The organism is Bradyrhizobium sp. SUTN9-2, assembly GCF_003122645.1.
In the GTDB taxonomy this organism is placed as follows: domain Bacteria; phylum Pseudomonadota; class Alphaproteobacteria; order Rhizobiales; family Xanthobacteraceae; genus Bradyrhizobium; species Bradyrhizobium yuanmingense.
Genome location: NZ_LAXE01000001.1, coordinates 5550279 through 5606442 on the forward strand (window position 1 = coordinate 5550279; position 56164 = coordinate 5606442).

Sequence of the window (56164 nt, forward strand, 5' to 3'; positions counted from 1 at the left end):
TGCTGCACCACGATGAACATGATGTAGGCGCCGAACGTGTAGAGCACGCCATGCGTGAAGTTCACGACGTTCATGATGCCGAAGATCAAGGTCAGCCCGATACCCAGCAGCGCATAGGTGCCGCCGAGCACGAGCATGTTGATCAAATGCTGGAGGAATTCGCTCAAGATTGTTCCCGATTAGTCCGTATTCGGCGAGAGCGGTGACGTACCGCCCTCGCCTGCGAACAAGCGCGTCAGAGCGTCTTCATCTCGATCTTGCCGTCGGCGATCTCGATGAGATAGACATTCGGCTGGCTCTGACCGCTTTCCTTGCCCTCGGGGCCCGACTTGCGGAACACGATGTCGCCGTTCAGCCCCTTGATGTTGATGTTCCAGAGCGCCGCCTTGATCGCGGCAGGCTCAGCCTTGCCGGCCTTCTCGATCGCGGCGGCGACGGTGCGGATGCCGTCATAGCCACGGAAACTCTCGGTGCAGCCGGCGAAGTCGAAGCCGCGCTTCTTCCATTCCGCGATGAAATAGTTGGTGGCTTCCGGGTTCGGCGTCTTGTCCGGGAACCAGGGCAGGAAGGTGGTCAGATGCATGGTGCCGTTGGCGGCCGCTCCGGCTTGCGCGATGATCTGATCCGGGTTCTGCGAGCCGCCGGTGGTGATGACGCGCTTCTTCAGGCCGAGCGCGGCGGCCTGCTTGAAGATCAGCGTGAGCTGGTCGACGGCGGTGGTGACGATGACGGTCTCAGAGTCCGAGCTCTTGATCTTGGAGAGCTGCGCGCTCATGTCCTGCGCGCCCTGGTCCATGGTCTCGACCAGGCCGATGCCGATGCCCTTCTCCTTCATCATCTTGCTGAAATCCTCGGCGGTGCCGCGGCCCCAGTCGTTGTTGATGACGAGAAAGTCGACCTTCTTGAGCGCGAGCTTGTCGACGATGTTCTTGAACGCGGCCGCCTCGATCGCGGAGGGCGGCGAGATGCGGAAGATGAAGGGATTGCCCGTCGTCGTGATCTTGCCGGAGGACGAGGTCTCCACCACCATCGGCGTCTCGTATTCCATCAGCTTCGGCATCACCGCGAGCGTCAGGCTCGAGCCCCAGGCGCCCATCAGGACCGGCACCTTGTCGCTTGTGATGAGCTTCTCGGCGACGGCGGCGGCCTCCGTCGGGTTGCTCTTGTTGTCCTCGATGACGAGCTCGATCTTCTTGCCGAGGATGCCGCCCTTGGCGTTGATCTCGTCGGCGGCGATCTTGGCACCGTTGACGACGTAAGTGCCGGACGCCGCGAACGCGCCGGTGAGCGGCTCGTTGACGCCGATCTTGATGGTCTGCGCCCCCGCGGCGCCGCCGAACAAGGCCGTCGCCAACGCGATAGCCGGAACCAGTCCGAGTGGTCGTGTCATGTGTCTCTCCAAATCCCACGCTGTTGATGTCAGGGCAGTCCAGGCTTCGTCACTCCGCGGCGCCGGCGCGCCGATCATTCCGCGTCACCTCTTCCAAAGGCGCGGCGAAATAGTCGCGCGAGCCGGGCTCGCAGGATGTCCGATGCAATCGACCAGAAGCTGAGCTCCGCCGGAGCCGCCTGCCCCGACGAGGCGCCGGACATATGGCGGTCGAGATTGGCGGCGAACTCCGCAACGAGACGTTTTGCAAGGTCTCGCACCAGGCCGGGACGACCGAACTGCGCCAGCATTCCCGTTAGCGTGTAGCCGATCGACAGTTCGACCGCGGTCGCCGCACCGCTTTCCAGTGGCAGCAGGCGGTAACGGATCTCGCCCTGCGTCGCGGAATGGCTGCGCTGGTCGGTGCCGATGCCGACGATGCGCCCCGAGAGTGTCGCGGGATCCCGCTCGACGCGCGCGGCCCCCTCGAAGCTTGCTGCGATCGGACCGAGCCTGACGCGGATCGATCCTTCGACGCGCTCCGGCTTTGGCGTCGACGACAGCGATACGCCAGGGAGGCAGGCGGCGATGCCTGCGATGTCCTCGAACATCGCGAACACCTTTGCCGGCGGATACGGCAACGTGAAGCGCTGATCGAGCACGGTTGCCGGCGTGAAGTCGGGGATGCTGCTTGGGGTGGCACTTTCCAGTGCCGGAGCTGGCGCGTGCCGCGCAGGCCGCAACTCGTTCCGGGCGGTTGCCGCTCGCCCCGAGCCGGCAGGACCAAGGACGGTCCGACCCCCATCCGCCATCGGCGCGACGTTGCGCGCGCGCCTTGCCTCGATCACGGACTGCACCGCGCGCACAATGCCGACATAGCCGGTGCAGCGGCAGAGATTGCCGCTGAGGCCAATGCGAATCTGGCGCTCGTCGGTGTCGGGCAGACGCAGCACCAGGTCGCGCGCCGAGACCAGCATGCCGGGCGTGCAATAGCCGCATTGCAGGGCATGCTCGCGGGTGAAGGCAGCGCGCAGCTCGGTCGTGATCTCGTCCTCATCGAGGCCTTCGATCGTGGTGACATCGGCGCCCTCGCAGGCCGCCGCATAGGTGATGCAGGAGCGCGCCGGCACGCCGTCGAGCAGCACAGTGCAGGCGCCGCAGACCCCATGCTCGCAGCCGAGATGCGTGCCGGTGAGATCGAGCCTGTCGCGGACGAAATCGGCAAGGCTGGTGCGCGGCTCGGCGTGCAGCTCCACCGCGCGGCGATTGACCTGAAGCGCGATCGTGGTCATGCCGCGGCCTCCAGAACGGCGCGCTTCAGCACGCTGACATGGATGTGGCGCTGCGCGGCATCGTCGATGCCGGCGCTTGCGAGCAGGGCATCGGCGGCACGGACATCGAAGCGCTGCTTGTAGTCGGCGGCAATCCGGCCGCCGAACAGCTCGGCGGCATCGGTGATGACGATCGGCGTCGTATCGATGGCACCGATCACGATACGCGCCGAGGCGGCAGCGGGATCGACCAATATCGCACCGATGGCATGGGCGAATTCGCCGGTCTTGCGGCAGCTCTTGGCATAACCCCAATGCGCAGTCGCCGATCGCGCCGGCACGTGGACCGCCTCGACGATCTCGCCGGCATGCAGCGCAGATTCCAGCGCACCGACCACAAACGCTTCGACCGCCATCGATCGCACACCGGCAAGACTGCGCAATGTCACGCGCGCACCCAGGGCCGCCAGCGCCGAAATCCAGTCCGCGGCGGGATCGGCATGGCTGAGCGAGCCGCCGATCGTGCCGCGATTGCGGACCGCGCGATAGGCGATGTTGGCAGCGACAGCCCGCATGGCGCCGCGGGTCACGTCGGCCGTGCGGCCGTCCTCGATATCGGCATGGGTGACGAGGGCGCCCAGCACGAGCTCGTCGCCGGAGACCTCTGCGCGCTTGAGCTCGGCAAGGCCGGAAATGTCAATAATCAGTTCCGGCTGCACCAGCCGCAGATTGAGCATCGGGCCGAGCGATTGGCCGCCGGCGATGATCTTCGCCGATCCGCCGCTTGCGGCCAGCATCGAGAGAGCCGCATCGAGATCGCGCGGGCGCTCGTAAGCAAAGGGCGCCGGTTTCATGCCGCGCTCCTCTCAGCCGCGCGCGCGGCCAGCACCGCCGCGACGATGCGATGCGGCGTGATCGGCGACTGCATCAGCTCGACGCCGAGCGGGCGCAGCGCGTCGTTGACGGCATTGGCGATCGCGGCGGGCGGTGCGATGGCCCCGCCCTCGCCGATGCCTTTCACCCCGAATTGCGTATAGGGCGACGGCGTCTCCATGTGATCGAGGCGCGCGGCCGGGACCTCGGTCGGACCGGGCAGCAGGTAGTCGGCGAGCGTCGTCGCCAGCGGCTGGCCGGAGGCGTCGAACGGCATTTCCTCGTAGAGCGCGGTGCCGATGCCTTGCGCGAGGCCGCCATAGATCTGGCCGTCGACGACGAGCGGATTGACCAGCACGCCGCCGTCCTCGACGATCACATAGTCGAGGATCTCGACCTCGCCGATATCAGGATCGACCGCGACCACGGCTGCATGCGCGGCATAGCTGAAGGTGCCGCTGTCGCGCACGGGCTTATAGCCTTGGGTGACCTCGAGCCCGCCGGGATCGACGTCTGGCGGCAAATCCTGCGGGCGGCGGTACCAGGTGTGGGCGATCGCCTTCAGGCTGACGCTGCCGTTGACGCCGCGCACCTCGCCATTCTGCAACACCACCGAGGCCGGATCGTGCTGCAAGAGTTTCGCGCCGATGCGGCGCGCACGTTCGCCGAGTTCGCGGCAGGCCGTCGCGACCGCACCACCCGCCATCACCATCGAGCGCGAGCCCCAGGTGCCGGTCGAATAGGGCGTCATCGCGGTGTCGCCGAGGACGATGCGGATGTTTGCGACATCCACGCCGAGGATTTCGTGCGCGACCTGGGCGAGCGTCGTCTCCATGCCCTGCCCGTGCGAGTGCACGCCGACGCGCAGTTCAAGGCCACCGTCCGGCGTCAGGCGCGCCGAGGCCTGCTCATGGCCCGGCACCATCGGGATGCCCCAGCCGGAATAGACCGAGGTGCCGTGCGCGGCCTGCTCGCAATAGATGGAGATGCCGACGCCGATGCGGCGGCCGTCGGCCTCGCCCTGCTTTTGCCTGGCGCGGATGGCGTCGATGTCGATGGCCGCGAGCGCGCGGCGCATCGCTTCCGGATAATCGCCGCTGTCGAAATGCTTCTTGGTGATGTTGTCGAACGGCATCTGTTCAGGGCGCACCAGATTGCGCAGCCGCACCTCGCCGGGCTCTAGGCCGGCCTCCGCCGCCACGAGGTCGAGCATCAATTCCAGCGCAAAGCAGACGCCGGTGCGCGCGACGCCGCGATAGGGCAGGATCGGGCATTTGTTGGTGGCGACCGAGAAGGTGCGGCAGCGATAGGCCGGCATCTTGTAGGGACCGGGCAGGATGCTGGCGACCTGCGCGGCTTCGAGACACGCGGAGAACGGATAGGACGAGTAGGCGCCGGAATCCACCGTCGCTTCGCAATCGATGCCGCGCAGCGTGCCGTCACGGTCAGCATAGACCGTGATTTTGTAATGATGTTCGCGGCAATTGGAGCTGGCGACGAGATGCTCGCGGCGGTCTTCGAGCCAGCGGACGGGATGGCCGCAGCGCATCGTCAGCCAGGACAGGCAGACCTCTTCGGGCAGCAAAATTCCCTTGTGACCGAAACCACCGCCGACGTCGGGCGAGATGACGCGGATCTGCCCCTCCTCCATGTCGAGGCATTCGGCGAGGCCGCTGCGCGTGATGTGCGGCATCTGCGCCGCCGAATGCAGCGTGAGCTGATCGAGCCTCTTGTCGAAGGTCGCGACCACGCCGCGGCCTTCCAGCGGCGACATGCATTGCCGCGCCGTCGAGATCTCGCGCGTCACCTTGATCGGCGCATCGAGCGCTGTGGAGATGTCGACCTCGTAATTGGTCTCCAGGAAGACGTTGTCGCCCCAATGCTCGTGCACCAGCGCCGAGCCGGGCTCGCGCGCCTTCAGCATGTCATGGATCGCCGGCAGCTCCTCCAGATCGAGCGTCACGGAGGCCGCGATGTCCTCGGCCTCGGCGCGGGTCGGCGCGAGGCACATCGCGACGAGCTCACCGACCTGGCGCACCTTGCCGGTGGCGAGCACCGGCTGCTCCGAGATCTTGAAGCCCGGCAGGCCCGACACCGCACGGATCGGCTTGATGCCGACGAGATCGGTCGCCGTGAACACGCTGCCGCGATGGCGTTCGGGCACATGGATGCCGCGGATGCGCGCATGCGCCAGCGGGCTGCGCACGAAGGCGACGTCCTGAAGGCCGGCGAGCCTGACGTCGCCGACATATTGGCCGCGGCCGCGCATCAGGCGGTCGTCTTCCTTGCGCGGGAGCCGCGCGCCAACGCCCTGCCCCGTCTTTCCGTCCGGAAATTCTCGCTCGCTGCGCAACTTCGCGTTCTCCTTCACCGCCCGGCCTTATGCCGCGACGGCCTGCGGCAGGATCGGCGCGACCGCGTCGAAGCGGGTGCCGGCGCGCAGGCAGAAGGCTGGCTGCAGCAGGCGCTCGGCAATCACCTCGTTGTCCTCGTTGTCCTTCAGGACGAAGCGGCCGTTTCTCTCCGTGAGCACGGAGACGTCGGCGTCCATGCCGCTCTTGAGCGCACCGATCTCGTGGCTGCGACCAAGCATTTTTGCGGGATTGGAGGTGACCATCGGCACCACCTGCTCCAGCGACAGGCCCAGCGCCATCATCGAGCTCATCGCCTGGACCAGGCTGAACTTGGCTTGTCCCGCGAAGGGATGGTTCTCATCGTCCTCGTGCTGGTCGGGCGTTCCGGCCGGCGCGGGCACATGGGTGTTGTAGCCGTGGATGTCGGCGCCGAGCGTGGTCGGAATGATTCCGGCGGCGATCGCCTTCTTCGCGAGCCGATAGGAGAAATGGCTGCCGTGGCCGACATCGACCTTGAGGCCGCGGTCGAGCGCGGCCTGGATCACCGGATGCACCTCGCCCTCGCGATTGACGAAACCGCCGGGATGGCGCGTGAAGGGATGAGCGAGGATGTCGCCCTCGCGCAAGAGCGGGATCACGCGGGTGAGGATGGTGTCGGCATCCTCGCCATTGGCGCCGCTCTCGGGCAGGCCCCAGAGTTGGCCGAAATGCACATAGACCGGCAGGTCGGCGCGCTTGCCGATCTCGGCCGCCATCTCGATGACGCGAATGCCCCAGCGCGCGAAGCCGCCGATCTCCGCGTGAGCCTTGATGCCGCGCACGAGATCGAGGTTGGCGGTTGCCGCCTTGACGGTCGCATCGATGTCGACGCCGTCGGGGCTGTAGAGCTGCGGATAGAAATGGCCCTCGAGGCCGCCGACGAGATAGGCGGAGATAAACGCATAGACGCGCGAGGCCGAGGCTTCCGCGATGAAATGGCGGAAACCCGGCAGCGTCATGCAGGACGGACCGCCCTGGTCGACCAGCGACGTCACGCCGGACTGCACGCCGACCATGTCGGGGTTCATGCCGAAACGGCCGGAGACATACTGATAGACGTGCGCGTGGGTGTCGATCAGCCCGGGCAGCACGAGCTTGCCGCTGACATCGACGACCTCCTTCGCGCTGGTCGGCAGAATGTCAGATGCGACCGCCGCGATCTTGCCATTGCGGATGGCGACGTCCTTGAGGCCATCGACGCCGGAGGCCGGACAGATCACGCGGCCACCCCGGAGCAGAAGATCGAAGCTGGCAGTGACGGACATGGCGCTCTCCTCTTCTTGCGAGGGGCGACGGCTTCGTCCCTCGAATTACGAAGCATGCTTCGCATTTTGACAAAAGCAAGCATCGTGCCATGATCCCGATGTGGCAGGCGCACTCGAATCGAGCTAAGCGCGGCAGGGTTTCGGCTTGGGAGTGTGTGCATTGCGGCAAGCGAAGACACGTCGCGGCGGGACGCGGCACCGCCCCTGGCCCTTGTCGGAACGGCCCGGCTATCTGATCCGCCGGCTGCACCAGATTCACGTCGCGCTGTTTCAGGAAGCCTGCGGCGAATTCGAGGTCACGCCGCTGCAATACAGCCTGCTCTCGGCGCTGGCGGTGCGAGAAACCGCCGATCAGACCACTTTGGCGGCCGATATCGCGCTCGATCGCACTACGACGACCGGTGCGTTGAAGCGTCTCGCGGCGCGCAACCTTGTCGAGCGCGCGGTGAACAAGGACGATCGGCGCGCGCGATTGTGCCGCCTGACGCCGGCCGGCGCCGCGCTGCTGGTTAAAATCGAGGGCGCGGCACGGCGGGCGCATCGCGCAACGCTCGGCGATTTGAGCCAGCGGGAACAGGCGCTCTTCATCGAGATGATGCAGCGCATCGTGGCCGGCCATCCCAGTCGCGACAGCGCCGCTGCCCTATTCGACTAGAGGCGAGTGCTGCGCTTTTGAGTTGGGCTGCTTAATTTATCATCGTACCGCTGCCCGGCCGTGCATCGATCGCCGTCAACCGGCGGCGGGTCCGGTGTGCTGCGGCAGGCCGGCGCGTCGGCATGGCCGGCGCTTAAAAACGCAGTCGCATCCGAGGCGAGCCTCGCTGCGTCCGGCATCGAAACGCGCCCGGCCCGGCCGCTCCGCAACCCATGGCACGATTTATGCTGCGATGATGCGAAGCGTGCTTCGTATTGGGGGATGCCATGACGGATTCCGAACTTCGCGCTGATATTCACAGCATCGAGCCAATTCCTGACGCGGACCGGGACTCCAGCGGGCCGCAGCAGATGTGGATCTGGGCCGGCGCCAACATCGCGCCGGTGAACTGGGCGCTCGGCGCGCTCGGCATCATCCTCAAGCTCGGCCTGATGGAGACAATCGCGGTCATCGTGCTCGGCAACATCGTGGGCTGCGCGATCTTCGCGACCTTCACGGTGATGGGACACAAGACCGGCGTCAACCAGATGGTGCTGAGCCGGTCCGCCTTCGGCGTCCGCGGCGCCTACCTGCCGAGCATCCTGATGTTCCTGATGACGCTGGGCTGGATCGGCGTGAACACCTATTTCCCGGTCAAGGTCTCGATGGGCATCCTCGGCCAGTTCGGCGTGCCCGACACCTGGCTGGTCGAGATGATCGTCATCACGCTGGTGATGGCGGTGCAGGTGATGATCGGCGTCTACGGCTTCTACGCGATCCGCACCTTCGAGAAGTACACGGTGCCGCCGACCATCGCCATCATGGTGCTGATGAGCGTGCTGGCCTGGACGCGGCCCGGCGTCGTCAACTGGAACCTGACCACCTCGCTGCCGCCCGGCGCGCATCTGGCGATGCTGACGATGCTGATGACCGCAATCGGCGTCGGCTGGGGCATTTCCTGGGTCACCTGGGCCTCCGACTATTCGCGCTTCGTGCCGCGCTCCACGCCGTCGAAAGCCGTGTTCTGGTACAGCTATGTCGGTATGTTCGTGCCGACGGTCTGGCTCGGCATTCTCGGCGCGACCATTGCCTCGACGACGCTGGACACGGATCCCGCCAAGATGGTCAGCGCGGTGTTCGGCGGTCCCGTCAGCATCCTTGTCCTCCTGATGGTGCTGCACGGCCCGATCGCTACCAACATCCTCAACGTCTATTCGGCGGCGCTGGCCGCCTTAAGCGCGGGGCTGAAACTCTCGCGCTTCTGGCTCACCGTCATCGTCGGCGTCGCCGGCTATCTGGTCACCCTCTACTTCATCTTCGCGCCGTCCTTCGCGAAGGCGTTCGACCATTGGATGATCAGCCTGCTGTTGTGGATGAGCCCGTGGGCCGGCGTGGTGCTCGCCGACTTCTACATCAAGCGCAAAGGCAAGATCGAGGTGGCCGAGCTCTATCGCTCGCCGGAGAGCAGCGCCTATGGCGACATCAACTGGGCCGGCATGATCGCGTTCTTCGCCGGCCTCGTTGCCGGATGGCTGGTGCAGGACGGCCTCGTCAGCGCGCTGCAGGGGCCGATCTCGATCTATCTGCTCGGCGGTGCCGATCTGAGCTGGCTGTTCGGAATCGGCGTGGCGGGCCTCGTCTACCTTGGGCTCGGCAAGTTCGCGACCTCGCCCACACCGGCCGTCGCGAGCCGTGCCGGCAGCTAGCCTGAGAGCGCTGAACCTCGTCTGTCGTCAGCGCTTGCGGCCAAGCCTCACGATCATGTCGCCGGGCCCAAGTGCTCCGGCGTCATGAGAGTGCAATCGCCACAGGCTCTCGCCGTCGACCAGCGAGGGCATCGGCAGTTCGAGGTCGGCGAAATTGGCGACGATCTGCAGAACGTCGCCCTGCTCGGTCTGCCAGCGCACATCCACGCCGCCCATGCTGGGATCCGCGCCGAGCAATTGTCGCTGCGCCGAAACGAACCCGCGTTTGATCAGCGGCACGATCTTCTCGCGCCGGATCGTCAACAACTGCGTCGTCAGTGCTCGGAACCTGGTGCCGGAAGGCGATTGCTCGATGCTGGTCCAGTCCAGCTTGGAGGCGCGGAAGGTTCTTTCGTCGCAGGGGTCCGGGATTCCGGCGCGCGTTTCGGGGGTCGCGAACGCCTTGAAGTGCGAAAACTCCTTGCGGCGGCCTTCCCGTGTCAGTTCGGCGGCTTCGCCCGTCCAGTCGGCGAAGAACAGGAAGGGCGTTTCGGCTGCCGCTTCCTCGCCCATGAACAGCATTGGAATATGCGGGCTGAGCAGAACCAGTGCGAGGGCCAGCTCCAGCTTGTCCGGACCGACCAACCGCGACAGCCGCTCCCCGAAGGCGCGGTTGCCGACCTGGTCGTGGTTCTGGGCGAAGAAGATGGTCGCTTCGGGCGGCAGATGAGCACTCGGCTCGCCGCGCGGCGCCTCGTGCAGGGGAAACACCTCGCCCTGATAGGCAAAGCCCTCGGTCAGGGATCGCGCCAAATGCTCGAGCGGCTTATCCGCAAACGCCCGGTAATAACCTTCGTCCTCGCCCGTGAGCAGGACGTGAAGCGCGTTGTGGAAATCGTCGCCCCATTGCGCATCGTAGTACGTCGCTCGTCCCTGCGAACGCGCGAGCAGGTGCGCCTGATTGGCCTCGTTCTCCAGCATCAGATGGATGCGCCGGCCCGCCAGCTGGCTGCGCAGGGTCTCGGCGAGCTCGACCAGGAAATGACGTTTCGAGTCGTCCTTCAGCGCATGAACGGCATCGAAGCGCAGGCCGTCGAACCCATAATCGCGCAGCCACATCAGGGCATTCTCGATCAGAAACCCGCGCACGAACGCGCCGTCGGCTCCTTCGAGGTTGACGGCGGGCCCCCACCCGGTGGTGTGGCGCGGGTTGAAGAAGTTCTCCGCATAGAGATGCAGATAGTTCAGCTGCGGCCCGAAATGGTTATAGACGACGTCGAGATAGACCATGAGGTCAAGGGCATGCGCCGCGCGCAGCAGCCGCTTGAGATCCTCCGGCCGGCCATAGCGGGCATTCGGCGCGTTCAGGAGCACGCCGTCATAGCCCCAATTGTGCCGCCCGGGGACGTCGTTGAGCGGCATCAGCTCGATGGCGGTGATGCCGAGATCGCGAAGATAAGGCAGCTTCTTCTCGACGCCGGCATAGGTCCCCTCCTCGCTGAACGTGCCGACATGTAGCTCGTAGATCACGGCTTCCGCCCAGGGACGGCCCGGATAGAGCACCGGGTCCCGCAACGCGGCCATGTCGACCACCTCGCTCGGCGCGCCGACGTCGTCCGGCTGGAAGCACGAGGCGGGATCGGGCACGACGCGGTCTTGGTTGATCCTGAACTGATAGCGCGTGCCGGCGCGCGCAGTTTGGCTCAATAGCTGATACCAGCCGTCCGCATCGCGCGGCATCTTGCGTGGCGGCTGGCCGATTTCGAACAGCTCGACCGATCGCGCCGTCGGCGCCCACAGGTTGAACGAGACCCCATGATCGACGATCTGAGGACCATGGCGCCGACCTTGCTCGGCCGTTCCCAGTCTTTGACTCAAGCCCATCCCCTTTCGCGGCATGCCCACCTCGGCATGCAATTGCGCGCGTCGGGGCGACAAAGCGGAGCCGTGTGCGTTCGTTCCTCCACGGCGCCGACGCCGGACATTTGCAGCGCAACGGGAACGGAATCAGCAGCGCGACGGTTACCACCCCAGATAGGAGCCGTGGCCATGCGCCGCCCGAAGCCGCAACTGATCCGCAACAAGCTCGACCTGACCGACCGCGCCCAGGTGCGCCTCGTCAAGAAACGGCTCGGACTTTCGGACGCTGAGCTGATCGCGATCGTCGGGCGGATCGGCAACTCCATTCCGGCCATCAGCAAGGAGGCGGCTCTGCAAAAAGCCAACGCGCCGTCCAAGCCGGCCGACGTGGAGCCCACCGCCGCGACTGCGCCGACATCCTGACGGGCAACTCGGGGGCAGAGATGGACCAGCCAGCACATTCAGACGAGGCCCTGACGCGGACGGCCTCACGCCTGCGCCGCACCCGGATCACCGAAGGCAGACCTTTCCCGCTCGGCGCCACCTGGGATGGCCTCGGCGTCAATTTCGCGCTGTTCTCCGCCCACGCCACCAAGGTCGAGCTCTGCCTGTTCGACGATACCGGCGAAGCCGAGCTCGAGCGCATCGAGCTGCCCGAATATACCGACGAGGTCTGGCACGGCTATCTGCCCTCCGCCCGTCCCGGGACCGTCTACGGCTATCGCGTCCATGGTCCTTACCAACCCGACGCCGGCCACCGCTTCAATCCCAACAAGCTCGTGCTCGATCCCTACGCCAGGCAGCTGGTCGGCCAGCTCCGCTGGGGGCCGGAGCTGTTCGGCTACCGGCTGGATCACGCCGACAAGGACCTGTCCTATGATGAACGCGACAGCGCGCCCTTGATGCAGAAATGCCGCGTCATCGATCCCGCCTTTACCTGGGGCGTGGCGCGCAAGCCGGAAGTACCGTGGGAGCGCACGATCGTCTACGAGATGCACGTCAAAGGCTTCACCCAGCTGCATCCGCTGGTGCCGGAAGCCGATCGCGGCACGTTCTCGGGGCTCGCACATTCGGAAATCCCGGCCTACTTGCGCTCGCTCGGCATCACCAGCGCCGAGCTATTGCCGATCCATGCCTTCGTCGACGACAGCTATCTGGTCGAGAAAGGCCTGCGCAATTACTGGGGCTACAACTCCATTGCCTTCTTCGCGCCGGAGCCGCGTTACCTGAAGGCGACGTCGGCCAACGAATTCAAGGCCATGGTCAACCAGTTTCACGCCCATGGCATCGAGGTCATTCTCGACGTCGTCTACAATCACACCGCCGAAGGCAACGAGCTCGGCCCGACCCTGTCGTTCAAGGGAATCGACAATGCCAGCTATTACCGCCTGCTGCCGGACGAGAAGCGCTACTACATCAATGACACCGGCACCGGAAACACCGTCAATCTTTCGCATCAGCGTGTGCTGCAACTCGTCGCCGATTCCTTGCGCTACTGGGCGACCGAGATGCGGGTTGACGGCTTCCGTTTCGATCTCGCCACCATCCTGGCGCGCGAACCCTATGGCTTCGATGAAGGCGGCGGCTTCCTCGACGCCTGCCGCCAGGATCCCGTGCTCTCCAGCGTCAAGCTGATCGCAGAACCCTGGGACATCGGACCCGGTGGCTACCAGGTCGGTCAGTTCCCGCCGGGCTGGGCCGAGTGGAACGACAAGTTCAGGGACACGGTGCGGGCCTTCTGGAAGGGCGATCCGGGCACGCTGGCCGACTTCGCCAAGCGCGTCTCGGGCTCCGGCGACCTCTTCAACAAGCGCGGACGCCGGCCCTGGGCCAGCGTCAATTTCGTTACCGCGCATGACGGCTTCAACCTCAACGATCTCGTCTCCTACAACGACAAGCACAACGAGGCGAATGGCGAGGACAATCGCGACGGTCACAGCAACAACCATTCCTGGAATTGCGGCGTCGAAGGGCCGACCAACGACCCCGAGATCACCGCCTTGCGTGAGCGCCAGAAGCGGAATCTGCTGGCGACGATGCTGCTGTCCCACGGCACGCCGATGCTGCTCGCAGGCGACGAGTTCGGGCACACCCAGAACGGCAACAACAACGCTTACGCCCAGGACAACGAGACCACCTGGCTCAATTGGATGGGCATCACCGCGAACGGCCGCAGCCTGCGCGAGTTCGTGCGCAAGCTGATCGCCACCCGCAAGGCGTTTCCGATCCTATATCGCAGCCGCTTCCTGGTCGGCTCGCACAACGAGGAGCTCGACGTCAAGGATGTCACCTGGCTGTCGCCGTCCGGCGAGGAGATGACGACGGAGCAATGGCAGGACGGCAACGCCAAATGCTTCGGCATGCTGCTCGACGGCCGCGCGCAGGAGACCGGGATCAAGCGGCGCGGCTCGGATGCGACCATGCTGCTGGTCTACAACGCGCACCACGACGTCGTGAACTTCACCCTGCCGGAGGTCACCGAAGGACACAGCTGGCTGGGCTTGATCGACACCAATCGGCCCGACGCGCCGATGGCCGAGTTCGAGTTCGGGCATGCTTACGCGGTGACCGCGCGCTCGCTCGTGGTGTTCGGCCTTGCCAACGACAGCATCGCGACGCGGCGCCTCCGTCAAGGCCTCGGCGCGCTGCTGGACATCGCCGACACGCCTCTGCCGGAGTAGCCGCGTTGCCGTCCGTTCGCGATCACGGGACAACCGCAGCCGAGCGCCCTCTCACGACCGTCGCATTCTCCGGCGGCCTCGGCCTCGGTGCTTATCATGGCGGTGTGTTTGAAGCCTTCACCTCTCTTCGGCTGCCGATCGACTGGGTGACGGGTTCGTCGGCCGGGGCCATCACGGCCGCGCTGATCGCGGGGAGCGCGCGCGACGACCGGCTGCAGACTCTGCGCAGCTATTGGCATGCACTAAGCAGTCCAGCCGACGTGCCGAACGCGGGCCGCCACGCGTTTGCGTGGCTGAGCTCGATCAGTACGCGCGTGCTGGGTCATTCGGGCTACTTCCATCCCCGCCTCCCCATTCCGGCTTCTCACTACGGGGGCCTCTACGATCTCGGCCCGACCCGTCAACGTCTGCAGCGCTTGATCGATTTCGGACGTCTGAACGGCGGCGATCTGCGGATCACGATCTGCGCCACGGACGTCGAGAGCGGCGATGCCGTGCTGTTCGACTCCGCGTCGGAGCGGATCGAAATGGACCATATCCTGGCCAGCTGCGGCTTTCTCCCCGAATTCGCTCCGGTGCAGATCGCCGGCCGCTGGCTCGTCGATGGCGGGTTCTCGCTGAACGCGCCGTTCGATCCGATCCTGGAGACTGCTGGCCCGCTCCGTCTCTATGTGATCGATCTGTTTCCGCGCGACGGCAAGGTCCCCGATGGGCTCGAAGCCGCGTCCGAGCGCAAGAGCGACCTGACCTTCGGCAACCAGACCTTCCAGCGCCTCGGCTACGCGCTGGAGGCCCGTCAGCTCCGCGCCGAGCTTCAGGACCTCCACTACGACGACGAGGTCTATCTCCTGAGCTACCGCCCGGGCCGCGAGGAAGCCGGGCCGGAAAAATCCTTCGACCTGTCGGAGACGGCCATGGCGCAGCGCTGGCGCGCCGGCTTTCTGGACATGCAATATGCCGCAAGCCTCACTCCAGCCTCGAACGAGATCTGCAGCGTGCGGCGTCCCTAGCGATGTCTCTCGGTGTCGGGACACGAGCTAGGCACTGTCCTGCCGTCACGCCGCTCGCGAATGTCGCGCAGCAACCGCCTGAGACCGTCATCGGCAGCCATCCCGTCGGGCGGAGCGATGGTGGTAATGCCCCAGTTCGCGAGCACGGCCTCCTGCACCGGATTGCGCTGCGCGACGAACACGAAGGATCTCGGCCGGTCCTGGCTGTGCCCGGACTCGTCCCAGATCTGCCAGATCCGGTGCAGCAACAGCCGAATGTTCGGATCGGACATGCTGTATCCGACGAAAAGCAGCGTGCTTCCCAGCGCATCGGCGCGAAAGCGGATATCGAGCGGGGAATTGAAGGCGAGCCGGTTCAGAAAGTCGGTCTCGGTCAGAACCAGCGAAGCATCGTCGTCGAAGTCGCCGTGAAACTTGATGATGTGGGTGACACCGGCACGCGCGCTCGCGATCTCCTTCGCGTTGCTGATCTTCGCAAAGGGCTTGTTCAGCACGTCGAACGCGGTTTCCAGGTTGCGGTCGTAATTGGTGGTGTAGATGACCGGAAAATCCAGCTCGACGATCATCCGGTGCAGCTCTGAAGCGGCGATCTTCTCGGGGTCGACACGCCAATTGCGGTCGAGCCAGCTGCGCAGCGGGCCGATCCCGCCGCGCTTGATCCGATAATATTCCGCGAGCATCTGATAGCCGCCATGCATTCCATCGATGACGTTGCGATCGAGGCCGAGATCGTCAAGGAGATGATCGATCAGGGACTGCCAGGACGGCAGGCCGACGGCCATCGAGACACCGGCGCCCACGAACAGGACGGCGCGGCGTCGCTCGATCGCCGCTGCCAGGATGTCGTGAGGCGGCCGCTCCTCCGATATGAGCCCCGTGGTTTGTTGGTCCATCAACCTTGAATGATTGGGCGCGCGGCGCGTTCCTAAATCCGGCCCACCCCTCACCGGCCGAGCGGCGAGGATGTCTCGCGCGCCGTCTGCGCCGCGAACCGGGCGATCAGGCGCCGGAGCTGCGCCTTGTGCACCAGGCGCGCCGCCGTCTTCGGCGAGACCCAGATCGCCTCCCGCTCGCCCTTCTCGGGCCACCAACGCTCCCGCCCGTGCACCTTCATGGGGAAGACGGCAACGTTCATGGTCCGCTTGCGATCACCTTTTCGCTTGCGATGCTTGAAGCTGCCCAGTGCGCGCGTGGCCACGACCCCGACCAGGCCCGCCTCCTCATAGGCTTCGAGCGCAGCCGTCAGGTGCGGCTCCTTGTTGCGCATCGGCGATCCCTTTGGGACGCTCCACCTGCGCTTGCGCCTGGTCGTGATCAGCATCACCCGCAGCTCGGACTTGTCCAGACGAAACGGCAGAGCGGCAAATTGCTTCTTTCCCATCAGGCGCCTCCAACTCGCGTCTGATAAGCGAACGCCGCAGCCATGGTTCCTGTTTTGCGAAGTGGCGCCTCGCGTGTGGGCGCTGGAATTTCTAGGAAGCCTGAACTCCACCATGGTCACCTCCGCGCTCAGACCGACGAAAAACAGCGCAACTGCAAGAGATCGTCGACGGAGAGGCCGAACAGCACTGGCCGAAACGCTGGTGCCGTCGCGAGCACGAGCAGCAGCAGAAAGATCACGTAGACCAGAGCCGGCGGCGTGTTTCTAACGACCTGTAGACTGCCTTTCGCATGCACTCCCTCCTGCGCCCCCACGCGTGCCATGGCAACGCCCATTCCGATCATCGCAGCTCCCCACAGCAGAAAGCCGATATCCCAGAAAATGCGCTGGCCGTCGGGCACGGTCTCGTTCACCTGATGCAATCTCAGGATCTGGTGATCGACCACGCCTTCAGCGAGATTGAAGATGCCCCACCCGATCAGGATCGTCCCGAGACACTGCGAGCCGGACCACCGCGGCGCGCTTCGGCGTGTCCGCTGCCACATCAGGAAAAGCCCGGCGAGCACGAGGACGTAGGCGGCACTGTGAAAGATGCCGTCCCAGGTCGTATTGAGGGTGATGTTCTCGATGGAATTAAGCGGATACCAGCCGCTTAACATATGATGCCATTGCAGCAGCTGATGAAAGACGATGCCGTCGAAGAATGCGCCGAGGCCAAGTCCGAGAAGGACGCATGCGGACGTCGGGAAATTGCTTTGTCTGTCTTCCATGTGGTGAACTCGTGCGCGGCTCGGCACTTCCGATACGGAATCAAGCCATGCCACACGCGCACGTTCCTATGGCGATCAGCAGGTCAATGGGATCGAGCTTGCGATCAATCGTGCCAATTCATCGAGACTAACATGCGTTAAGACGAGCCAGACATTCGTCGGCACGCGTGCGCGATTGGTTATCGGCTTCATTCCCGATAGGAACGTTCGGTATCAACGCTGCGTCTGTCGCTCACATGTTGGAGATGCACATGCCGAGAAGATCGTTCTTGCTTGCTTTGAGTGGCCTCGGATTGTCGACCCTGAGTCACCTCAGGGAAATCGCATAGTGCGTAGCGACGGAAGCCAGAGAGGCGATCATGGCATACGCCCTGTTCAAGGACGGAGAGAAGATGAGCCGCACGTTTCCGACCAAGGAGGAAGCGCTGGAGAAAGCCGATGAGGCGGGGTTGGTCGAGCATGCCGAGGGCGAGGCGGTGCTCGAGGACGAGTTGAAGATCAGGCCTTGCCCGGCCGACCCCGAGCCTTGCGATGATGCGGACCTGGACTGGACGCCGGTCAAGCCGGCGTCCTGATCAGGGGCAGCGCAATCGCATATGACTTGTGGCGGCGGTCTGCGCGCACGCCTCGTCCTTCGAGACGGCGCTGACGCGCCTCCTCAGGATGAGGCTAATCGGTGTCAGTGCCCGTTGAAACTGCTGCCGCGCACTCCGACCTCATCCTGAGGAGCCCGCCTCAAGCGGGCGTCTCGAATGATGGCCGCAGGGAAAATCTCAACTGCGATAGCCCTGCTGATCGGGGTCAGCATCATGGGCTCAGCATCCCCTGCAGATGCCTTTGATCTTTCGATCCGCCTCGGAATCGCGGGAGGTCTCCGAACGAATCTGGTCGTCGCCCTGCAGCGAGGGTCCGGGCGTGACGGTCCCATCGATGCGTCCGATGTTGGTGCCGCCTGCAGGATTGCCGGGTCGGCCGACGGTCGTCGATCCCCGTGGGCCGGAGCCGCCGCTCGATTGCGCTGTCCCGGCCGAGTTGGTCCCGGGCGCCGACGACGTGCTCCCGGCCGCCCCGCCACCGGCGCTCCCTCCCCCGCCGCCACCTCCCTGCCCGAATGCCGCTCCGGCGGAGGCGGTCGCCAGCACGGCGAGCAGCACCAGACCTGTCCTGCTCATCGACTGTCTCTTGGTGCATCTGTTGAGGTCGAGCATCATCGATCCTGCTGGTAGCCCTGGTTGGTCGTGTTCTGCTTGATGTTGCCGTGGCGGCCCTGGGTATCGAAATTCTCGCGGCCCGGCTCCCGTTCTGTCGGCTCGACGGCCGGATCGGAACCGGGTCCCTTGTTGCTCCGCTGTTCTTCGGGGACTGGAGGCATCTTTGACATGTGCTGCTCCTGTGTCGATGGTTCGCAATGTCGAAATAGAACAATGAGTTGTCGCAGGGGTCGTTCCTGCGCCGATCGCCGCAGCGCGAGACAGGGAACACCGCGCTGCGTCCCGGGTTGATCAGAGGGTGCTGCCGCAGCCCATCCTGCGAGCTCGACAGGGAAACTCTCGACGGGGAAACACATGCCAAAGGCGACTGAACCTGAAACCGATCCGCGAGAGACACCGCTCGACGATCCGCGCCGGAAGACCGATATGCCGACGCACCGGCAGACGGATAAGCCTTGGCAAGGCAATCCCGAGAAGGAACAGATCGATCCGGAACGGCCGCCGCTGGATCTGGAGCGGTGGCAGAAATCGAAGACGCACTAGCAGCGGAGGCCTGCTGGCGTGTCGAGATCGTGAATGACCGGCCGCAGCGGCCCGCCGGAGTGCAGTTCCATCGTTGCCAGCGTAATCGGCAGCTTGAAGCGGCGCTTCCCTGCGCTGCCTGGATTCAGATAGAGCACGCCGTTGACGGTTTCGATCCGCGCGCGGTGGGAATGCCCTGAGACCACGACATCGATCCCGAGCTCGGCAGGATCGATCGTCAGCTCGTTGAGGTCGTGCAGGACGTGGAAGCTGCGGCCGCCGAGGCGCAGCGTTTGTGTTTCGGGAAAGCGTTCAGCCCACGTGCCCCGGTCGACATTTCCCCTGATCGCGGTGACGGGTGCGATGCGGCAAAGCCCGTCCATCACCGCCTGGGCGCCGATGTCGCCGGCGTGGATGATGTGCGAGACGCCGGCGAGGCAGCGCTTCGCCTCGGGCCTCAGCAGTCCATGCGTGTCGGCGATCACCCCAATCATGAACGTCATGTCAGATCACGGCTTCAGTGCACTACATCCAGCGGCATCCGGCCGATTTCCTCACCATCCTCGTTCGTGACGAGGATCGAGAAGTGGCGGCCCTTAAGCTCGGGACGCTCCTCGAGCAGGCGCCGCGCAATCTCTTCGGCGACATCCAGAGCCTTGATGTCGTCCGGCAAATCGGCACCTCCCTCGTCGGCTACGGTTTCAGAATCCACCAAATCAAAATGATAGCGCGGCAACGTCTGGTCCTCGGGTGTTCCCGCAGGAACGCGCGGTCTCGGGGCTTCGTTCCGGCGTCGGAGCCATCTGCGGTCCGGCGGGCGGGCATCCCCGTCGGTCCTCGGCGCGAGATTGCCGCGGACTCACGCGCGGCGCCGCCGCGTCCTCGCGCGGGGTCTGTAACGCCCCGCCCTCGATGCCGCGAATGCCAGGCCGGCAGCGATCCCGAGCACCACGAGCCCCTTGCTGAGCACAGCGGCCGGCGGAACCTGCTTCCGCACCAGCCAGCCGCCGTCGACGGACGTGCCCTGCGGACCCGCTTCGAGCAAGGTCCCTTCGTTCCTTGCTGCTGGACGCGCGCGCGACAGCAGCCAGCGGAATGCGGCTCCGATGACATTCTCGGTGATCTCAGGAGCAACCGCATAGGCCAGTTGCCCGGCGCGCGCCGGCCACCCCACGGCCATCTCGTCACGAGGCGCGCGGACGAGGCGCAGGAGGGTCTGGGCTACATCTTCGGATTGATAAAGCAGCGGACCAGGATCGAGCCTTCGTCCGGAGACGTTGGCGCCGTGGACGAAGCCCGGCGTATCGACCATGGACGGAAAAACGCCACAGACGTGAATGCCGGGATGAGCCCGGAGCTCCTGACGCAAGCTTGCGGTGAAGCCGCGCAGGCCGAACTTGCTGGCGGTGTAGGCTGCGGCAAAGGGCGTCGGCGCCCAGCCGCCGAGCGAGATGTTGTTGATCAGGACACCGCGGTTCTGGCGAAGGAAGATCGGAAGCACCGCGAACGCGCCATGCATGGTGCCGAGCAGATTAACCTCGATGGTCCGGCGATGAAGCGCGATGTCGGCATCCTGATAGGCCCCGAACACGCCCGTGCCGGCGTTGTTGATCCAGACGTCGATGCCGCCGAAGGCCTCATCCGCCGCACCGGCCAGACGCTGCACCGCCTCCGCGTCAGTGACGTCGGTTGGCACGGCCAGGGCCCGGCCTCCGAGCGCCTCACAATCCGCAGCAAGCCGCATCAAGACCTCGCCGCGGCGTGCGGCGAGGACCACGCTTGCGCCCTCGCGGGCAAAGGCCAGCGCCGCGGCGCGGCCGATTCCACTGGAGGCGCCGGTGATGACGACGCGCGTGCCGACCATCTGCCCGTGCTCGCGTCCCGAGACGTCCGCGGGAAGCAGCCAGCGCAGGGATCGCCGCAGGCGTGCCGTTCCCTGTGTTTCGAACCAGTCGCCATGCGCAAAGATCACCCGCTCCGGAGCCAGCTTCACGAGCCGCTCGCCCGCAGCCCGCGCCGAACGGCCGCCAAGGCGGAGCAGCAGCCGCAGATAGATCGGGGCCTTCCCGCCCGGCTTGGCAATGCCGAGCAGGCTCGCCGCGGCTGTATTCGCGGCGCTGAGGTGGTGGGGATCGAGGTTCTGAACGATATCGGTCAGAACCAGCGTCCGGCTCCGCCTGTCGAACAGCTCGACCTCCGAGAACATCGGAGCATTCACCGACACCGTTTCGAGGTCGGCGGCCCATTCCTCCGGCGTCGTGTCTCCAAGCTCCCGATCGATGCGGAGGCCCGCCGCCCGCACCTGCCCGCGCGCCGCAAGGCCGCGCGCAGCAAAGATCGCGGCCTGCGGCAGCTGCCTTTGCCATTCTGGCAGGAACATCCAGTGCGCAATATTCGGCGCCAGCAGGTATCTGATCGTGCCCAGCCGCTCCAGCTCTTGGCGCAAAGCCGGCGAATATCTCACCGGCGAATGCAGCACGAGGTCGCCGTTCGACAGGCGGATGACAGTCATCCGCACGGGCAGTTGCAGGCCGGCGGCGTTGATCGGCTTGTCGTTCACGATCCAGATATCGTCGGTCACCTGCGACAGGCTGGCAGTCGACACACCGGCGTCGGAACTTTGCATGAGCGTCTTTCCATTGCGAGGGCGTTGCACCAAAGCGCGTGGGCGGCGCTCGTTCCTCATCAATGTCTTGGAAAGAACGTCTGGAAATCACATCGCCGCGGTCGTTCGACCTCCTTCGAGCCGCACCCGTAGCGCGTTGCGGGCGTCGGCGATGACATCGACCCAATCGCCCGGCCGTGTTTGATGAAACAGCCGCAGGCTCGGGTACCAGAACGAACGCGCACCGGATTGGGGCCAGCGCCAGTCGCAATCGGCATGCAGCAAGACCCAGGCCTCGCATCCCAGCGCGCCCGCAAGGTGTGCCACCATGGTGTCGACACATACGACGAGATCGAGCTGCCGCAGGCGATGGCCGAGAGCTATGATGTCGGGCGTGCTGATGTCCCGCGCCCCGATCGTCGCGAGCTCTTCGGTGCTCGTCCCGCGCTGAAGCGAATGGAGCGTCACGCCGGATCCAGCGAGATTGCGCAGCAAGACGGCCGGAACCTCCCGCCGCTTGTCCCACTCACCGACTTTCCAGACCAGGCCGACGGCCAGACTTTGCAGCCGAAGCGGTTGTACGGCAACAGGAGGGAGCATCAGGTAGGGAACGCGCATCTCGACCTGATCGCGGCGCGCTCTGATAGCGTGCGGCACCTCCATGATCTCGATGTCGACCTCGAAAGCGCTCTCGGGCGCACCATCATGCAGCGGGATGGCGCGATCGACGCCCGCTGCGCCCTCGACCATCGGCAGCAGCTCGGGTTGACACCACAGGGTGACGCTGCGCGCAATCGCGCGAAGCGGCTTCATGAAGCGCAGGAACTGGATGGTGTCGCCGAGCCCGTGATAGCAGCGCACCAGCACGTGCTTATCTTTCAGGTCCTCGCCGCGCCAGATCCGCTGGAGATGGCGCGGGCCAGTGTGCTTGGGCGGATGCGCGATCTCCAGCAAATCTCGATCGTTGATCCGCCAGGCGCGCCCAAAATCGCCCGCCCTGATCGCTTCCGCCCAGCCGCCCGCCATGTCGCGCGGTCGCTAATGTCGCACGAACTTGTGGAATCGACTGAGCTTGCCGTCCTTGGTTCGATCCTGATGCAGGAACGCGATGCCGGCTTCATCGAACTTCTCGAAGAACGCATCCCAGCTGATGCGATCCAACGCTTCATCCGGCGGATCGAAATCAATACGCAGGATTCCGGCGTGGCCACCCTCCTCCGTCGCCTTCACGGTCGCCGGCTTCCCGCCGCGTTCTTCGGCCCATTTCTGGATGACGTTGTGATCGGTGGTCTCGTGGGCTTCGCTGTTCTGTGCCTTGGATGTCATGTCACACCTCGTTCACTAGGCGGGCGATGAACGCCGCACCGCATCGAACCATTGGCCGACAAACGCGGGCCGGAGTGATTGGTTCTTCGCGGCAGATACGAAACGGTCCGCGTGAGGCGAGCATCATCTTCTTCATCTTCATCATGAAAGTCGTTCGTTCCGAGCTGGCGGTACGGGATTTTATCCCATGTTAAGCGCGTCGCATTTTCTCGCGATGAATCGGCCGAGGCGTGCCGCCCGCCATCTCCTTTCCAGGAACGAACATACCTTCCACACGTTCGCCGACGTACTTACACCGACTCTTGCACCGACGCCGCGCGTTTTCCGGAGGGCTTCATTCCATGCATTCTCGTCTCCAACACAGGCGCCGCGTACGCGTCGGACTCGTCGGCGTCGGCAATTGCGCGAGCTCCTTCGTCCAGGGCCTCACCTACTACCGGAACGCCAAGTCGAACGAGCCGGTCCCGGGGCTAATGAACGCGGATCTCGGCGGTTACCATATCAGCGATATCCAGATCGCTTCGGCGTTCGACGTCAACGCCAACAAGGTCGGCCGCGACGTCGCCGATGCGATCTTCGCCTCGCCCAACAACACGCACCGCTTCTCCGACGTCGCGCCGACAGGCGTGATCGTGCAGCGCGGACCGGTCCTGGACGGCATCGGGCATTATCTCACCGACGACGTTCCGATTGCGGACGTGCCGGAGGCCGACGTGTCCGAAGTGCTGGCGATGTCCCGCACCGACGTTCTGGTCTCCTATCTTCCGGTCGGCTCGCAGCGTGCCAGCGAGTGGTATGCGGCACGCGCTATCGAGGCCGGCTGCGGCTACGTCAATTGCATTCCGGTCTTCATCGCCTCCAATCCGGATTGGCAGCGCCGCTTCGAGGAAGCGGGCCTGCCGATCGTCGGCGACGACATCAAGAGCCAGGTCGGTGCCACCATCCTGCATCGCGTGCTCGCCAATCTGTTCCGCGAGCGCGGGGTGCGGCTCGACCGCACTTACCAGCTCAATGTCGGCGGCAACACCGATTTCAAGAACATGCTCGAACGGGAGCGGCTGGCGTCGAAGAAGATCTCCAAGACCCAGGCCGTGACCAGCCAGTTCGACGTCCCCATGGACCCCGACAACATCCATGTCGGACCGAGCGACCACGTGCCGTGGCTCACCGATCGAAAGCTCGCCTTCATCCGCCTGGAGGGAACGACGTTCGGCGGCGTTCCCCTGAGCGCCGAGGTCAAGCTCGAGGTCTGGGACTCCCCGAATTCGGCGGGCGTCGTGATCGACGCGGTGCGCTGTGCCAAGCTCGCCATGGACCGCGGCCAGGCCGGAGCGCTCACCGGACCTTCCAGCTATTTCATGAAATCGCCGCCGCAGCAGTTCACCGACGAGGAGGCCGGACGGCGGACGCGCGCCTTCATCGACGACAAGGCGTTTGCGTGATGGCTGGGATCATCCATCTCGTCCGGCACGGGCATCATGCCCTGCTCGGCCGCATCCTGTGCGGCCGGATGAAGGGCGTCGCGCTCGACGATCTCGGCTGTGAGGAAATGGCGCGCTGTGCCGGCACCATCGCGCCGCGGCCATCGCTCATTCAGTCCAGTCCGCAACGGCGCTGTATGCAGTCGGCCTGCATCCTCGCGGCGCATTTCAGGCTGCCGGTCGAGATCGTTCCCGCCCTCGACGAGCTCGATTATGGCGAATGGACCGGACGATCGTTCGACGAGCTGGCGCCGGATCCCCGATGGTCGCGCTGGAATGGGCGACGCGGCACGAGCCGCCCGCCCGGCGGCGAGAGCATGCGGTCGCTTCAGAATCGGATGGTCGCTCATCTGGAGCAGCTGCGTGGCGATCGCAATCTCGACGCCGTGGTCCTCGTCAGCCACGCCGAGCCGATCCGCGCCGCGCTGCTGCACTATTCGCGCACGCCGCTCGACCAGTTTCTTTCGATCGAGATCGATCCGGCCAGCATCAGCACGCTCCGCGCCGACAGAAGCGGCATGAAGATCACCAGGATCAACCAACGGGTGACGGCGTGAAGATCATCATCTTCGGCCTGACAATCTCGTCTTCCTGGGGCAACGGTCACGCCACCTTGTGGCGCGGCCTCTGCAAGCATCTCGCGCGTTCGGGACACAGCGTCGTCTTCTTCGAGCGCGACGTGCCCTATTATGCCGGTGCCCGGGATCTCTACGAGCTGCCGGGTGGCGCGCTCCGGCTGTTCGCGAACTGGGACGACGTGCGGCAGGCGGCAAGCGCCGAAATCCGTGATGCCGACGTCGCGATCGTGACCTCCTATTGCCCCGATGCGATCGCCGCGACCGAGCTGATTCTCGCTGAGGATCGTGCCGTTCCCGTGTTCTACGACCTCGATACTCCGGTTACGCTGGCAAGGCTCATCGCCGGCGAGGCCGTTCCCTATATCGGCCCGCGCGGCCTGCGGGACTTCGCGCTGGTGCTCAGCTTTACCGGCGGGCCTCACGTTGCGGACGAATTCCGCAACAGGCTCGGCGCGCGCGACACGCGGCCGCTTTATGGGCATGTCGACACAGACATCCACCATCCGGTCGCGCCGCAGCCGCATTATCGCGCCGATTTGTCCTATCTCGGCACCTACTCCGAAGACCGCCAGCGCACGCTCGAGGCGCTTTTCGTCGCGCCCGCGCGGGCGCGCCAGGATCTCCGCTTCCTGATCGGCGGCGCGCAGTATCCGGACGATTTCCCATGGTCGCCCAACATTTATTTCGTGCGGCACCTGCCGCCGTCCGAGCACGCGCCGTTCTTTGCCTCATCGCGGCTGACCCTCAACGTCACCCGCCGGGCCATGGCGGAGATGGGCTGGTGCCCGTCCGGCCGGCTGTTCGAGGCCGCGGCATGCGGTGCCCCGCTGCTGAGCGACGACTGGCCCGGAATAGCGGACTTCTTCGCGCCCGGAGAAGAGATCCTGATCGCACGCGACGAGCACGACGCGCTTGCCGCACTCGCGATGCCGGATGCCGAGCTCAGGCGCATGGCCCTGCGCGCCTATGAGCGCACCATGGACCAGCACACATCCGACAAGCGGGCGCGTGAACTGATCTCGATGCTCGAGCAGATTGCGTCGAGCCGGGTCAGCCGGCAACAAATCGAGGAGGCCTGATCATGTGGGGCATCGTTCCGGCCGCGGGCCGCGGCAGCCGTATTCAGCCGCTCGCCTTCTCGAAGGAATTGCTGCCGGTCGGCAGCCGGCGCGACGACGGGACCGACCGTCCCTGCGCCGTCTCCGAGTATCTGCTGGAGCGCCTCATCCTCGGCGGCGCCGACAAGATCTGCTTCGTGATCTCGCCCGGCAAGTCCGACATCCTCGAATATTTCGGCGACCATTACGGCAGCGCCGAGCTCGCCTATGTGGTGCAGCCCGAAGCCTCCGGCCTGTGCGACGCGGTGTTCAGGGCAAGCACCGTCGTCGGGCGGCACGAAGACGTCATGGTCGGCTTGCCCGACACGGTGTGGTTTCCCAAGGCGGCCCTGCAATCCCTGCCCGAGGCAGACCTCTCGTTCCTGCTGTTCCCGGTCGAGCACCCCGAATTCTTCGATGCGGTGGTGCTGGACGGCGAGCAGGTGACGGAGATCCAGGTCAAGCAGCCGAATGCAGCCTCGCGCTGGATCTGGGGTGCTTTCAAGATGTCGGCCCACGGCTTCCGCCAGCTCCAGGCGCTGTGGCACGCACGCGAACGCCGCGACGAATATTTCGGGACGCTGGTCAATGCCTACCTTTCGGCCGGCGGCAACGGCATCGGGGTCAAGGCCGGCGAATCCTACGTCGATGTCGGCACCATCGACGGCTATCGCACGGCAATGGCCCTGCTCGCCGAGGGCGTCGAGGGCCGTTCCAAGTCGCGGACCCGCGCCTCATCGGACGGGGCCCGGCCGGTCTCAATGAATAACGGAGCGATTGCATGACCAGAGGCGCCCTCTCCCGCGAGGAAATCCGCCAGCGCGTCGATGCGCTGGGGCCATGGTTTCACAATCTCGACCTCAAGGGCGTGCCGACAGCGCCGTCGCACTTTCTCGGCGACTACCCCAATGTGAAGTGGCAGCGCTTCTCCGGCATCATTCCGGACCGGCTCGAAGGCAAGACCGTGCTCGATATCGGCTGCAATGCCGGCTTCTACGCCATGGAGATGAAGCGGCGCGGCGCCGAACGCGTGCTCGGCCTCGACACCGACGAAGAATATCTGGCCCAGGCCCGCTTCGCGGCCGAGGTGAACGGGCTCAGGATCGAATTCCGCAAGATGTCGGCCTATGATGTCGGGCAGCTGCGCGAAAAGTTCGACCTCGTGATCTTCATGGGCGTGCTCTATCATCTGCGACACCCGCTGCTGGCGCTGGACCTGATCCATGAGCACGTCGCCGGCGATCTCCTCCTGTTTCAGTCGATGCTGCGCGGCGACAGCCGGGTCGATGCGATCGAGAAGAATTACGACTTCTGGACTACCGATCAGTTCGATTCCTCCGGCTACCCGAAGCTGCACTTCATCGAGCACAAATATGCCGACGACCCCACCAATTGGTGGGTGCCCAATCGCGCCTGCGTCGAGGCCATGCTGCGCAGCGCCGGCTTTGCCATCGCGGCCCATCCGGAAGAGGAGGTCTATCTGTGCAAGCGCACGACGCGGCCGCAGGTCGACGGGCCGGTTTATCCGTCACGGGAGGCGAGCCGATGATCGAGGCGGCCAAGATCTGGAATGAGCCCAACAACAAGTCGCATTGGGACCTCCTGATCGACCCGGACTGGGCGATGTTTGCCAACCTGGCGCTCGCGGCCGGCAAGGCCATCCGCAGCGCGCATCCGACCTTGCCGCGCGTGCTCGGCGGCATTTCGCCGATCGACCCGTCCTTCATGCGCAGCATGCAGGCGCGTGGCGTGCTCGATCACGTCGACGCCGTCGCCGTGCACGGCTTTCCGCTCGACTGGAATTTATGGCAGATCGGAGAATGGCCGGCCAAGATCGAGGAGATCAAGGCTGTTACCTCGCTCCCGGTCTGGGTCACCGAGGTCGGCGTCTCCTCGTTCGGCGCCGAGGAGGTGCAAGCCTGGGGCCTGTCGCGCACCGCCGACCTTCTGATCGGCCGCGCGCCGCGCATCCACTGGTACAGCCTCTATGATCTCCCTTCGGCCTGGGAGGCGACCACGCGGCACAAGGAGGCCGAGGGGTCCTCCTATTACCGGCATTTCCACATGGGCCTGCTGCGCGAGGATGGAACGCCGAAAGCCGCGGCGGAGCTGTTCGGCCAATACGCCGCCGACATGGGCCTCTGCCAGTGGTTTCATTTCGAGGACCATCGTCTCGATGACGCCGTGCGCTGGATGCGACGGTTTGGCGTGCGGCACTTGCGGACCGGCCTGTCATGGGCCGACAGCTTCCGCCCCAACGCACTGGACTGGTTCGACCGCCAGATGGATGCGCTGGCCGAGTTCGAGATCACTGTGACGTTCTGCTTCACGCCGGAACACCGCGGTCTCGAACCGCATCACACCAGCCCGCCGCTCGACGTGAACGAGTTCGCCGATTTCTGCGCGCAGATGGTCGAGCGCTATTGCACGAAGACCGGTCTCGCCTCCTCTAGTGGCGTCTCCCCGCCGATCAGGGAGCCGACATGCGTGCCCTGATCCTGGTGATGGATTCCGTCGGAATCGGCGCCGCGCCCGACGCCGCCAATTACGGCGACGAAGGTGCCGACACCATCGGCCACATTGCGGATGCATGCATGGCCGGGCGTGCCAATAGTCCGCAGCGGGAGGGGCCGCTGTGCCTGCCAAATCTCGTGGTGCTCGGCCTCGGCGAGGCCTGCCGCCTTGCGACGGGGCGCGTCCCGCCCGGGCTCGACGGCCGGGTTCAGGGTGCGCGCCATGGATGCGCCAGCGAGATATCGAGGGGCAAGGACACGCCATCCGGCCATTGGGAGATCGCCGGCGTGCCTGTCGCGTTCGACTGGGGCTATTTTCCAAAGATCCAGCCCTGCTTCCCGCGCGATCTCGTAACAAAGCTGTGCGAACAAGCCGGACTGCCCGGCATCCTCGGCAACTGCCACGCCTCCGGCACCGACATCATCGCCGAATTCGGCGAGCGCCACATGCGCAGCGGCGAGCCGATCTGCTACACCTCGGCCGACAGCGTGTTCCAGATCGCGGCGCACGAGGAGACGTTCGGGCTTGAGCGGCTTTACGACGTTTGCACGATCGCGAGACGGCTGGTCGATCCCCTGAACATCGGCCGCGTCATCGCGCGTCCGTTCGTCGGAACGGACGCAGGCAATTTCAAGCGCAGCTCGCACCGGCGCGATTTCTCGGTTCCGCCGCCCGAGCGAACCATCCTCGACCTTGCAGAAACTGCCGGCCGCGACATCGTCACGATCGGCAAGATCGACGACATCTTCGCTCATCGCGGCACCGGGAGAAACCTGCGCGGCGACGGCAATGCAGCGCTGTTCGATGCCACGCTCGATGGGCTTGGAGGCCTTGCAGAAGGCGGGCTTTTGTTCGCCAACTTCATCGATTTCGACACGCTCTACGGCCACCGCCGCGACGTCGCCGGCTACGCAGCGGCGCTCGAAGCTTTCGACGCCCGCCTCCCCGAGCTGCTGAGCCGGCTGCGAAGCGACGATCTCCTCATCATCACCGCCGATCATGGTTGCGATCCGACCTGGAGCGGCACCGATCACACGCGCGAGCAGGTCCCGATCCTGGCGTGGACCGCGCAGTCAACGGCTCCGATCGGCCGACGTGCGGGCTTTGCCGACATCGGCGCGACGGTTGCAAGACATCTCGACCTGCCGGCGCCGCTTCATGGCGCGTATTTCTAGCCGGGATTCTAGCTGGGATTCACTTGGGTTATTGATCCAGGTTAGAGAAATTTTCGTTTGTAGGTTTCGCAGGAACGAACATTCCTTGCACCGCTTCTAACTCCCAGACGTGACTGGCGCGCAGGTCGCCCGACCAAGCAAAGGCGCGCTTCAACTCTCATCATCGGCTGGTCCCGAACGGATCGGTCCCATGCGGCACGGAGCGGTGAATGACGCGAGTATTGATTACCGGAGGCGCGGGATTCATCGGTTCGCATACGGCCGACGTGCTGCTTGCGGCTGGCTATAAGGTCCGCCTTCTCGACAATCTCTCTCCGCAGGTCCATGGCGGCAACCGTCAGCGGCCCGCTTATCTCGCGGACGATGCCGAGCTCGTGGTCGGCGACGTCACGGACAGCGTCGCCGTCGAACAGGCCTTGCGCGGCGCCGACATGGTCCTGCATCTCGCCTCCGCCGTCGGCGTCGGCCAGAGCATGTACGACATCGAGCCCTATGTCAGGACGAACGAGCTCGGCACCGCCGTGCTGCTGCAGGCGCTGGCGAAGCGACCGGTCGCGCGGCTGGTGGTGGCGTCCTCGATGAGCATCTACGGCGAGGGCCTGTATCGTGATGCCGTCGGCAACGTCGTGGCTTGCGACGAACGACCGATCGGGCAGCTTCGCCAAGGAGAGTGGGAACTGCGGGATCATGCAGGCCATGCGCTCGATCCCGTGCCTACGCCTGAGACCAAGCAGCCGTCTTTGAGCTCGATCTACGCGCTGAACAAATATGCGCAGGAGCGGATGTGCCTGATCACGGGCAAGGCCTACGGCATTCCGACGGTCGGCTTGCGCTTCTTCAACGTGTTCGGTCCGCGGCAAGCGCTGTCGAATCCCTATACCGGGGTGCTGGCCATCTTCGCCGCGCGGCTGCTCAATGGCCGGCCGCCGCTCGTCTTCGAAGACGGCCTGCAGCGGCGCGACTTCGTCCACGTGCACGATGTCGCCCGCGCCTGCCGCATGGCGCTCGAATCCGACCACGCCCAGGACGTCTTCAACGTCGGCTCGGGCCAGAGCCGCACCATTCTGTCGGTAGCCGAGGATCTTGCCCAGGTGATGGGACGGTGCGAGATCGCTGCCGAGATCACACGGAAATACCGTGCTGGCGACATCCGGCACTGCTTCGCCGACATCGGCAAATCACGCGACCTGCTCGGCTTCGAGCCGCATGTCGCGTTCAAGGACGGGCTCGAAGAGCTCGCCGGGTACCTCGCCGACCAGATCGCCGACGATCAGGCGGAGCGGGCGACCCGTGAGCTGCTGCAACGAGGGTTGGTCGCGTGATGAGTGAACAACACAACAGACCTGTCCTGGTCACCGGCGGCTGCGGCTTCATCGGCTGCAATCTCGCCGACCGTCTGGCCGAGCGCGGCGACCGTGTGCTGGTGCTGGACAATCTCGCCCGCGCCGGCGTGCGCGAGAACGCGCAATGGCTGAAATCCCGGCATGGCGACCGCGTCGCGATCACGGTGGCCGATATCCGCGACCCCATTCCGGTGATCGACGCCGTGCGCGAGGCACGCGCCGTGCTGCACCTCGCGGCCCAGGTCGCCGTCACCGACAGCGTCAGCGATCCCTCGGCCGATTTCGAGATCAACGCCCGTGGCACGCTGAACGTGCTCGAAGCCGTCCGCCTGCACAACGCCTCGGCCCCGGTGATCTTCGCCTCGACCAACAAGGTCTACGGGCGCCTGATCGAGGACAGCGAGATCGCGCTCACCGGCCGTCGCTACACGCCGGTCAACGATCTGCTCGCCGGCGGCATTTCGGAGAACGCGCCGTTGGACTTCTACAGTCCCTATGGATGCTCAAAGGGCACCGCCGATCAATACGTCCACGATTATGCCCGGGTGTTCGGGCTGCAGACCGTGGTGATGCGCATGAGCTGCATCTACGGGCCGCGGCAATTCGGCACCGAGGACCAGGGCTGGATCGCACACTTCCTGCTCAGCGCCATAAGCGGCAATCCGCTGACGATCTATGGCGACGGCAAGCAGGTCCGCGACGCGCTGCACGTGTCGGACGCGGTGAGCGCCTGGCTCGCGGCGCTCGACCACATCGCGCTGGCGCGCGGGCGCGTCTTCAATCTCGGCGGCGGTCCTGCGAATGCGATCAGCCTGCTCGAGTTGATCGACCGCATCACCGAGCTGACGGGCCGCAAGGTCAGCTATCGCTTTGCGGACTGGCGACCGGGCGATCAGCCCTGGTACGTGACCGACACGCGGGCGCTCGCCACCGCGCTCGGCTGGACGCCGCAAATGCCTCTCGCCGATGGCCTGCGCTCGCTCCACACCTGGCTCGACAGCCGCTTCGGATCACAGAATAGAAGCGAGGCCCTGGCATGACGCGGGTCGCCCTCATCAATCCGAACTGGGATTTTTCGGGCAGCATCTATTTCGGCTGCCGCTCGCCTCACCTGCCGCTCGAGCTCGGCATCTCCAAGCACTATCTAAAGGCGGCCGGCCACGACACGTTGCTGCTCGATGCGCATATGTTCGATCTCTCTCTCCGCGACATCGAGACCGAGCTGCGCGCCTTTCGTCCCGGCCAGATCGTCTTCACCACCGCACCGACCTATCTGTTCTGGCGCTGCGCGCCGCCCGAGCTGCGCGTACCGCAGCAGCTCGCCATCGCGGTGCGGGATCTTGCGCCGACCCTGATCGCGGTCGGCCCGCATGGTTCGACCACGCCGAAGACCGCGCTGAAGAAGCTCGGCGTCGATATCGTCGTGATGGGCGAGTGCGAGGCGTCCCTGCTGCGTCTCGCCAATGGCGAACGGGACTTCCCCGGCCTGTGTTTCGCCGACGGTGCTTCGCTCCGGGTCAATGGCGGGCCCCAGGCGGTCGCGTTCAGCGATCAGCCCGCGCTCGACTGGCCGGAGGATATGATCCGGCGTCACCATCACCATCATCACCGCTTCGAGGCCGCGCCGACCGCACCGGGCGCCGAGGTGGAGGCCTCGCGCGGCTGCCCCTACAACTGCACGTTCTGCGCCAAGGAGAATTTCCGCAACGCCTATCGCAAGCGGCCACCCGCCGTCATTCTCGGAGAGATCGATCGTCTGCGCCGCCATGGCATCGAGTACGTCTACTTCATCGACGAGATCTTTCTTCCCAATCGCGAACTTTTGGAAGGCTTGACGACGCGCGGGCTGAAGTTCGGCGTGCAGACGCGGATCGACCTCTGGAAGCCCGACATGCTCGCCCTGCTCGGGCGCGCCGGCTGCGTCTCGATCGAAGCCGGCATCGAGAGCCTCACCGTGGAAGGGCGCGCGGCCCTCGCCAAGAATTGCAAGATGACGACGGATCAGCTCGCCGACCGGCTGGTCGAAGCTCGCCGCCACGTCCCCTTCGTGCAGGCCAATTTGATCGAGGTGCCCGAGGACGACGATCCCGTGGTGCAGCGCTGGCGCCGCACCATGCAGGATGCCGGCGTCTGGGCCAACGATCCCGTGCCGCTCTACCCCTATCCCGGCTCTCCCGACTACCGCAAGCTCTGGGGCGAGCCCGACGATGTCGCCTGGGAGCGCGCACACCGGCACTATCTCGCGATGTTCGACCAGTTCAGCGACGTGCAGAACGGTCGCCCGGTGCCACTCGACAGCCTCGAACTCCAGGTGGCCTCATGAACCGTGGCGCCGACATCAGGATCATGATGACGACCGACACGGTTGGCGGCGTGTGGACCTATTCCTGCGCGCTTGCCACGAGTCTCGCTGCGTCCGGTGCCGACGTCACGCTGGTGACGCTGGGCCCGCGGGCACGGGTCGATCAGCGTCAGATGCTGCGTGAGACCAGCGTGCACCTGGTCGACACGGACCTCGCACTCGAATGGCAGGACCCGGAGGGCCAAAACGTTTCCGACGCAAGGCGCGTGCTTGCGAAGCTCGAAGCCAGGTTGTCGCCCGACGTCGTGCATCTGAACAGCTTTCGCGAGGCGTCCTTTGCCTGGGCGGCCCCGACCGTGCTGGTCGCGCATTCCTGCGTGAACTCCTGGGCGCTCGCCTGCCGCGATACGGCCTGGCTTGGCGAGCCCAGATGGCGCCGCTACAGCGAGCGGGTCGCCGCTGCGCTCGACGCGGCGCAGGCCTGGGTCTGTCCGAGCCGGGCCTTCCACGACGACATCACGGCGATCTACCAGCCGCAATCGCGCGGCGCGGTGATCTGGAACGGAATTTCGCCACGCGCCCCGTCTGGGCGAAAGCAGGACCTGATTTTCGCGGCAGGACGGCTGTGGGACCGAGCCAAGAACATCGAAGCGCTCGCCGCCGCCGCGCCTGGGCTGGATTGGCCGGTCGAGGTGGCCGGTCCTATCGAAGCACGCCTGCCAGCGGGTATCACCTGGCTCGGAGAGCTGCCGCACGCGGCGCTGGAGACGCGCCTGCAGCATGCAGCGATCTTCGTCAGCCCCGCACTCTATGAACCGTTCGGTCTCTCGGTGCTGGAAGCCGCCGCCGCCGGTTGCGCGCTGGTCCTCTCTGACATCCCGACCTTCAGGGAATTGTGGCGCGGCGCCGCCTTGTTCGTCGATCCCGCCGACAGCGAGGCGCTGCACCGGGCTCTGGCAGATCTTTGCGCTGACGAGATGGGCCGCGCAAAGCTGCAGCGGGCCGCCTATGAGCAATCCCTGACCTATTCGCTGACGCGCATGACGAGCGCCTATCTCGGTCTCTACCAGGATCTGATCGCATCGCGCCGGACGAGCGCCGAGGCCAGCCAAATCGAGGTGCGCGCATGAAATGCGTCCTGTTCTATCATGCCTTCACCTCCTGCTGGAACAACGGCAACGCGCATTTCCTGCGAGGCTATGCACGCGAGCTCCATGCGCTTGGGCACGAGGTGGTCGTGTTCGAGCCCATCGACGGCTGGAGCCGCCTGAACGCCATTCGCGAAGGAGGGAGTCATGCGATGGAGGACATTCCCGCCCTCTTCTCCGGCATCGACATCCGCCGCTACGACACCAGCCTCGATCTCGAGCGGGCGCTTGATGGCGCGGATCTCGTCATCGTGCATGAATGGAATTCGCCCGATCTCATCGCGCAGATCGGGCGCAGGCGGGTGCAAGGCGGGTCCTTCACCCTGCTCTTTCACGATACCCATCACCGTGCGGTCAGCGCGCCCGACGAGCTTGCGCAATTCGATCTCGACGGATTCGACGGCGTGCTCGCCTTCGGCGAGGTGCTTCGGCAGATCTATCTGAAGCTCGGTTGGGCAGACCGGGTCTTCACATGGCACGAGGCAGCGGACGTTGCGCTGTATCACCCGTTGCCCCAGGTCGAGCGGACCGACGATCTGGTCTGGATCGGCAATTGGGGCGACGGCGAGCGCAGCGCCGAGCTGAACGAGTTCCTGGTCGAGCCCGTGGCGGAGATGAAGCTCCGCGCCAGCGTCCATGGCGTGCGCTATTCGGATGATGCGCTCCGCACCATCAGGAGCGCAGGCATCCGCTATGGCGGCTGGCTGCCGGCGCATTGGGCCCCCGTCGCCTTCGCGGGCGCGCGCGCGACCATCCATGTGCCGCGCGGGCCTTACGTCGCCCTGCTGCCGGGCATCCCGACCATCCGCGTCTTCGAGGCGCTGGCCTGCGGCATTCCCCTGGTTTCGGCACCCTGGTCGGATGAGGAAGGCCTGTTCCCCGAGGGCGCTTATCTCAGCGTTGGCGATGGCCAACAGATGAAGCATGCGCTTCGGTCCGTCATCGACGATCCGGAATTCTCTGCCGCGATGGTGGAGACCGGCCTGAAGGTCATCAGGGATCGTCATACCTGCCGCCACCGCGCCGAGCAGCTCATCGACATCGTCACCGACCTCAGGGATTCCAGCCGCTCGGCACGGCCTCAGCACGACATCGGAGCCGTCGCATGAAGATCTGCTTCTTCGGATCCAGCCTCGTCTCGTCCTACTGGAACGGCGCTGCCACCTACTACCGTGGCATGCTGAAGGAGATCGCGGCGCTCGGCCACGAGGTCACCTTCTACGAACCCGACGCCTTCGACCGCCAGTCGCATCGCGACATCGACGAGCCGGATTGGGCCAGGGTGGTGGTCTATCCCGCGACCGCCGACGGCTGGCGCAGCTCGCTCGACACAGCCGCACAATCGGCCGACATGCTGGTCAAGGCCAGCGGCGTCGGCGTCTTTGATCTCGAGCTGGAGAACGCCGTCGCCGCGCTGCCCTCGCGGCTGACGCGGATCTATTGGGACGTCGATGCTCCCGCCACGCTCGAGGCGATGGAAAGCGATCCGCAGCATCATCTGCGTCGCGCGATCCCATACTACGACATGGTCCTGACCTATGGCGGCGGCGAGCCCGTCGTCTCCGCGTATCGATCGGTGGGCGCGCGGGACTGCGTGCCTATCTACAACGCACTCGATCCGGCCACGCATTTTCCGTCGCCGCCCAATCCGCGCTTTGCCTGCGATCTCAGCCTGCTGGCGAACCGCCTGCCCGACCGTGAGAGGCGCGTCGAGCATTTCTTCCTCGACGTTGCACGCCATCTGCCCGAAAAGTCCTTCGTGCTCGGCGGCTCCGGCTGGGACGACAAGGACGCCTCCGCCAATCTGCGCAAGGTCGGCCATGTCGGCACCGCCGATCACAACGCGTTCTTCGGCTCCGCGCTCGCCACGCTCAACGTCAATCGCGACAGCATGGCGCGCTATGGCTTCTCACCGCCGACGCGGGTGTTCGAAGCGATCGGCGCCGGCGCGTGCCTGATCACTGACGAGTGGGCCGGCATCGATCATTTCCTCGAACCCGGCCGCGAGGTGCTGGTGGCCGCCGACGGCGCCGAGGTGGCCGAGCACCTCACCGCGCTCGATCCCGAGCGGGCCCGGTCTATCGCCCGCCGCGCCCGCGCACGCATCCTCAGCCAGCACACTTACCGGCAGCGCGCCCGCCAGTTCAACGATCTCTTCGTCGCCCACAGCTCCCGAATCGAGGCAGCAGAATGAACCTCTCCATCGTCGTCATCGGTCTTTCGGTCACTTCGTCCTGGGGCAACGGTCATGCCACGACCTACCGCGCCCTGATCGAAGCGCTGGCGCGACGAGGTCACCGCGTCACGTTCCTGGAGCGGGACGTGCCCTGGTATCGGGATCACCGCGACCTGACCAAGCCCTCTGCCTGGACTGTCGAATTGTACCATTCTTCGAAAGATGTTCCGCGCCAGTTCGGCAAGCTGATCCGCGATGCCGATCTGGTGATCATCGGCTCTTATGTTCCTGACGGGATCGCGCTCGCCGAATGGACCACGACGCACGCGAGGGGCATCACCGCGTTCTACGACATCGACACGCCAGTCACTCTGGCGCGGCTCGAGCAAGGCCTCGACTATCTCTCGGCGGCAATGATCCCGCGCTTCGATCTCTATCTGTCGTTCACCGGCGGACCGGTGCCCGGCATGATCGAGCAGAGCTACGGCAGTCCGCTCGCGCGTGTGCTTTACTGCAGCGCAGACGCGGAGATCTACGCGCCGAAGCAGGCGCCGCCGAAATGGGCGCTCGGCTATCTCGGGACCTACAGCGAGGACCGGCAGCCCGTTCTCGAGGAGCTGCTGCTGGCACCGGCGCGCACGCTGCCGAGCGATCAATTCGTCGTCGCCGGCGCGCAATATCCGGACAATATCGCCTGGCCCGCCAACGTTACGCGGATCGAGCACCTCTCGCCGAAGCAGCACCCGGAGTTCTACGCGGCGCAGCGTTTCACGCTGAACGCCACCCGCGCCGACATGAAGGCGCTGGGCTTCTCCCCGAGCGTCAGGCTGTTCGAGGCGGCGGCCTGCGGCACGCCCGTGATCTCGGACCGCTGGCCGGGGATCGAGACGATCTTCGCGCCCTCGAAGGAAATCCTGCTGGCAGCCAGCCCGCGCGAGGTCGTCGAGATCCTGCGCGACATGCCGGAAGAGCAACGGCGCACGATCGCCCACAACGCGCGGCGGCGGGTGCTCGCCGACCACACCCCCGACCATCGCGCACGGCAACTGGAGACCTATTACGCCGAGGCAGCCGCGCGGCGCCGCCGCAAGACGGCGCCACTCCCCGTCGTTCGCCCCATGCAGGTCGCCCAACTCTGAAAGGCCACGTCATGACGCTCCAGACCCGCATCCACGCGTCCCGCCGCTCGCCGACGGTCCTGGTCGCCGGCGGCGCCGGCTTCATCGGATCGCATCTCTGCGACGCGCTCCTGCAACGCGGCAGCATGGTGATCTGCCTGGACAATTTGTTCACGGGAACCACCGACAACATCCGGCCCCTGCTCAACCATCCGAACTTCCGCTTCATCGAGCATGACGTGCGCGATCCCATCGAGATCGAGGGCGAGATCGACCGGATCTACAGCCTCGCCTGCCCGGCCTCGCCCCGCCATTATCAAGTCGATCCGGTCGGAACGATGAAGACCTGCGTGCTCGGCTCGATCAACCTGCTCGAACTGGCGCGGCAGAAGGGCTCCCGGATTCTTCAGGCCTCCACCAGCGAGGTCTACGGCGACCCGGAGGTGCATCCGCAGCCGGAATCCTATCTCGGCAACGTCAATCCCGTCGGGCCGCGGGCCTGTTACGACGAAGGCAAGCGGGCCGCGGAGACGCTGATGTTCGACTATCGGCGGATGCACGGCACGGAGATCAAGGTCGCGCGCATCTTCAACACCTACGGCCCGCGCATGCTCGAGAATGACGGCCGCGTCGTGTCCAACTTCATCGTGCAGGCGTTGCGTGGCGAGCCGATCACGATCTACGGCCAGGGCACGCAAACCCGCAGCTTCTGCTTCGTCGACGATCTTGTGCGGGGGCTTCAGCTCCTGATGGAGAGCCCCGCCTCGGTCACAGGTCCCTGCAATCTCGGCAATCCGCACGAGGTCACGATCGAGGCCATCGCCCGTGAGGTGCTGGCATGCACCGAATCTGCGTCCCCGCTGCGCTTCGAGCCCCTGCCAAAGGACGATCCGAAGCGGCGCAAGCCCGTGATCGACGCCGCCGAGAAGATCCTGGGATGGCGTCCGAAGGTGGCATTGAAGGACGGGCTTCAAGCGACCATTGCCTATTTCGCGCTCCGCCTCGCCGGGGAAACGCCAACGCTCGTGCCGGCCATCGCCGCGCGCAGGACGCGCCACCCAGCACGTGGCCGCCTGACGATGTCCGAGCAGCCGTGAAGGCCTTGGCGGATCGGCCGGTGTGCTCGCGCAATAGACCTAAAACGTTCCGGCCACAGTGACCCGAAACGCCATCGGCTCGACCGGGTGCAGCACATAGTCCATCACGCCGTTCGCGCAGACCGCGGCCGGTGCGGCATTGGCGGCGCAGAGATTGTAGAGCGTATCGGTCTTCAACAGCGAGCCATAGGCATAGGTGATCTGGTTCGCCTTGCTGTTGAAGAGGTTGAGCACGTCGAGCTGGATTCGCCAGCCGTTCTCGCTGCGGTAGCCGAGCCGCGCGTTGACGATGCCGGTCGGGCGCGAGCGGAACGCATTGTCCTCGGTCAACGGGCTCGCGCCGATGTAGCGCCAGCGCGCGCTGCCGAACCACCCGGTCTTCTCGCCAAGTGTTATTCCGGCCGATGCCACCACCACCGGAGCATTGGGAATGTAGTTGCCGGGCGCATTGCCGGTCTGCGCCTCGGGATAGCCGGCAAGCGAGGCATAGACCGCGGCCTGCTCGCTGTCATAGCCCCGGAAGCGCGCATGCGTCATTGCGAGATCCGCGTCGATGTCGATCCAGGACCGTGGCCGGTAGTGGTTGGTCCACTCGAAGCCGTAGCGGCGGCTGGCGCGCGTTGCCGAGGTGTCGCCGGCATCGCCAGCGAACAGGATCTCGGAATCCTGGTCCAGGATGAAGAGGCTGAGAGAGCTGTCGAGGCCGGGAATGATCCTGCTGCGAACCCCGACCTCCGCGCCTCTGGTGCGCACCAGGAGCGGCGACGGCGTGAGCCTTGTCGCGGGATCGGTGGGATCCTCCGTCGTGGTCGCACCGCGGGCATCGTTCGAGTGCATGCCGTAGCCGGCGCCGAGGAAGAATTCCGTATGATTGAACGGCCCAAGCACCATCCTGAATTTCGGGCTGCCGAGCGCGGCATCGGCGCGACCGGAATTTGCGGCGTTGAACAGAGAGGTGACGTCGGCGGCGTAATAATCGCCCCGCCAGCCCAACGTCGTCCTGAGCCAGTCGGTCCAGCGCACCGTGTTCTCGGCATAGACCCCGACGCTGCCCTCGCCGACCTTGTCGCTGCGGATATTGCCGATGAAGCCGCGACGGAACGTATTGGTGAGCGCGAGGTCGATCGCATCATAACGCGATTGCAGACCGAAGGTGGTCTGCATCGGCAGGCCGGCCAAGGAGCCGTCCAGCGTGCGCGAGACATTGGCGCCCGCCATCAAGCGGTCGTCGTGCTGGTGGAACTGGTCGCCGAGCACGGGATCGTCAAGGAAGTAAGTGAAATTATTGAAGAGGTCGAGTTGGCTCTTCACCAGATAGGCGTTGGCCTTCCATGAACCGATGTCGTCGGTCTGCGCGATGCGCCCGGACAGCGCAAAGCGGTTGGCATGACCACCGTCGCTCGGATCTTCCGAACCATAACGGCCGAGCAAGCCGCTGGTGATGGCGCGCTGCGGCACCTGGTCGGTCGAATTCCATTTGTTGACGTAGGCCATGCCGGTGATCGACATACCGTCGGTCGCGGTGCCCTGGCTGTAGCGCACGAGGCCGTTGAGCTTTCGCAATTTGTCCGGATTGTCCCACGGGCCGTCGTAGGTCCCGATCTCGCCGGCCACCAGCAGCGAACCGTCGCCAACTTTCGCGGAATCCATGCCGAGCAGACGGCGGTAACCGAAGCTGCCGGCGCTCACCTGCGCCAGCCGCCTTGTGCTGTCGATCAGGCCGATGTGAACGCTTCCGACCGAGGCGAAGTCGCCTTCGTCGGCGAAGTAAGGTCCCTTGCGCACGTCCATTGCGGCCATGGTTTCCGGGATCAGCCAGTTGAGATCGGCATAGCCCTGACCATGCGCGTGGGTGCGCATGTTGACGGGGACGCCGTCGACGATGATCGCCAGATCGGTGCCGTGGTCGAGATTGTACCCGCGCAGGAAATACTGGTTGGCTTTGCCCTCGCCGGAATGCTGCGTCACGATCAGACCAGGCACGGCTTCGAGCGCCTCGCCCGGCCGTGTGAAAGGGCGCGCGTTGATCTCGTCGCCGGAGACAGTGATCTCGCTGGCCATGCCGGCTGCGGCCCTTGCACCCGAGCCGGCACTGCGCGGATCCGACGCCTGCGCCGTCGCGGAAGACACGAAGATCCGGCGGCCGGCCGCGGGCGATCTGGCGGCACGGCGCGATGCGGCCGTCATCTTGCGCCCGGGCGCGGCGCCACCACTGACCTCGACCGGCGGCAGTTCGCGTGAGGCGTCATTGCTCTGTGCAAAGGCGCGGCCGTCATCCGCGAGCAGCGCCAAGACCGAGAGTGCCGTCAAAGCGCCGCCGTGACGACCGTGCTCAGGCCGCCTCGGTCGCATCGGTGCATTCCAAAACTTTCGTGCCGGCGCGGCGAGGCTCGTTCCCGAACATGCGGCGATAGAGCACGACCGAGACGAGCCATGCGACCGCAAACAGCGCGATCACGACAAAGCCGACATTGGCAAGCGACTCGTTGAGGTCCTCGACCAGCACCCATGCGCCGCCGGAGAGACCGAGCCGCTCGCCGATCAGGCCGAGCGCTTCGATCCCGCCGATGAACAGTGCTACCGCGACGGAGGCGCCGGTGATCGTGAGGTTGTACCAGAGCTTGCGCAAGGGATCGACGAAGGCCCAGCGATAGGCGCTCACCATCAGCGCGGAATCGGCCGCGTCGACCAGCGCCATGCCTGCGGCGAACAGCGCGGGGAAAACCAGCACATCGGCGAGCGAGGCGCCGCGCGCGGCCTCGCTGGCGGAGATGCTGAGCAGGCTGATCTCCGTCGCGGTATCGAAGCCGAGGCCGAACAGGAAGCCGAGCGGGTACATGTGCCAGGGCTTCGTCACCAGGCGGAACATCGGGCCGAGCAGCCGGGCCAGAATACCGCGGCTGGCAAGCAGCGCATCGAGCTGCGCAGCATCGTGAACGCCCTGGTCCCGCGCCGCGCGAAACGTCCGCCACAGGCCGACGAAAATGACGAGGTTGATCGCGGCAACCGCAAGCAGGAACAGGGCCGAGACTGAGGTGCCGATGAGACCGCCGATCTCCTTGAGCAGGCTGTCGCCGCCGAGGCTCACGACGCCCAGTGCCAGCAGCATGGTCGCCACCACGACGACGGTGGAATGGCCGAGCGCGAAATAGAGGCCGACGCTGCGCGGCGTCTCGGCGCCGTGCATCAGCTTGCGCACGACGTTGTCGATCGCGGCAATGTGATCGGCATCGACGGCATGACGCAGGCCGAACACCCAGGCCAGCAAGGCCGTCGCCATCACCGTCGGCCGGTCGCCGAACAGCGTGAAGGCCCAGGCCCATGCGGCGATGTTGGCGGCGACGAGCCCGCCAAGCAGCGCCACCGTTCCGGGCTCGACCGCCCGCAAAGTCCGCATCGCTGCTCGTTCCATTCGCTCGCCCTTACAGTATGACGTTTATCAAAATTTCTCATACTGGCAAGAGCAAGAGCCGGACCAGTTTCGGTCTGCCCCCTGACGAGCCGACGGAATGCGAGCCAAATGGCGGGCCTGATGGAGGAATTCCGCGTCAGCGGGATCACCGCGCCGATGCGGGATGGGCGCTCGCATTGGCAAGCAGATATCCAGTTTGACGCCGAAGTTGACGGTCGTCAGGGGGAGCTCGACCCACGCAACTGGAACCCGTTGCTGTGAAGCCGCTCACATCCGATTCGACGATCCCGATGTATTCATCGTGCCGGGTGGAGATGGCAGACGGAGACGCGCATGAAACTCCTCATGCTCTCGCTAATCGCAGCCATGCTTCTCGCCGGTGCGGCCAATAGCGTGTTCAGGCCGCATCCAGTGCCTCATTTCGGTCAGCCCGGCATGGCGTCCATTCAAGATATGCAGACGGGACGGGCCGACAAGCTTCCCGAGCAGGAGCTGCAGGACCGCTCCGTCTTGTTTGCGAAAGAGCTGCGGTAGGCCGGCAGGTTCGCTTTATTCGGCCGCTGCGGTCGCAGGTTGCCGCTGCCCATCGTTCGGTCCCGTTCGCGCCATCTGCTCGTCGAGCCAGAGGCTGTGGTGCTCGCGCGCCCAGTTGACGTCGACTTCGCCCGAGCCCATGGCGGCGAACGCACCTTCCATGCCGATAGTGCCGATATAGATGTGCCCGATCATCGCCGCGACGAACAGGACCGCCACAATGGAGTGGACGATCTGGGCCATCTGCATGCTTTCGATACCCGTGCCGTAGAACGGGAACATCAGCGCATAGCCGCTCGCCGCGACGAGCCCACCACCGATCACGACGATCCAGTAGATCATCTTCTGGCCGCCATTGAAGCGATTGGCCGGCGGATGGTCATGCCCGATCAGGCCGCCACCCCGCTTGGCCCATTCGATATCCACCTTGCTGGGAATGTTGCCGCCGATCCACATCAGGAAGATCAGCACGACCCCCAGCGTGAACGGGAAACTCAGATAATTGTGGGCGTATTTGGCCCATTGCGACCATTCGGAAAAGGCCTCGAAACCGATCAGCGGCAAAAGCAGTTGCCGGCCAAACGTGACGTTGAGGCCGGAGATCGCCAGGATGATGAAGCAGGTTGCCGTCATCCAGTGCACGAAACGTTCGAAACCGTTGAAGCGCACGATGGTGCGGCCCGAGTGGCCGCTTTCCAGCCGAACCATGCCGCGGGTGAGATAGAAGATCATGATCAGGGCGATCATGCCGATGATGGCAACGCCGCCGATCCAGGGCAGCGTCACCATGCGGAATTCCCGCCATTCCCGCCCCTGCGGCTGCTCGAGAACGCCGGACCGCTGATCCGGAATGCTGACACGCCCTTGAATCCGGTTCAGCTCCTGCAGAAGCTGCTGTTCCTTGACCGAGCTTGCAGTCGGATTGACCTGCTGAGCACTCGCAGGCGCCGCCATCGCCAAGAGAAGCAGCGTGCAAACGCCGAACGCCAGGCGAATGAACCTTCCAAATGACGCCATCACGTCCTCCCCGGTATTTGCGCGCCCTTCTGTTGCCACTTCAGGACTCGATCGCCTCGCGATAAGCGGTCTTCCAGCCCCATGCACCCGAGCCATAGCCGCGCTTCATGACGCGCTCCTTGTAGATCTGTGCGATGATCTCGCCGTCGCCCGCAAGCAACGACTTGGTCGAGCACATCTCAGCGCACAGCGGCAGCTTGCCTTCGGCCAGCCGGTTCGCACCGTACTTCGCATATTCCTCCTTGCTGCCGTCGGCCTCAGGGCCGCCGGCGCAATAGGTGCACTTGTCCATCTTGCCCCGGGAGCCGAAGTTTCCGACCTTTGGATATTGCGGCGCGCCGAACGGACAGGCGTAGAAGCAATAGCCGCAGCCGATGCAGAGGTCCTTGGAGTGCAGCACCACGGCATCGGCCGTGGTGTAGAAGCAGTTCACCGGACAGACCGCCGCGCAGGGCGCGTCCGTGCAGTGCATGCAGGCCATCGAGATCGAGCGCTCGCCCGGCTTGCCGTCGTTGATGGTGACGACACGCCGCCGGTTGATGCCCCAGGGCACCTCGTGCTCGTTCTTGCAGGCGGTGACGCAGGCGTTGCACTCGATGCAGCGATCAGCGTCGCAGAGAAATTTCATCCGAGCCATGTGCGTGCTCCTCTTAGGCTGCGACGATCTGACAAAGCGTGACCTTCGGCTCCTGCATGCCGGTTGCAGGATCGTAGCCGTAGCTCGTGATCGTGTTGGCGCTCTCGCCCAGCACGATCGGATCGGTGCCGGCAGGATAGTTCTTGCGCAGGTCGTTACCGCCGAGCCAGCCGCCGAAATGGAACGGCATCCAGGCGACGCCCTTGCCGACGCGTTCGGTCACCATCGCCTTCATCTTGGCCCGCGAGTTGTTCTCAGCGCCGCTCACCCAGACCCAGCCGCCGTCCTTGATGCCGCGATCGGCGGCATCAGCCGGGCTGATCTCGATGAACATGTCCTGTTGCAATTCGGCGAGCCACGGATTGGTGCGAGTTTCCTCGCCGCCGCCTTCGTATTCGACAAGACGTCCGGAGGAGAGGATCAGCGGGAACTGCTTGGCGATCCCCTTCTCCACCGCCGCCTTCTGCACCGAGAAGCCGATGTTGGGCAGACGGAACTGCTTGGCATCGGGCAAGGTCGGATACTTCTCGACGAGGTCGACGCGCGGCGTGTAGATCGGCTCGCGGTGCACCGGGATTGGATCCGGTAGACCGAACGCATTCATGCGCGCCTTGCCGTTGCCGAAGGGCACGCAGCCATGCTTCAGCGCGACGCGCTGGATGCCGCCGGAGAGGTCGAGCGCCCAGGACACCGCATCCGGATTGGCCGGGTTGACCCGCTGGATGGTCGCCATCTCGGCCTCGGTGAGATCCTTGTCCCAACCGAGCTTCTTCAGGCTCGCCAGCGTGAACTCGGGATAGCCGTCCTCGATCTCCGATCCCTTGGAGAAGGACTTGTCGGCGAGCAGGCTGACCTTGCGCGTCGTGCCGTCGGGCAGCTTCTCCTCGCGCTCGATGCCGAAGCGCGGACGGAATGCGCCGCCGCCGTCCATGACGTGCAGATTGTTGTTGTAGAGCAGCGGCGAGCCGGGATGCTTCACCTCGGGCGAGCCCCAGCACGGCCAAGGCAGGCCGTAATAATCGCCGCCGACTTCCGGATCGTCCTTGGGGGCGCGCATCGTCACCAGGTCGAACTTGTGCTGGTTCTTCATGTGCGCCTTGATGCGCTCCGGCGACTGGCCGCAATAACCGGTCGACCAGCTTCCACGGTTGATCTCGCGCAGCACGTCCTCGGGGACCGGAAGGTTGTTCTCGACCTTGATGTTCTTGAACATCTTGTCGGCGAAGCCGAACTTCTTCGCCAGCAGATAGATGATCTCGAGGTCGTCCTTGGATTCGAAGATCGGCTTGACGATCTGCTCGCCCCATTGCATCGAGCGGTTGGAGGCGACGCGCGATCCCGCGCATTCGAACTGCGTCGCCACGGGCAGGATATAGACGCCGTCCTTGCGCCCGGCCTCGACCGCCAGAGACGCCCAGGTGGTCGGGTGCGGATCGGCGATCACCAGCAGCTCCAGCGCCTTCAGGCCCTTCAGCGATTCGGGAATGCGCGTGATGCTGTTGCTGGCGTGGCCTTGCACGAACACGGCCTTGACGTTGTCCTTCTGTGCGACGTCGGCCTTCGGCAACAGCGCCGCATCGAACCAGCGCGTCAGCGGGATGCCTGGCGTCTCCATCTGCTTCTTCTCGTCGAAGCGCGAGACGAGATAGTCGTAGTCGACCTCCCAGACCCGGGACCAGTGCTTCCAGGCGCCCTCCGCGAGGCCGTAATAGAACGGCAACGTCACGATATCGAGGCCGACATCGGTCGCGCCCTGCACGTTGTCATGGCCGCGCAGGATGTTGGCGCCGGCCCCGGCCTTGCCGACGTTGCCCGTCATCAGCAGCGCGATGCAGCTCGCCCGCACGTTGGCGGTGCCGACCGTGTGCTGGGTCTGGCCCATGCACCAGATGATGGTCGCGGGCTTGACCGTCGCGAACGTCTTGGCGACGCGCTCGAGCTGCGCGGCGGGCACACCGGTGACGCGCTCGACCTCCTGCGGATTCCATTTCTCGACCTCCTTGCGCAGGTCGTCGAAGCCGTAGACGCGCTGGGCGATGAATTCCTTGTCCTCCCAGCCGTTCTTCAGGATGTGCCACATCATGCCGTAGAGCACGGGAATGTCGGTGCCGGGACGGATGCGGACATATTCGGTGGCATGTGCCGCGGTGCGGGTCAGGCGCGGATCGAAGACGATGAAATTCGCCTTGTTGAGCTCCTTGGATTCGAGCAGGTGCTGCATGCTGACCGGATGCGCTTCCGCCGCGTTGCTGCCGATGAACAGCATCGTCTTGGAGTTGCGCATGTCGTTGATGCTGTTCGTCATCGCGCCGTAGCCCCAGGTATTGGCGACGCCGGTGACGGTGGTGGAGTGGCAGATCCGCGCCTGGTGATCGGTGTTGTTGGTGCCCCAGAACGCGCCCAACTTGCGGAACAGGTAGGCTCCTTCGTTGGTCATCTTGGCCGAGCCGAGCCAATAGACCGAATCGCTGCCCGACTTCTCGCGAACCTGCAGCAGCTTGTCGCCGATCTCGTTCACCGCCGTGTCCCACGACACGCGCGTCCACTGCCCGTTCACCAGCTTCATCGGATAGCGCAGGCGGCGATCGCTGTGCACGAGCTCGCGCACCGAGGCGCCCTTGGCGCAATGCGAGCCACGGTTGATCGGCGAATCCCAGCTCGGTTCCTGCCCGATCCAGACTCCGTTGAGGACTTCCGCCGTCACCGTGCAGCCCACGGCACAATGCGTGCAGATGCTCTTCTTGACGGTGGCGCCGGCCGCGAGCGGGCCGGCGGCGGCCGCCTCCGCCTTTCGCACGTTGCCGACCGGCATGGCCCCGAGCGCGGCGAGCGCGCCGCCGGCCAGGCCGGACTTGCGCAGGAACGTGCGGCGATCAAGTCCCCCGCCCTGCCCCGCAAGGGATTCGGCGACGGAACCGCGGCGATCGGAACGCTGGTGTGTTCGCTTGATAAGCACGGGCAGCCTCCCTCTCAGGCCGGATAACGATTGACGCGGTAGAACGTCTTCACGTGATCGGATTCCTTGTAGCGCGCCTTGCGCTTCTCATCGTTGGTTTCACTGTCGGCCTGGGCGGACCCGACCAACGGTGTTGCAAGCGCCGCGCCGGCACCGGCGGTACCCAAGCCGACCTTGCGCAGGAAATCGCGGCGTCCGACCTTTGCTTTCGTCTCGTCACTCATCGCATCTCTCCCGGACCGAAGCGCCTCGGTCAGCTGGCGAATGTAAATGCTTCCGTCTCGATTTCGATGAAAGTGCGGCCGAGCGCGCCGACTGCGCGATAGAAACGGGCAGTCCCCGCGTTCTCGATGTCGGCGAACAATCGCCCCATCCATGGCGACACGTGCTTTTCGAAGAAGGCGCGCTGCGCCTCGTGCGAGGCATCGAAGCGGCCATCGGCAAGGCCCGACATGATCTCGCACAGGATGGCAGCGTGATCTTCGGGTTCGGAATCGTTGGCGATACGCTCGATGCCGAGCGTCATCAGGTCGCCGCGCAGGCGCGACAGGGGCCGTTCGTTGAGAAAGCCCGTGAGATAATAGGAGGCATAAGGCAGCAATTCGCCGCGGCCGAGCCCGACGAACAAATCGAAATACTCCCGCTCAACCTTCGCTGGGACGGCGCTCGAGGCGGCCTCGGCAAGCGCCGCATGCGCGCGACCGAGCGGCGTCGCGTCTCCGCTGAGCGCGGCGAGCTGATCGAGCAGGCGCTTCGACGGAGGCGCAGACAGCAGCGCCGCGAGCAAGACGTATTCCTGCGCGCGCGCCGCATCGATGGGATCGACGAGTTCGGCGGAGCCGGCTTGCTCACCGTAAAGATCGGGCCGCAGATCGTTTCGGGAGACGCCGGTCGCCGTTTCGACTGCAACCACCCGTTGTGCGGGCACACGGGTCCAATTCGAGACGGAGGGCTGGCTGATGCCTATTTTGCGTGCAAGCTGAGCGATGCCGCCTGCGGCATCGATCGCTCGATCAAGTCCGTCATCGCGCACGTGGACCTCCCATCCCAGTCCCGTCTGCTTGATTATCGCTTTTGTTACAAAGCAGTAGGTAGCGTAATCCGGGTTCCAGCAACGGTCAATCGCCTGCCATAGCCTGTACCTATAGTCTTTGGTCGTGGTTCAGCGCGGCAGTGCACCACCATGCGTGCGGGACCTCACAGGCTCTGCAGAATCCGCAGGTCTTTCACCCACTGTCGGTTGCACTGCAGCAGGGATTGCCAGGTGCTGCGTCTCATCGGGCGGCTCGACGACATTGGAAACAAGTGCCACATCGGCTTGATGCGATTCCGGCGGAGAATCCGCCGTTTCGATCGACGCCTCAGCAAGAGTCTGGGCCGCAGACTTGGCCGCCTCGCGCACGCCGCCGACAATGCGATCGACCAGTGCGGCCAGCTCCTCCGAGGAACAATCCAGCGGGCCAAATCCCGGCATCGCCGTCGGGTCGTTGAAGTCCCATGCATTCTCCGCGAGCCCGACGAAGTCGCGAATCGCGGGATCGGTCGCCCAAGCGCGGCGAAGAGCCGCAAGGCTCAACTCGCGAGGAATCCCCTTGCCGAGGAAGGCCGTGATGTCGGTGGCAGCATTGATCTCGTCGATCGACGGCAGGCTCGACAGATCGAACTCCGTCTCGTCCTCTTTGTCCTCGGACGGCGGCGTCGGCTGCGCCGGGGCAGGTTTCGCCGGCTCCGCTCGCGACTGCTGTTTGCGGCGGGACCAACGCGCAAGGAAGTCCTCCTCACTCATTCCTTTCCGCCTTCATGTTCGCGCCGCGCCAGCGCCTCCGGATCGGCACGGCGCCGCTTGCGTTTGACGAATTCGCGCTCGACATGGTGCTCGGCCACGAAGCTTTCAATCGCCTCGCGCAGCACTTCCGGCATCGGCACGGCCTCGACGAGATTGTCGGCGGCTTCGGTAAAGCCTTCGCCCTCGGCGGGGTCGGCGGTCACCGCGGTGACTGCATAGGGCCAGACGCCTTCCGCAGGCGACAACACGACCCAGATGCTCGGACCGCCGGAGGCGAGATTGTCGCGATAGCGCGCCGTCTCCGACGGATAGAGATCGATGGTCGCACTTCCGGCATAGAACAGGGTCGTGCCGTCCTGCTCGCGAAGCACGGTCCATGGCTCGGTCGACGGCTCGTCCGGCAGGACAGCAATTCCGCGCCAGATGCAATCGACCCAAGGCGAGTCGGCCTTGCGCCGCTCGACTACGACGCCGACGGCAATCGAGAGGGACGGCAATGCCGCGGGGCTCACGTCGCCATCTCCAGCCGCTTCACCGGCAACCCGGTCAGCAGATTCTGTGGCTTCATCCGCAGCTTCTGATCCGCCGTCATCGACAGGATCAGGTAGACCGGCTCATCCCCGACATCGTCGAGGGCACGGCTGGAATCCGCAAACGTCAGCCGGAACAGCGCCAGCACGCGATCGGCGTCGCGCTCGCCGAGCTCTTCGCCGTGCCACAGACGGTCGCCGAGCCTCGTGGCATCGGCATCGAGCCCGACATACCAGCTCAGCTTCGCCTCGTGCAGCGCCCGTAGCGGCTCGATCACGACATCGATGCCGAGCAGATGGGAGACCCAACGCGTCATCGCCTGCGCCAGCGCTACAGGTCCGCGGCCGTCGGCGGTCAGGTCGAGGGCCATGTCGAACTGGTCGCTCCGGTGCCAATAGGCCTCGGCATTCTCCTCGCCCAACACCTCGACCACCGCATCGGTGGTGGCGCCGAGCATCGACATCAGCGAGAGCACCGGGGTCGGGCTCCGGCCGCCGACGACCTCCTCGTCTCCCAGCAACAAAGCGTGCTCATGTGGGAGAACGCGCTGGATCCGGAAGAACAATTCGGCCGCGCGCAGCACGAACGGGTCGTCGCAGCCGTCGAGCGCGTTGCGCAGGATGACGTGCACGAGCTGGTTGACGAACAGCGGCGGCAGATCGTTCGCCCCTGAGCGGAGCCAGGCAAGATAGGCCGCTTCGAGCGTCGGATGCCGCAGCAGAAGATCGCGGAACGCCAGCACGAACTGCCAATTCTCCCTGGCATCAGCATCGGCAATCGCGGCGATCTCGCCGGCGCCGACGGCCTGGCGCGGGTCGGCGAGCAGATCGCGATGCAGCCGGCGTTCGACCGGGCACGCGTCGTCCGGCGGCATCAGCTCGGGACGGGCAAAATAGGCTTTGAGAAATTCGTCCGTGACACGCAGGCCGCCGCCCTCGTCGCGATCGAGCAGGTGGTGACCACAGGAGATCCAGAAATCGTTCATCGGACGGTCGGCTCCCGGCCGAGATCCGCAAGCCTGAGATCGCCGTCCGGCTCGACGTCGTCCTCCATCTCGATGAACGAGAACGCCTTGCCATGCCCCTGGCCTTCCCGAAGCTGCAGCCGGCGGAACGACTCGCGGACCTCCCCGTCGCTCGAGGTGCGGTGCACTGCAATAAGCGAGCTGATGGGATGGCTGCAGAGCGACTGGGCAAAAGCGACCTCCTCTTCGGCCGCCGTTTTCGCCGCCGCCATATCCGGCGCGCCGAAACGATCGACCAATTGCCTCGCCAGCAGATCGACCAGGCCGTGGTAATCGTCCGCGGTCGCCGGAACGATCTGCGCCAGCGTCGACCAGCCCCAGGATTGCACCCCGAGGAACCCACCGCGAAACGCCGCGCGGGCCTTGCCCTCGAGCTTCGCGCCATCGCAATCCCAGAAGCGGAAGGCGCCGGAAACGGCCCATTCGCCCGGCTCTGCCGCCACGTCGAACACGAAAGTGTCCGAGGGATCGAGCGCAATCGTGCGCAGGAGTTTCACAGGCGCGGTCCTCCGAGGGCCGGATCGAGCCAGGACGGCACCGCGAGCGCCCGGACCAGGTCGCTTCGTTCGATCGTCTCCGTCCCGATGCGGCGCGTCAGGAGGTCGCCGCAATCATCTATGCGCTGTATCGTCTGCCTTTCACGCGGCATCCGCGTGAGATAGTCGCGCGCGACGCTGTCGAAGCCGTCGACCCGCCAGCCGTCCAGCGCCAGCATCAGATGCCGGGCGAAGCTTTCCGTGATCTGCGCCGCGCCCGCCTCGCCAAAGCCTTCCTGGTCAAGCGCCGAGGCCAGCGGGTGGACGCCTGGATCGTCATCATTCATGGCAACCGTCCGTATCATCGCGCCGAAGACCAGCCAGGGCGGCGGCGCGTCCTCGTCAGCTCCGGAACACCAACCCATCCGTCCGCCGCCGACCAGCCCCCCGTCGATCCTGACCGCATCCGGCCAGCCGATCGTGATCGGCTTGCTCGGCGGTGCATAGGCGCGAAGCGCGTCGGTGAGCGCGACCATGCCTGCGTAGAACGCACGCCGCGCGCTGCGCAACGGCTCGGCCGGCTCGAGCACCACGGCGAACTCGGCGAGGTCGAAGCGGCCGACATAGACGAGCGTTCCGGCGCCGCTCTCCGGTGCGATGCGGCATGCATGGGCAAAAGCGTCGCCGCTCTCGCGCAATCGCACCAATGTGAACGGCGGCGGCAGGTGGATCGGTTCCGCCGTGGAAACATGGCTCACTGGGATCGACGGCAGACCGTCCTCCGCTTTCCTTTTCTTCCCGATGGATAATGTCTATACGAGGCGAAGGGCCGGCGCGAGTCCGTCGTCGTCGTCCGAAAGGCGGAGGAGTTAACCTGGAGCAGCCGTCGAAGACCATCCTGATCTGCTCGTGCGAAGACACGATGCGCCTCGACGTGGCTGCAATCCGGCGCGCATGTCCGAACAGCGAGGTCAAGAGCTTCCGCCACCTCTGCGGGGCGGAGCTCGATCATTTCCGCAACATGGCCGCGACAGAAGGCGTGTTGACGGTCGCCTGCACGCAGCAGGCGGCGCAGTTTTCGGACGAGGCCGGCGAGCGGCCTGACGCGATCGGCTTCGTCAATATCCGCGAGACGGCCGGCTGGTCCCGCGACGGCGCGCACGCCGGCGCAAAAATGGCCGCCCTGCTCGCATCCGCCTCCATCCCCGCCCCGGACTATCCGCTCGTCACCTTGTCGAGCGAGGGCGTCATCCTGATCTACGGGCGCGATGAGGCCGCGATTGAGGCCGGCCGCCTGCTTGCCGATCACCTCGACGTCACCGTGATGCTGAAGCAGCTCGATGACACGGTGCCGCCGGTTGCCACGGTGTTCCCGATCGTGAAGGGCACGATCCGCTCCGCGAAGGGACATTTCGGCGCGTTCGAGCTTGTCATCGACGACTATGCGCGTCCCCGCCCCTCCTCGCGCGATCGCTTCGTGCTCGACTCGCCGCGAAGCGGGGTCACCTCGCGCTGCGATATCGTGCTCGATCTTTCCGGCGGTCTGCCAATGTTTCCCGCCCACGACCTGCGCGACGGCTATCTCCGCGCCGACACGAAAGATCCCGCCGCGGTGCTGCGCGCGGTGCTGACCGCGCGCGATCTCGTCGGCAGCTTCGACAAGCCCAGATATGTCGAGGTTGCGCCGGCGCTTTGCGCCCATTCGCGCTCGAAGCGTACGGGCTGCCATCGCTGTCTCGATCTTTGCCCGACCGGGGCAATCACACCCGTCGGCGATCATATCGCAATCGATCCGAATATCTGCGCGGGCTGCGGCCAATGCGCGGCGGCCTGCCCGACCAGCGCGGTCTCCTACGCGCTGCCGCCCGCCGATACGCAGCTCCATAAACTTCGCGCCATGCTGCTCGCCTATCGCGAGGCCGGCGGCGCGAATGCGGTGCTGCTCTTTCACGACAGCCCGCACGGCACGCCGCTGATCGACGCCCTCGCGCGGCATGGCGACGGCCTGCCGGCGAACGTGCTTCCCTTTGCCGTCAACGAGCTCACGCAGGTCGGGCTGGAGGCGATCGTCGGCGCCTTTGCCTATGGCGTCTCTGCCGTGCGCTTCCTGCTCCGTGGCAAGCCGCGCCACGACGTGACCGGATTGACGCAGACGATCGCGATGGCTGAGGCGATCCTCGGCGGCCTTGGATTTGCGGGCCGTCGCCTCGCCACCATCGAAACCGACGATCCCGACGCGCTCGGCGCGCATTTGACTGATATCGGCACGCTCGCCGCGGTCCCGACGCCGGCAACTTTCAAGACCGTCGGCAAGCGGCGCGACCTCTTGCGGTTTGCCCTCAGCGAGTTGCATCGGCTGGCGCCGCAGCCGGTCGACATCATCGCGCTGCCGCAAGGTGCGCCGGTCGGCGCAATCAGCGTCGAGGCCGATGGCTGCACGCTGTGCCTATCCTGCGTCTCGGCCTGCCCGACCGGCGCATTGCGCGACGATCCCGAGCGGCCGGTGCTGAAATTCATCGAGGATGCCTGCGTGCAGTGCGGCCTGTGCCAGAGCACCTGTCCGGAAAAGGTCATCAGCCTCAAGCCGCAGATCGATTTCCGGGCGGCGCGCGCGCCTGCCGTTGTCATCAAGGAAGAGGAGCCCGCGCTCTGCGTCCGCTGCGGCACGCCCTTCGGCGTCAAGAGCACGATCGACCGCATCGCCGCCAAGCTCGAAGGCCGGCACTGGATGTATCCGGCCGGCGACAAGCGAATCGAGGCGCTCAGGATGTGCGCGGACTGCCGCGTCGTGGTCATGAGCGAACAGCAATTCGATCCGTTCAAGGGCGTTCCGGAACGAACGCCGCCGCGAACGACGGATGATTACATCCGCGAACGCAACGGCAAGGACTAAAGCGGACGCCGTCGAATCGGCGCAAGGCAATCATCTCGACGTCGCGCGGGCCAGAAATTCGGTCAGCGCGCGTCGGTCCTCGGCCGAGCCGATGCGCTGCTCCGGCATCTTGGTGCCGGGGGTGTAGGCATTCGGCCCGATTTCGAACAATCGTGCGACGGTTTCCGGCGTCCAGACGATGTCCATCGTCTTCAGTGCATCAGAGAAGCGATATCCCGGCACCGAAGCGATCTTGCGGCCGTAGAGTCCCGCAAGTGTGGGACCCGCGCGCTGCACCTCCTTGTCCGAGAGCGTGTGGCAGGCAACACAGGCCCGAAACACATCGGCGCCGTGATCGCCGGCATAGGCCGCAAGCGGGTCGGCCGGTGTGCCGACCAGGCTTGAACCGATGGGATTGCCGGTGCGGGCATTCCAGCGCCTGATCCTGCCGTCCGCACCACCCGTCATCAGTGTCTCGCGATCGGCAAGGAAGGCGACCGCCCACACCGGCAGCCCGGGCCCAACCAGGGTGCGCAGCAGGTTGCGCGACTTGCGCTCGATGATCGCCACCGTGCCGCCGATCCCGGCCGCAGCGATCAGCGCACCGTCCGCCGACATGGCCAAGGCCACGACCGGCGTCGGACTGGCTGCGACCTCGCCGCTGACCTTGCCGTCCGTTGTCAGCATGCGCAGCCTGCCATCGACCGCGCCCGTGACGATTTCACCATCCGGCGCGACAGCCACCGCGTTCAGCGGCGCCGGCAAAGTCACGATGTCAGGTTGGCCATCCGGCAAACGCCAGATGCGCAGCGCAAGATCGTAGCCGACACTGACGAGCCTGCCGTCCGGCAGGAAAGCGACCCCATTGACGTTCTGCGTATGCCCTTCGAGCACGCGGGATGTGCCGTCCGACAGCGACCAGAGCCGCACTGTCTGGTCCCATGACGCCGATGCGAGAAGCGTCCCATCGGACGACACAGCAAGCGCCGCGATCGGAGCGACATGTCCCTCCAGCACCCGGTCCGGCTCCGGCCGGCCCGCCGTCCACACCGCAATGCGCGCATCGGCTCCGGCCGTGATCATGCGGCCGTCTTTGAGAAAGGCGACGGCGTTGACGCCATCGGCATGATACCGCAGCACGTGCTCTGCCGTATCCGTCCTGAGCGACCAGCGGATAACGGCGGTGTCGAAGCTGCCGGAGAGAAGGCTGTCGTCATCGGGCGAAATGGCGAGAGCCCGTATCGGGCCGCCGTGTCCGACCATGTCGGCATGCACCGTCGATGCGGCAAAGATGGTCCACAGCAATGCGGCCACCTTCGTGCACAGAGCCGATCTGTTCATTCCTGGCCGCCCGCTGACATTCACCCGCTCGAGATTGCCAGAAGAGGCAACGGAAATGAATATCCTGGAACGGTCTACTTGAAACAGTCTACTTGGCCGGTGCCGTCGTGGTCTTGGACGACCCCTCCGGCGCGGGCTGCATTCCGGGCGGACTCTGGCCCTGGGGGCTTTCGGGCGGCGCACCACCCGAGCCGGTATTGATCGGACCCGTCCAACCTTGCGGCTGGAGCTGGCCCTTGTCCTCGGGAGGCGTTTGCCCCGTCGGCGAGTTGGTTTGCGCCGGCTGGGCCAGGGCGCCCTCGACAATGCAAAGTGCTGCGAAGCACAGGATCGTTCTCGGTAATTTCACGCCAAGCCTCCGATGCGCTCACCAGGCCTGCAGAAAACTTGCAAGACCCGCATCCGTTCCGGATCGTGCAGCGCAGCAGCGCCGAGCTCCGGTCCCTTGGCTCGATGGGCGATGCGTCTTTCCGCCGATCCCGTGTTCAAAAGCCCATAGCGGGCGGATGGCTGATGCGATCGACGAGCTTGCTCGCCGCAGGCCCTGTCGTATAGATGGCGTGGTCCAATCGAGGGAGGCTGAGGATGAAGGCTTTTTTGCTTGGCTGCGTCGCGGCCGTGGTGATCGCGGTTGGTGGCATGGTGATCCTCGATCGCGTGCAGGAGCCCGCCGCGCACGCGTTTGCCACCACC

57 protein-coding genes (1 of these 57 running past the window's edge) are annotated in these 56164 nt (G+C 65.3%); 26 read left to right on the top strand and 31 right to left on the bottom strand.

Going from position 1 to position 56164, the window contains the following annotated elements; genetic code table 11:
- The 6 genes from XF30_RS25770 to XF30_RS25795 form a co-directional block, all read right to left on the bottom strand.
- On the bottom strand, positions 1 to 137 hold a 137-nt coding region (locus XF30_RS25770), incomplete at its 3' end, for an ABC transporter permease subunit (RefSeq protein WP_502696168.1).
- Between the two features lie 98 nt (positions 138 to 235).
- A complete protein-coding gene (locus tag XF30_RS25775) occupies positions 236 to 1390 on the bottom strand; it encodes an ABC transporter substrate-binding protein (protein ID WP_109144227.1) in 1155 nt (384 codons plus the stop codon).
- Between the two features lie 74 nt (positions 1391 to 1464).
- Entirely contained in the window at positions 1465 to 2661 is a 1197-nt protein-coding gene (locus XF30_RS25780; protein WP_109144228.1) for a xanthine dehydrogenase family Fe-S subunit, read from the bottom strand.
- On the bottom strand, positions 2658 to 3494 hold the full coding sequence (locus XF30_RS25785; RefSeq protein WP_057029911.1) for an FAD binding domain-containing protein: 837 nt from the start codon (positions 3492 to 3494) through the stop codon (positions 2658 to 2660). Before XF30_RS25785 ends, XF30_RS25780 begins: the two co-directional genes overlap by 4 nt.
- Entirely contained in the window at positions 3491 to 5884 is a 2394-nt protein-coding gene (locus XF30_RS25790; RefSeq protein ID WP_109144229.1) for a xanthine dehydrogenase family protein molybdopterin-binding subunit, read from the bottom strand. The genes XF30_RS25785 and XF30_RS25790 overlap by 4 nt, the downstream gene beginning before the upstream one ends.
- A 9-nt stretch (positions 5885 to 5893) precedes the next feature.
- On the bottom strand, positions 5894 to 7171 hold the full coding sequence (locus XF30_RS25795; RefSeq protein ID WP_109144230.1) for an amidohydrolase/deacetylase family metallohydrolase: 1278 nt from the start codon (positions 7169 to 7171) through the stop codon (positions 5894 to 5896).
- 160 nt (positions 7172 to 7331) lie between these two features.
- Here XF30_RS25795 and XF30_RS25800 point away from each other — a divergent pair, with 160 nt between their 5' ends.
- Both XF30_RS25800 and XF30_RS25805 read left to right on the top strand, forming a co-directional pair.
- Entirely contained in the window at positions 7332 to 7826 is a 495-nt protein-coding gene (locus XF30_RS25800; protein ID WP_225114753.1) for a MarR family winged helix-turn-helix transcriptional regulator, read from the top strand.
- A gap of 266 nt (positions 7827 to 8092) precedes the next feature.
- A complete protein-coding gene (locus XF30_RS25805; protein WP_057030087.1) occupies positions 8093 to 9511 on the top strand; it encodes a cytosine permease in 1419 nt (472 codons plus the stop codon).
- Between the two features lie 27 nt (positions 9512 to 9538).
- On the opposite strand, the gene treZ is transcribed toward XF30_RS25805, so the two are convergent.
- On the bottom strand, positions 9539 to 11368 hold the full coding sequence (gene treZ, locus XF30_RS25810) for a malto-oligosyltrehalose trehalohydrolase (protein ID WP_244609019.1): 1830 nt from the start codon (positions 11366 to 11368) through the stop codon (positions 9539 to 9541).
- A gap of 171 nt (positions 11369 to 11539) precedes the next feature.
- Between treZ and XF30_RS25815 the strand changes: the two genes are divergently transcribed.
- The 3 genes from XF30_RS25815 to XF30_RS25825 are packed head-to-tail and all read left to right on the top strand — an operon-like array spanning position 11540 to position 15041.
- Positions 11540 to 11773: a DUF3606 domain-containing protein gene (locus XF30_RS25815; RefSeq protein WP_036005232.1), complete on the top strand. Its 234-nt coding sequence runs from the start codon at positions 11540 to 11542 to the stop codon at positions 11771 to 11773.
- Positions 11774 to 11793: 20 nt separating this feature from the next.
- Positions 11794 to 14031, top strand: coding sequence for a glycogen debranching protein GlgX (gene glgX / locus XF30_RS25820; RefSeq protein WP_109144232.1), 2238 nt, complete (start codon positions 11794 to 11796; stop codon positions 14029 to 14031).
- A gap of 5 nt (positions 14032 to 14036) precedes the next feature.
- Entirely contained in the window at positions 14037 to 15041 is a 1005-nt protein-coding gene (locus tag XF30_RS25825) for a patatin-like phospholipase family protein (protein ID WP_109144233.1), read from the top strand.
- On the opposite strand, the gene XF30_RS25830 is transcribed toward XF30_RS25825, so the two are convergent.
- From XF30_RS25830 to XF30_RS25840, 3 genes are all read right to left on the bottom strand, one after another.
- Positions 15038 to 15934: an SIR2 family NAD-dependent protein deacylase gene (locus XF30_RS25830; protein ID WP_109144234.1), complete on the bottom strand. Its 897-nt coding sequence runs from the start codon at positions 15932 to 15934 to the stop codon at positions 15038 to 15040. The two genes, XF30_RS25825 and XF30_RS25830, sit on opposite strands and share 4 nt — an antisense overlap.
- Positions 15935 to 15984: 50 nt before the next feature.
- On the bottom strand, positions 15985 to 16422 hold the full coding sequence (locus tag XF30_RS25835; RefSeq protein ID WP_109144235.1) for an NUDIX hydrolase: 438 nt from the start codon (positions 16420 to 16422) through the stop codon (positions 15985 to 15987).
- A 128-nt stretch (positions 16423 to 16550) separates the two neighbouring features.
- Entirely contained in the window at positions 16551 to 17246 is a 696-nt protein-coding gene (locus XF30_RS25840; protein ID WP_349644156.1) for a DUF2243 domain-containing protein, read from the bottom strand.
- A gap of 305 nt (positions 17247 to 17551) precedes the next feature.
- Between XF30_RS25840 and XF30_RS25845 the strand changes: the two genes are divergently transcribed.
- Entirely contained in the window at positions 17552 to 17767 is a 216-nt protein-coding gene (locus XF30_RS25845; protein WP_036005032.1) for a hypothetical protein, read from the top strand.
- Between the two features lie 240 nt (positions 17768 to 18007).
- Here the strand turns inward: XF30_RS25845 and XF30_RS25850 are convergent, their stop codons facing one another.
- Positions 18008 to 18364: a hypothetical protein gene (locus XF30_RS25850; protein WP_109145847.1), complete on the bottom strand. Its 357-nt coding sequence runs from the start codon at positions 18362 to 18364 to the stop codon at positions 18008 to 18010.
- A gap of 35 nt (positions 18365 to 18399) precedes the next feature.
- On the bottom strand, positions 18400 to 18573 hold the full coding sequence (locus XF30_RS38675) for a hypothetical protein (RefSeq protein ID WP_192893250.1): 174 nt from the start codon (positions 18571 to 18573) through the stop codon (positions 18400 to 18402).
- Between the two features lie 184 nt (positions 18574 to 18757).
- Here XF30_RS38675 and XF30_RS25855 point away from each other — a divergent pair, with 184 nt between their 5' ends.
- A complete protein-coding gene (locus XF30_RS25855; RefSeq protein WP_036005037.1) occupies positions 18758 to 18946 on the top strand; it encodes a hypothetical protein in 189 nt (62 codons plus the stop codon).
- Here the strand turns inward: XF30_RS25855 and XF30_RS25860 are convergent.
- The 5 genes from XF30_RS25860 to XF30_RS25880 all read right to left on the bottom strand — a co-directional run bounded on the left by XF30_RS25860 (position 18943) and on the right by XF30_RS25880 (position 22856).
- Positions 18943 to 19428: a metallophosphoesterase family protein gene (locus XF30_RS25860; RefSeq protein ID WP_109144237.1), complete on the bottom strand. Its 486-nt coding sequence runs from the start codon at positions 19426 to 19428 to the stop codon at positions 18943 to 18945. The genes XF30_RS25855 and XF30_RS25860 overlap by 4 nt on opposite strands.
- Positions 19429 to 19442: 14 nt before the next feature.
- Complete coding sequence (locus tag XF30_RS25865) at positions 19443 to 19661, bottom strand: DUF6894 family protein (RefSeq protein ID WP_057029921.1); 219 nt, start codon at positions 19659 to 19661, stop codon at positions 19443 to 19445.
- Between the two features lie 123 nt (positions 19662 to 19784).
- Positions 19785 to 21551, bottom strand: a complete 1767-nt coding sequence (locus tag XF30_RS25870; RefSeq protein ID WP_109144238.1) for an SDR family oxidoreductase — start codon at positions 21549 to 21551, stop codon at positions 19785 to 19787.
- Positions 21552 to 21638: 87 nt separating this feature from the next.
- Entirely contained in the window at positions 21639 to 22556 is a 918-nt protein-coding gene (locus XF30_RS25875) for a glycosyltransferase family protein (protein ID WP_109144239.1), read from the bottom strand.
- Positions 22557 to 22568: 12 nt separating this feature from the next.
- On the bottom strand, positions 22569 to 22856 hold the full coding sequence (locus tag XF30_RS25880) for a hypothetical protein (protein ID WP_057029924.1): 288 nt from the start codon (positions 22854 to 22856) through the stop codon (positions 22569 to 22571).
- A gap of 341 nt (positions 22857 to 23197) precedes the next feature.
- Between XF30_RS25880 and XF30_RS25885 the strand changes: the two genes are divergently transcribed.
- The 15 genes from XF30_RS25885 to XF30_RS25955 all read left to right on the top strand — a co-directional run bounded on the left by XF30_RS25885 (position 23198) and on the right by XF30_RS25955 (position 38885).
- The gene (locus XF30_RS25885; RefSeq protein ID WP_109144240.1) at positions 23198 to 24298 is read left to right on the top strand and encodes an inositol-3-phosphate synthase; all 1101 of its coding nucleotides are present in this window, start codon (positions 23198 to 23200) and stop codon (positions 24296 to 24298) included.
- Positions 24298 to 24894 carry a histidine phosphatase family protein gene (locus XF30_RS25890; protein ID WP_109144241.1) on the top strand — a complete coding sequence of 199 codons (597 nt, stop codon included), beginning with the start codon at positions 24298 to 24300 and terminating at the stop codon, positions 24892 to 24894. The genes XF30_RS25885 and XF30_RS25890 overlap by 1 nt, the downstream gene beginning before the upstream one ends.
- Positions 24891 to 25994, top strand: coding sequence for a CgeB family protein (locus XF30_RS25895; RefSeq protein ID WP_109144242.1), 1104 nt, complete (start codon positions 24891 to 24893; stop codon positions 25992 to 25994). Before XF30_RS25890 ends, XF30_RS25895 begins: the two co-directional genes overlap by 4 nt.
- Positions 25995 to 25996: 2 nt before the next feature.
- Complete coding sequence (locus XF30_RS25900; RefSeq protein WP_109144243.1) at positions 25997 to 26797, top strand: nucleotidyltransferase family protein; 801 nt, start codon at positions 25997 to 25999, stop codon at positions 26795 to 26797.
- A complete protein-coding gene (locus tag XF30_RS25905; RefSeq protein WP_074448197.1) occupies positions 26794 to 27561 on the top strand; it encodes a TIGR04290 family methyltransferase in 768 nt (255 codons plus the stop codon). Before XF30_RS25900 ends, XF30_RS25905 begins: the two co-directional genes overlap by 4 nt.
- A complete protein-coding gene (locus tag XF30_RS25910) occupies positions 27558 to 28508 on the top strand; it encodes a glycoside hydrolase 5 family protein (protein WP_036005069.1) in 951 nt (316 codons plus the stop codon). Before XF30_RS25905 ends, XF30_RS25910 begins: the two co-directional genes overlap by 4 nt.
- On the top strand, positions 28496 to 29701 hold the full coding sequence (locus XF30_RS25915) for a phosphopentomutase (RefSeq protein ID WP_109144244.1): 1206 nt from the start codon (positions 28496 to 28498) through the stop codon (positions 29699 to 29701). Before XF30_RS25910 ends, XF30_RS25915 begins: the two co-directional genes overlap by 13 nt.
- 209 nt (positions 29702 to 29910) lie before the next feature.
- Positions 29911 to 31023 carry an NAD-dependent epimerase/dehydratase family protein gene (locus XF30_RS25920; protein WP_109144245.1) on the top strand — a complete coding sequence of 371 codons (1113 nt, stop codon included), beginning with the start codon at positions 29911 to 29913 and terminating at the stop codon, positions 31021 to 31023.
- Positions 31023 to 32084 carry an SDR family NAD(P)-dependent oxidoreductase gene (locus XF30_RS25925; RefSeq protein WP_109144246.1) on the top strand — a complete coding sequence of 354 codons (1062 nt, stop codon included), beginning with the start codon at positions 31023 to 31025 and terminating at the stop codon, positions 32082 to 32084. The genes XF30_RS25920 and XF30_RS25925 overlap by 1 nt, the downstream gene beginning before the upstream one ends.
- The gene (locus XF30_RS25930; RefSeq protein ID WP_109144247.1) at positions 32081 to 33367 is read left to right on the top strand and encodes a TIGR04295 family B12-binding domain-containing radical SAM protein; all 1287 of its coding nucleotides are present in this window, start codon (positions 32081 to 32083) and stop codon (positions 33365 to 33367) included. The genes XF30_RS25925 and XF30_RS25930 overlap by 4 nt, the downstream gene beginning before the upstream one ends.
- The gene (locus tag XF30_RS25935) at positions 33364 to 34476 is read left to right on the top strand and encodes a glycosyltransferase family 4 protein (RefSeq protein WP_109144248.1); all 1113 of its coding nucleotides are present in this window, start codon (positions 33364 to 33366) and stop codon (positions 34474 to 34476) included. Before XF30_RS25930 ends, XF30_RS25935 begins: the two co-directional genes overlap by 4 nt.
- A complete protein-coding gene (locus tag XF30_RS25940; RefSeq protein WP_109144249.1) occupies positions 34473 to 35603 on the top strand; it encodes a CgeB family protein in 1131 nt (376 codons plus the stop codon). The genes XF30_RS25935 and XF30_RS25940 overlap by 4 nt, the downstream gene beginning before the upstream one ends.
- The gene (locus XF30_RS25945) at positions 35600 to 36688 is read left to right on the top strand and encodes a CgeB family protein (RefSeq protein WP_036034785.1); all 1089 of its coding nucleotides are present in this window, start codon (positions 35600 to 35602) and stop codon (positions 36686 to 36688) included. Before XF30_RS25940 ends, XF30_RS25945 begins: the two co-directional genes overlap by 4 nt.
- A complete protein-coding gene (locus tag XF30_RS25950) occupies positions 36685 to 37809 on the top strand; it encodes a CgeB family protein (protein WP_036023657.1) in 1125 nt (374 codons plus the stop codon). Before XF30_RS25945 ends, XF30_RS25950 begins: the two co-directional genes overlap by 4 nt.
- A gap of 11 nt (positions 37810 to 37820) precedes the next feature.
- Positions 37821 to 38885, top strand: a complete 1065-nt coding sequence (locus tag XF30_RS25955) for a UDP-glucuronic acid decarboxylase family protein (RefSeq protein WP_109144250.1) — start codon at positions 37821 to 37823, stop codon at positions 38883 to 38885.
- Positions 38886 to 38924: 39 nt separating this feature from the next.
- On the opposite strand, the gene XF30_RS25960 is transcribed toward XF30_RS25955, so the two are convergent.
- Both XF30_RS25960 and XF30_RS25965 read right to left on the bottom strand, forming a co-directional pair.
- Positions 38925 to 41237: a TonB-dependent receptor gene (locus XF30_RS25960; RefSeq protein WP_109144251.1), complete on the bottom strand. Its 2313-nt coding sequence runs from the start codon at positions 41235 to 41237 to the stop codon at positions 38925 to 38927.
- Entirely contained in the window at positions 41218 to 42282 is a 1065-nt protein-coding gene (locus XF30_RS25965; protein WP_244609020.1) for a HoxN/HupN/NixA family nickel/cobalt transporter, read from the bottom strand. Before XF30_RS25965 ends, XF30_RS25960 begins: the two co-directional genes overlap by 20 nt.
- Before the next feature lie 123 nt (positions 42283 to 42405).
- On the opposite strand from XF30_RS25965, the gene XF30_RS38245 reads away from it, so the two are divergent.
- Together XF30_RS38245 and XF30_RS25970 are read left to right on the top strand one after the other, a co-directional pair.
- The gene (locus XF30_RS38245) at positions 42406 to 42558 is read left to right on the top strand and encodes a hypothetical protein (RefSeq protein WP_156447252.1); all 153 of its coding nucleotides are present in this window, start codon (positions 42406 to 42408) and stop codon (positions 42556 to 42558) included.
- Positions 42559 to 42630: 72 nt separating this feature from the next.
- Complete coding sequence (locus tag XF30_RS25970) at positions 42631 to 42831, top strand: hypothetical protein (RefSeq protein WP_036023649.1); 201 nt, start codon at positions 42631 to 42633, stop codon at positions 42829 to 42831.
- Positions 42832 to 42846: 15 nt separating this feature from the next.
- Here XF30_RS25970 and XF30_RS25975 read toward each other — a convergent pair whose 3' ends face one another.
- The 10 genes from XF30_RS25975 to XF30_RS26025 all read right to left on the bottom strand — a co-directional run bounded on the left by XF30_RS25975 (position 42847) and on the right by XF30_RS26025 (position 52016).
- Positions 42847 to 43848, bottom strand: coding sequence for a formate dehydrogenase subunit gamma (locus tag XF30_RS25975; protein ID WP_036005247.1), 1002 nt, complete (start codon positions 43846 to 43848; stop codon positions 42847 to 42849).
- A gap of 40 nt (positions 43849 to 43888) precedes the next feature.
- Complete coding sequence (gene fdh3B / locus XF30_RS25980; protein ID WP_036005105.1) at positions 43889 to 44485, bottom strand: formate dehydrogenase FDH3 subunit beta; 597 nt, start codon at positions 44483 to 44485, stop codon at positions 43889 to 43891.
- Positions 44486 to 44498: 13 nt separating this feature from the next.
- A complete protein-coding gene (locus tag XF30_RS38250) occupies positions 44499 to 47441 on the bottom strand; it encodes a formate dehydrogenase subunit alpha (RefSeq protein ID WP_158284415.1) in 2943 nt (980 codons plus the stop codon).
- A gap of 14 nt (positions 47442 to 47455) precedes the next feature.
- Positions 47456 to 47665 (bottom strand): twin-arginine translocation signal domain-containing protein, encoded by a 210-nt coding sequence (locus XF30_RS25995; RefSeq protein WP_036005112.1) that lies wholly within the window; start codon positions 47663 to 47665, stop codon positions 47456 to 47458.
- 29 nt (positions 47666 to 47694) lie between these two features.
- Positions 47695 to 48474, bottom strand: coding sequence for a molecular chaperone TorD family protein (locus XF30_RS26000; protein ID WP_036005115.1), 780 nt, complete (start codon positions 48472 to 48474; stop codon positions 47695 to 47697).
- A 129-nt stretch (positions 48475 to 48603) separates the two neighbouring features.
- On the bottom strand, positions 48604 to 49227 hold the full coding sequence (locus XF30_RS26005; protein WP_109144254.1) for a DUF3306 domain-containing protein: 624 nt from the start codon (positions 49225 to 49227) through the stop codon (positions 48604 to 48606).
- On the bottom strand, positions 49224 to 49739 hold the full coding sequence (locus tag XF30_RS26010; protein WP_109144255.1) for a DUF3305 domain-containing protein: 516 nt from the start codon (positions 49737 to 49739) through the stop codon (positions 49224 to 49226). The genes XF30_RS26005 and XF30_RS26010 overlap by 4 nt, the downstream gene beginning before the upstream one ends.
- Positions 49736 to 50743 (bottom strand): DUF6352 family protein, encoded by a 1008-nt coding sequence (locus tag XF30_RS26015; RefSeq protein ID WP_036005122.1) that lies wholly within the window; start codon positions 50741 to 50743, stop codon positions 49736 to 49738. The genes XF30_RS26010 and XF30_RS26015 overlap by 4 nt, the downstream gene beginning before the upstream one ends.
- Positions 50740 to 51279, bottom strand: a complete 540-nt coding sequence (locus tag XF30_RS26020; protein ID WP_036005125.1) for a DUF6505 family protein — start codon at positions 51277 to 51279, stop codon at positions 50740 to 50742. The genes XF30_RS26015 and XF30_RS26020 overlap by 4 nt, the downstream gene beginning before the upstream one ends.
- Positions 51276 to 52016 carry a biotin/lipoate--protein ligase family protein gene (locus XF30_RS26025; protein WP_225133610.1) on the bottom strand — a complete coding sequence of 247 codons (741 nt, stop codon included), beginning with the start codon at positions 52014 to 52016 and terminating at the stop codon, positions 51276 to 51278. The genes XF30_RS26020 and XF30_RS26025 overlap by 4 nt, the downstream gene beginning before the upstream one ends.
- Positions 52017 to 52180: 164 nt before the next feature.
- Here XF30_RS26025 and XF30_RS26030 point away from each other — a divergent pair, with 164 nt between their 5' ends.
- A complete protein-coding gene (locus tag XF30_RS26030; RefSeq protein WP_074448198.1) occupies positions 52181 to 54151 on the top strand; it encodes a 4Fe-4S binding protein in 1971 nt (656 codons plus the stop codon).
- A gap of 30 nt (positions 54152 to 54181) precedes the next feature.
- On the opposite strand, the gene XF30_RS26035 is transcribed toward XF30_RS26030, so the two are convergent.
- Together XF30_RS26035 and XF30_RS37865 are read right to left on the bottom strand one after the other, a co-directional pair.
- Entirely contained in the window at positions 54182 to 55471 is a 1290-nt protein-coding gene (locus XF30_RS26035; RefSeq protein ID WP_502696169.1) for a c-type cytochrome, read from the bottom strand.
- Positions 55472 to 55559: 88 nt separating this feature from the next.
- Positions 55560 to 55820 carry a hypothetical protein gene (locus tag XF30_RS37865; RefSeq protein WP_128262436.1) on the bottom strand — a complete coding sequence of 87 codons (261 nt, stop codon included), beginning with the start codon at positions 55818 to 55820 and terminating at the stop codon, positions 55560 to 55562.
- Positions 55821 to 56056: 236 nt separating this feature from the next.
- On the opposite strand from XF30_RS37865, the gene XF30_RS39855 reads away from it, so the two are divergent.
- Positions 56057 to 56164: the 5' portion of a hypothetical protein gene (locus XF30_RS39855; protein ID WP_260346694.1), read on the top strand. Its footprint extends 15 nt past the window's final position; 108 of the gene's 123 nt are visible here — the first part of the coding sequence; it begins with the start codon at positions 56057 to 56059; the stop codon falls past the right edge of the window.

Excerpts from the sequence above, each read along its gene's own strand:
- XF30_RS38675 (WP_192893250.1), bottom strand. The coding sequence starts at position 18,573 with ATGTCAAAGATGCCTCCAGTCCCCGAAGAACAGCGGAGCAACAAGGGA.
- XF30_RS25925 (WP_109144246.1), top strand. The coding sequence starts at position 31,023 with ATGAGTGAACAACACAACAGACCTGTCCTGGTCACCGGCGGCTGCGGC.
- XF30_RS25915 (WP_109144244.1), top strand. The coding sequence starts at position 28,496 with ATGCGTGCCCTGATCCTGGTGATGGATTCCGTCGGAATCGGCGCCGCG.
- XF30_RS25905 (WP_074448197.1), top strand. The coding sequence starts at position 26,794 with ATGACCAGAGGCGCCCTCTCCCGCGAGGAAATCCGCCAGCGCGTCGAT.
- XF30_RS25850 (WP_109145847.1), bottom strand. The coding sequence starts at position 18,364 with ATGAGCAGGACAGGTCTGGTGCTGCTCGCCGTGCTGGCGACCGCCTCC.
- XF30_RS25910 (WP_036005069.1), top strand. The coding sequence starts at position 27,558 with ATGATCGAGGCGGCCAAGATCTGGAATGAGCCCAACAACAAGTCGCAT.
- XF30_RS25875 (WP_109144239.1), bottom strand. The coding sequence starts at position 22,556 with ATGGCGGGCGGCTGGGCGGAAGCGATCAGGGCGGGCGATTTTGGGCGC.
- XF30_RS25960 (WP_109144251.1), bottom strand. The coding sequence starts at position 41,237 with ATGCGACCGAGGCGGCCTGAGCACGGTCGTCACGGCGGCGCTTTGACG.
- XF30_RS26015 (WP_036005122.1), bottom strand. The coding sequence starts at position 50,743 with ATGAACGATTTCTGGATCTCCTGTGGTCACCACCTGCTCGATCGCGAC.
- XF30_RS25890 (WP_109144241.1), top strand. The coding sequence starts at position 24,298 with ATGGCTGGGATCATCCATCTCGTCCGGCACGGGCATCATGCCCTGCTC.
- XF30_RS25975 (WP_036005247.1), bottom strand. The coding sequence starts at position 43,848 with ATGGCGTCATTTGGAAGGTTCATTCGCCTGGCGTTCGGCGTTTGCACG.
- XF30_RS25970 (WP_036023649.1), top strand. The coding sequence starts at position 42,631 with ATGAAACTCCTCATGCTCTCGCTAATCGCAGCCATGCTTCTCGCCGGT.
- XF30_RS25860 (WP_109144237.1), bottom strand. The coding sequence starts at position 19,428 with ATGACGTTCATGATTGGGGTGATCGCCGACACGCATGGACTGCTGAGG.
- XF30_RS25775 (WP_109144227.1), bottom strand. The coding sequence starts at position 1,390 with ATGACACGACCACTCGGACTGGTTCCGGCTATCGCGTTGGCGACGGCC.
- XF30_RS25995 (WP_036005112.1), bottom strand. The coding sequence starts at position 47,665 with ATGAGTGACGAGACGAAAGCAAAGGTCGGACGCCGCGATTTCCTGCGC.
- XF30_RS26035 (WP_502696169.1), bottom strand. The coding sequence starts at position 55,471 with ATGAACAGATCGGCTCTGTGCACGAAGGTGGCCGCATTGCTGTGGACC.
- XF30_RS25900 (WP_109144243.1), top strand. The coding sequence starts at position 25,997 with ATGTGGGGCATCGTTCCGGCCGCGGGCCGCGGCAGCCGTATTCAGCCG.
- XF30_RS25955 (WP_109144250.1), top strand. The coding sequence starts at position 37,821 with ATGACGCTCCAGACCCGCATCCACGCGTCCCGCCGCTCGCCGACGGTC.
- XF30_RS25845 (WP_036005032.1), top strand. The coding sequence starts at position 17,552 with ATGGCATACGCCCTGTTCAAGGACGGAGAGAAGATGAGCCGCACGTTT.
- XF30_RS26005 (WP_109144254.1), bottom strand. The coding sequence starts at position 49,227 with ATGAGTGAGGAGGACTTCCTTGCGCGTTGGTCCCGCCGCAAACAGCAG.
- XF30_RS25945 (WP_036034785.1), top strand. The coding sequence starts at position 35,600 with ATGAAGATCTGCTTCTTCGGATCCAGCCTCGTCTCGTCCTACTGGAAC.
- XF30_RS25855 (WP_036005037.1), top strand. The coding sequence starts at position 18,758 with ATGCCAAAGGCGACTGAACCTGAAACCGATCCGCGAGAGACACCGCTC.
- XF30_RS25880 (WP_057029924.1), bottom strand. The coding sequence starts at position 22,856 with ATGACATCCAAGGCACAGAACAGCGAAGCCCACGAGACCACCGATCAC.
- XF30_RS25930 (WP_109144247.1), top strand. The coding sequence starts at position 32,081 with ATGACGCGGGTCGCCCTCATCAATCCGAACTGGGATTTTTCGGGCAGC.
- XF30_RS25780 (WP_109144228.1), bottom strand. The coding sequence starts at position 2,661 with ATGACCACGATCGCGCTTCAGGTCAATCGCCGCGCGGTGGAGCTGCAC.
- XF30_RS25885 (WP_109144240.1), top strand. The coding sequence starts at position 23,198 with ATGCATTCTCGTCTCCAACACAGGCGCCGCGTACGCGTCGGACTCGTC.
- XF30_RS26030 (WP_074448198.1), top strand. The coding sequence starts at position 52,181 with ATGCGCCTCGACGTGGCTGCAATCCGGCGCGCATGTCCGAACAGCGAG.
- XF30_RS38245 (WP_156447252.1), top strand. The coding sequence starts at position 42,406 with ATGGCGGGCCTGATGGAGGAATTCCGCGTCAGCGGGATCACCGCGCCG.
- XF30_RS25940 (WP_109144249.1), top strand. The coding sequence starts at position 34,473 with ATGAAATGCGTCCTGTTCTATCATGCCTTCACCTCCTGCTGGAACAAC.
- XF30_RS25830 (WP_109144234.1), bottom strand. The coding sequence starts at position 15,934 with ATGGACCAACAAACCACGGGGCTCATATCGGAGGAGCGGCCGCCTCAC.
- fdh3B (WP_036005105.1), bottom strand. The coding sequence starts at position 44,485 with ATGGCTCGGATGAAATTTCTCTGCGACGCTGATCGCTGCATCGAGTGC.
- XF30_RS25805 (WP_057030087.1), top strand. The coding sequence starts at position 8,093 with ATGACGGATTCCGAACTTCGCGCTGATATTCACAGCATCGAGCCAATT.
- XF30_RS25785 (WP_057029911.1), bottom strand. The coding sequence starts at position 3,494 with ATGAAACCGGCGCCCTTTGCTTACGAGCGCCCGCGCGATCTCGATGCG.
- XF30_RS25815 (WP_036005232.1), top strand. The coding sequence starts at position 11,540 with ATGCGCCGCCCGAAGCCGCAACTGATCCGCAACAAGCTCGACCTGACC.
- XF30_RS25935 (WP_109144248.1), top strand. The coding sequence starts at position 33,364 with ATGAACCGTGGCGCCGACATCAGGATCATGATGACGACCGACACGGTT.
- XF30_RS25795 (WP_109144230.1), bottom strand. The coding sequence starts at position 7,171 with ATGTCCGTCACTGCCAGCTTCGATCTTCTGCTCCGGGGTGGCCGCGTG.
- XF30_RS25870 (WP_109144238.1), bottom strand. The coding sequence starts at position 21,551 with ATGCAAAGTTCCGACGCCGGTGTGTCGACTGCCAGCCTGTCGCAGGTG.
- XF30_RS25835 (WP_109144235.1), bottom strand. The coding sequence starts at position 16,422 with ATGGGAAAGAAGCAATTTGCCGCTCTGCCGTTTCGTCTGGACAAGTCC.
- glgX (WP_109144232.1), top strand. The coding sequence starts at position 11,794 with ATGGACCAGCCAGCACATTCAGACGAGGCCCTGACGCGGACGGCCTCA.
- XF30_RS25920 (WP_109144245.1), top strand. The coding sequence starts at position 29,911 with ATGACGCGAGTATTGATTACCGGAGGCGCGGGATTCATCGGTTCGCAT.
- XF30_RS25965 (WP_244609020.1), bottom strand. The coding sequence starts at position 42,282 with ATGCGGACTTTGCGGGCGGTCGAGCCCGGAACGGTGGCGCTGCTTGGC.
- XF30_RS25950 (WP_036023657.1), top strand. The coding sequence starts at position 36,685 with ATGAACCTCTCCATCGTCGTCATCGGTCTTTCGGTCACTTCGTCCTGG.